This is a genomic window from Acetobacter sp. P5B1, from assembly GCF_018811985.1.
Taxonomy (GTDB): Bacteria; Pseudomonadota; Alphaproteobacteria; order Acetobacterales; family Acetobacteraceae; genus Acetobacter; species Acetobacter cerevisiae.
The window spans coordinates 1-50,503 of record NZ_JACRVS010000018.1 but is presented as its reverse complement, the minus strand read 5'-3'; the positions used below and the strand labels follow the sequence as shown (position 1 = coordinate 50,503).

The following is a 50,503-nucleotide window of genomic DNA, read 5'->3' as shown; positions in this document are numbered from 1 at the left end:
GTTGATGGATAAGGCCACTTTTCTCGACTTCACAGTCGAGATCATCCGGCGGTCAGAGACAGCAAAAGGGTTTGAAATCCTGCCGCGTCGGTGGGTTGTGGAACGGACCTTCGGTTGGATGATCCGCTGGCGTCGCCTTGTGAAGGACTACGAACAGCGGATCGACGTCGCAGAGGCCATGATCCACATCGCCATGGGAAGCCTCATGCTACGCCGAAACGCTCATCCGTGAATTTCCAAAAGGGCTCTGAGGTGGAGTCAGTATTGTTTGTTATTTCCCAGTGATTCGGCGACGAGTAGGAGTAGTTGTGGTAGGAAAATTTGCTGATGTCTACATCTGCATCAGTAAGAAGGTAGTATCCGCCTTTTCCATCACCAAGAAGAATCTGTGTAGAGCCAGATGCACCCCAGGTTAGATTGTAGCTGTAAGTTGTCCCATTAATAGTGAAGCTGCTTTTGGAAAAAGTGACTGAAACACTATTCTGCACATTAGCTGGCGTTGTCGTGCCACCACTATTGCCGCCACTGAGTGTGGCAAAATTAAGAATATACGTTCCGCTGGTGGGGATTGTGGATGTAGAACCACTCATTGAATGTTAGTCCTGCTTAATAATGTAAGATGAAAGCTCTGTAAGGCTGCCCGGGTTTACCACTGGGTTTTATTTTCGTCATCTATTTTCTAACATAAATCGCATAAAGCGACGGCTTCATAATTTTATCTAATGTTTTCAAATGGATCAGATGAGCAGAGTGAAAACGTCCCGCGTCTTTGCTGGGGGATGCGATTCGTGTCTAGGGGCGTTGCAGAGGCGCCTTCAGCCCGTGTGTTTGCTTCTTCGTAAAAATTTACAGGGAAACAGCGTCCGGCGGTGCGGAACTGGCTGACAAGTCTCTCCGTATCGCTTAAAGGGAGCAGCATGACCGACACACCCCTTTCGCTCATCCGTAATTTCTCGATTATCGCCCATATTGACCATGGGAAATCGACACTGGCCGACCGCATGATTCAGGCTTGCGGGGCGTTGACCGCCCGCGAGATGACGAATCAGGTGCTCGATAATATGGATCTTGAGCGTGAGCGTGGCATCACCATCAAGGCCCAGACCGTCCGGCTGACGTATCCGGCCAAGGACGGCAAGACCTACGTCCTGAACCTGATGGACACGCCCGGACACGTTGACTTTGCGTATGAAGTCAGCCGCTCGCTGGCCGCGTGTGAAGGCTCGCTGCTGGTGGTGGATGCCTCGCAGGGTGTGGAAGCGCAGACACTGGCCAACGTGTATCAGGCCATTGATGCCAACCATGAAATTGTGCCGGTGCTGAACAAGGTCGACCTGCCCGCAGCTGACGTCGAGCGCGTCAAGGCGCAGATTGAGGAAGTGATTGGCATCCCCGCAGATGATGCGGTGGAAATTTCCGCCAAGACCGGCCTGAATATTGAAGGCGTGCTGGAAGCCGTCGTCACCCGCCTGCCGCCGCCGGTGGGCGATGCGGAAAAACCGCTTCAGGCCATGCTGGTGGATAGCTGGTACGACCCGTATCTGGGCGTGATCGTGCTGGTGCGCGTCAAGGAAGGCCGCCTGCAGCGCGGCATGAAAATGCGCATGATGTCCAGCGGCGCTGTGCATCAGATTGATCAGGTCGGTGTGTTCGCCCCGCGTATGACGGCGGTGGAAAGCCTCGGTCCGGGGGAGATGGGCTACATCAATGCCGCGATTAAAACCGTGGCCGACTGTAACGTGGGTGATACCATTACCGATGACCGTCGCCCGGCGGACAAGGCTCTGGCAGGCTTCAAGCCCTCCATTCCGGTGGTCTGGTGTGGTCTGTTCCCCATTGTGGCGGATGACTTTGAAAAGCTGCGCGACAGCCTGTCCAAACTGCGCCTGAACGATGCCTCGTTCCATTATGAGGCCGAGACGTCGGCAGCGCTGGGCTTTGGCTTCCGCTGCGGCTTCCTTGGTCTGCTGCATCTGGAAATTATTCAGGAGCGCCTGTCCCGCGAGTTCGACCTTGACCTGATCGCCACCGCGCCGTCCGTGGTGTACCACATCACGCTGACCAACGGGCAGAAAGAAGAGCTGCACAACCCGGCCGATATGCCGGACCTCTCGCAGATCGAGACAATTGACGAGCCGTGGATCAAGGCCACCATCATGGTGCCGGATGAATATCTTGGCGCTGTGCTGACCCTGTGCACGGAGCGTCGTGGTGTGCAGGTGGACCTGACCTACGTGGGCAGCCGCGCCATGGCTGTCTATCGCCTGCCGCTGAACGAGGTGGTGTTTGACTTCTATGACCGCCTGAAGTCTCTCACACGCGGCTACGCCAGCTTTGATTATCAGATGGATGGGTACGAGGAGAGTGACCTCGTGCGCATTTCCATTCTGGTCAATCAGGAGCCGGTGGATGCGCTGTCCTTCATTGCGCATCGCTCTGCAGCGGAAACCCGTGGCCGTGCTATTTGTGCCCGCCTGAAAGACCTCATTCCCCGCCAGCTGTTCAAGATCGCCGTTCAGGCGGCCATTGGCAGCAAGGTCATTGCGCGTGAGACCATTGGCGCACTGTCCAAGGATGTGACGGCCAAATGTTATGGCGGTGATATCTCCCGTAAGCGCAAACTGCTGGAAAAGCAGAAAGAGGGTAAAAAGCGCATGCGGCAGTTCGGGAAAGTGGAAATTCCGCAGAGCGCCTTCCTCGCCGCTCTGAAAATGGATGGCTAACACTGGCATGGCAGGCCTGCGGCAGCGTTAAGGCGGACTTGATCCGTCCTGTTTTCGCTCCTATGTCGGAGGTCTTCCAGCCGGAGTTGGTATCACCTTCATGAACAGCACAGCGCCTCTTGATGTCGGCGACCATCAGCACGCCACGTTCCCCGATGGGCTGGATCTGGAATGCGGTGTGCATCTGCCATCCCTTGATGTGGCCTATCGCACCTACGGCCAGCTTTCCCCCAGGCGGGACAACGCCATTGTCATCTGCCACGCCTTTACGGGGGACCAGTATGTGGCGGAAACGCATCCGCAAACCGGCAAGCCCGGCTGGTGGGGGCGCATGGTGGGGCCAGGGCGGCCGATTGATACCGACCGCTTTTTTGTTATCTGCATGAACGTGCTGGGGGGCTGCATGGGCAGCACCGGCCCGCGCTCCCTCAAACCGGCCTGTGCAGAAGGCAGGGTGGAGCGCTGGGGTACGGATTTCCCGCCCATCACCATCCGCGACATGGTGCGCGCCCAGTATAAGCTGGTGCGCTCTTTAGGGATTGAGCGGCTGTTTGCCGTGGTCGGTGGCTCCATGGGCGGCATGCAGGTGCTGGAATGGGCCGTGACGTATCCGCACATGATGCTGGCGGCCATGCCGATTGCCACGGCACCCTTCCATTCGGCCCAGAATATTGCGTTTAACGAGGTCGGGCGTCAGGCCATTTTTGCTGACCCCGAGTGGTATGGCGGGCGCTACTGGGAACATAATGTGGTCCCGGCCCGTGGGCTGGCCGTGGCGCGCATGATGGCGCACATCACTTACCTTTCGGAAGAAGCCCTGACCCGCAAGTTCGGCCGCCGTGTGCGGCAGGAACCCAAAGATGCGCAGGCCCCGGAAGCGTCTCTGGCCATGTTTGGGGATGTGTTCGAGGTGGAATCCTACCTGCGCTATCAGGGCTCGGCCTTTGTGCGGCGGTTTGATGCCAATTCCTACCTGACCATTACCCGCGCCATGGACTGGTTTGACCTCGCCGCAGAGCATGACGGCGAACTGCCTGCGGCTTTTGCTGGCACGCCGGTGCGGTTCTGCGTGGTGTCGTTCTCGTCCGACTGGCTGTTCCCCACCTCCAGCTCCCGCTATCTGGTGCGCGCGCTCAATCAGGCTGCGGCTAACGTCTCCTTTGTGGAGATTGAAACGGACAAGGGGCATGACGCCTTTCTGCTGGATGAACCGGATTTTGACAGAACCGTGCGGGGCTTCCTGTGTGGTGTGGCAGATCATGCAGGGCTTGCCTGATGCGTCTTGATCAACGGCTGATTGCAGAAATGATCGAACCCGGCACCCGGGTGCTGGATGTCGGGAGCGGTGATGGCGCGCTGATTGACCATCTGTTCCGCCTGCGCGGCTGTGATGCCCGTGGTATTGAAATTGATATGCGGGAAGTGACCCGCTCCGTCGCCCACGGCCTGCCCGTGGTGCATGGGGATGCGGACCACGATCTGGCGCATTACCCGGATGATGCGTTTGATTATGTGGTGTTGCAGCGCACGCTTCAGGCTGTGGAACGCCCGCGGGAAGTGCTGCGGCAAATGCTGCGCATCGGGCGGCACGCCATTGTCTCCTTCCCCAACTTTGGCCACTGGCAACTGCGGCTGAAACTGTTGCTGAGCGGGCGGATGCCCATGACAGCCGTCTGGCATACCCCGTGGTATGAAACGCCCAATATTCATCCCTGCACCATTCGGGACTTCATCGCGCTGTGCGCGGAAGAGGGCTATTGCGTGCAGCAATGGATGGCGGTGGATGAAGATGGCGAGCGCGCCCCCTGGCGGCGGTCCATCCGGCTGGCCAACCTGTTTGGTGAGCAGGCGCTGTTCCTGCTGCGGCGCGAAGGTGAGTGCCCGCCGCCGTCAGAGGAAAGCTGACCGGAAGCGAAGAGGCGTTGTTTGCGCTGGCCGTTTTGCGGGCTGAACCGGCGGTTTTGAACAACTTGTGAAGATTTCTTCTAAAACTTTGGTTAGTTCGCAACGGAACCGGATGCTCTCTTTAGAAAAGGAAGCGCCTGTTCTGTTTTTTAAAACCTCCTTTAAAATTGAGCAGCGATGGCTTTTGTTTCATTGCGTCTGCGCGGTGCGGCCTAAGGCGTGAACAGACTGTGACGATTATATGGCGGCTTTCTTTTAGGACCAATATGGTACGGAAGGCTTGCGGGGCAGGAAAACTCCACTTATATACAAATCAAGGCAGGGTTTTCAGACTGACTTTTTCTGAAAAGACGTGACGCTGCCAGCATTGTTAAAAAATGTTCATGAATGCGGGTGAAGGATCGTGCACAGGGTGTGCCGTTTTCACTCCGTCCTGACACGATATGGTGCGTAACTGAAAAAGGGTGGTCTCGTCTCGCTTTTCAGGCTGCACGAAAAGGTTTGCCCTGATGACTACGTTTTCCGAACTGAATCTTGCCCCTCCTCTGTTGAAGGCGCTGGCTGAGCAGGGGTATGAAACCCCGACCCCCATTCAGGCCCAGTCCATCCCGCATCTGCTGCAAGGCCGTGATCTGCTGGGTCTGGCCCAGACAGGCACCGGGAAGACCGCAGCGTTTGCTCTGCCTATTCTGAACCACCTTAATGCTCACCCCAAGGTTGCCGGCCCCAAAAAGCCGCGCGTTCTGGTGCTGGCTCCCACGCGTGAGCTGGTTTCCCAGATCAGCGAAAGCTTCAAGGCCTATGCCCGCCACATGAAATTCACGCAGGCCGTTGTGTTCGGTGGCGTGGGGCAGGGGCGTCAGGTTGAAGCCATGCGCCGTGGCGTGGATGTGCTGGTTGCAGCTCCCGGCCGCCTGCTGGACCTGATCGGTCAGGGCTATATTGACCTCTCCGGCCTTGAAGTCCTGGTGCTGGATGAAGCTGACCGTATGCTGGACATGGGCTTTGTGCGCGATATCCGCCGCATCATGACCTATCTGCCGGCAAAACGGCAGACACTGCTGTTCTCTGCCACCATGCCGCGCAGCATTGCGGATCTGGCCAACTCTCTGCTGCATGATCCGGCCAAGGTGGAAGTCACCCCGCCGTCCAGCACGGTGGACCGTATCCAGCAGGCTGTGATGTTTGTGGAAGGCACCGACAAGCGCGATGCCCTGCTGACACTGGTGGAATCCCCCAAGGTTGCCCGCGCCGTGGTGTTCACCCTCATGAAGCATGAGGCCAACAAGGTTGCGGAATTCCTGAACAAAAACAACGTGGTGGCGGAAGCCATTCACGGCAACAAGTCTCAGGGTGCGCGTGAGCGGGCCATGAGCGGTTTCCGTGCCGGCAGCGTTAAAGTGCTCGTGGCGACTGACATTGCAGCACGTGGCATTGACGTGGACGATGTGAGCCACGTCTTCAACTACGATCTGCCGAACGTGCCGGAAAGCTATGTCCACCGCATTGGTCGGACGGCCCGTGCAGGGCGTGATGGCTGGGCCGTGTCCTTCTGTGACCCGGAACAGCGCGCCTGGCTGCGTGATATTGAAAAAACCATCGGCAAGCCCATTCCGGTGGTGCGTGACCACCCCTGGCACTCCGAAAGTGCTGAGGCCTCTACTATGCGTCCGCCCGTGCTGGGTGGCGGTGGCCGTGGGCGCGGTGGTCCGCCGCGTGGCGGGAATGGCGGCGGCGGTGGTCGTGGCCGTGGTGGTCCGCCGCGTGGTGGCAATGGTGGCGGTGGCCGTCCGGGTGGCGGTGGTCGCTCCGGTGGCGGCGCATCGTCTGGCCGTGGCCGCGCCTTCTAAGAGTTATCCGGCCCTCTTGGGGTTACGGTAAATGCAAAAAAAGCCGCTGGGGAGCAATCCTCAGCGGTTTTTTTATGGCTGGCTGCCAGTTGTTGGAGTTGTTGGGGCGCGTGCGGCAGAGGGTAAGGGCGCTTGTGGACTAAGCCGCACCGATACGGCGCAATGGTCAGAGAGCGTGGCGGGTTGGCTATCTGGCCGATAGGTCATCACACGCAAGGAATGTGGTTGCAGCCAGCTTTGTGTGCCGCCGCCCAGCAGAATATGGTCAATGAAGTAAGAGCCGTTTTCGCGCGGGCTGGCCCATCCGGCACTTGTCAGGCTCAGCGGGGCTGCGTGAGTCAGCAGCAGGAAAAACGGATCATAAACCGTCATGCGCCGGTTGAAATCGCCCATAATCACAAAGGCTTCATGCGCAGCAGTCCGCGCGCTGATCCAGTTTTGCAGCACGCCAAACTGTTGCAGGAGAATGGGGCAGTTATGCTGCTTGTCTGAAACGGGATTGTCCCAGCAGCCGGTTTTGAGATGCAGCACCAGAATGCGGAGTGGCGTTGTGCCGGTCTCTACCGTCACATCCAGCCCGCGGCGGAGTTGATGTGCGGCGGTTGCAGGGGCGACGTCCAGTTCCACCAGATCCGGGTTTTTGTGGGCGCGGAGCGGTTTGCGGATAGCCAGCGCCGGGTGCTGGAGAAGGGCGTCATCCGTGATGAAGATCTGATAGGTGCTGGCGGGGAAAAGCCGCTCTGCCGTGGTGGCGGTGTCGACTTCCTGTAATCCGATAATGTCAGCATCCAGATGCTGCGCGTAGGCCGCCAGTTTTTCAAAATCGGCGGCAGTGCGATGCGGGCGGTCCGGTGGAGCGGTCGCGGCTAGCGGCCCATCTTCCGCCATCAGCCATTCCATATTCCATGTCGCCAGTTTGAGTGGATGAGCCGAAGCCGAAGCCGAAGCCGAAGCCGAAGCCGAAGCCGGAGCGGCTGTCGGCGTCGAAGTGGCGTAATCTGGCTGTGATGCGGGAGTGATGAGCGCGTGTTCAGCCGGGGAACTGGCAAGAGCGCGTTGCGTGAGGCAGCCGGGCACTGCCGCTCCCAGAAAGCACACGGCACCAGCGAGCGCCAGAGAGTGTGCAAAACGCCTCATGCAAAGAAAAACCGGCGAAGCAGGCGCTCCGCCGGTCCTGGTCTTGTTTGAAAGCAAACCGTCTGACTCTTAGGCTGGCTCGGCTTCCAGATGCGAAATGGCTTCCGCAATAGTGGTGGTTTTACGGGTCTGTTCATCAAGAATGGTGATTTCACCCGTTCCAATGTCATAGAACCAGCCCTGCAGGAACAGTGTGCCGCGCGCCATACCGGCTACCACAGCCGGGTGCGTTTTCAGGTGGGACAGCTGTAGCAGCACATTCTGTTCAGACAGGCTGCGGACGTTGGCCGGGCCAGCATCTTCTGCTTTCAGGTCGCCCAGGGCTGCGCGGGCGGCTTCTGCATTGCGCAGCCATCTGCGGACCGTCGGCATTTTGTCCAGACCGCTTTTTTCCGGAGCGAGCAGGGCCTTCATCGCGCCGCAATCGGAATGGCCGCAGACAATAATGGCGGACACACCCAGCCCAGCCACAGCGTATTCCACAGCGGAAGAGACGCCACCCAGCATTTCGCCATAGGCCGGAACAATGTTGCCAATGTTGCGCAGAATGAACAGATCACCCGGTTCTGTCTGGGTAATCAGGCTGGGGTTAATACGGCTGTCCGCGCAGGCAATAAACAGGGCATTCGGAGACTGGCCATCTGCCAGAGCAGCAAAAAGGTTCTGCTTGGCCGGGAAAATTTCAGTGTTGAAGTGTTCAACGCCGCGCAGCAGCGAAAGGAGGCTGGCTCGGGCTTCAGAACAAGTAGGCATAGGCTTCTCCAAAAAATACTCATAAGGGTGCAGGATTCGGTCGTGGCCAGGGACCTCTGTTCTGCATGATAGAGTTGAATAGAACGCATGGCACCGGCTTTTTTTCCGTTTGTCTGAATTTTTTTTACAGAAAATCAGGGGGCCGGCACAGTCCACTAAAAAATACCCCTGCCAGCGTGGTCCGAAAAGGGGAAGGACCAGCTGAAGCAGGGGTATTGTCTTAAAACGGATCAGTCATGCGGGTGGCGTTTGGAAAGGGGCCACTCGCTCGGATAGATCAGAGAATATCGGTCTCGTCGTCGTCCAGATCCGGCTCACTCATCTGATCTGCGGGGTGGCGGATAGGGGAGGGGTTGCCCACGCGGGGGCGCTGGGTGTCTGCCTGCTGCCGCCGCGTGAAGTTGTTGGCAATGGTTGCCAGCTCCATGAAGTTGTCGGCCTGACGACGCAGGTCATCCCCAATCAGCGGCGGGGAGGAGCGCATGGAGGACACGACGGAAACACGGGTACCCTGACGCTGCACGGCTTCCACCACACGGCGGAAATCCGAATCGCCGGTGAAGAGAATGGCGTGGTCGATATGCGGCGCCATTTCCATCATATCCACGGCAATTTCGATTTCCATATTGCCCTTCACGCGGCGCTTGCCGGTGGAATCGGTAAATTCGCGAGCGGGTTTGGTCACCAGAAAATAGCCGTTGTAGGACAGCCAGTCCGTCAGCGGTTTAAGGGGTGAATAGTCTTCCGTATCCAGAATGGCGGCGTAATAATAAGCGCGGATGATGTGTGTTTTGGATGTGAAGAAGTCCAGCAGCTTTTTATAATCGACATCAAACCCCAGACCGCGGGATGTTGAATAAAGGCTGGAGCCATCAATGAAGAGGCAGGTCCTCTCTTCTTTTTTGAGATTCATTGGAGTTTTTTCCTCTAAATTAGATGATAAGGTGTTTTGAATGTTGGTTAAAAATCTATCGCATTCAGGGGTTTAACGGTAAGGGTGGCGGATTATACCCGTGTTCAGAAAAAAAAGATACATCAGCTATGGCATTTATATCAGGCCTGACAAAAACCCCGGATGAGCCAGAAACCGTCCTGATCGCGATAGGGGCAAATCTGCCTTACGCGGGTCAGGCGGCGCGTGAGACATGCCAGCGGGTTGTCGCTGCGCTGCAAGACGTACCGGGGTTGTGTATAGAGGCTGTGTCAGCCTGGTATGAAAGTGCTCCTGTCCCACCTTCCGGTCAGCCTCCTTATATCAATGGTGTGGTTCGGGGGGTCGCCAGGATTGGGCCCGAGGCCCTGCTAGACGCGCTTCAGACTATAGAAACACGCTTCGGTCGCGAGCGTTCCATACCAAATGCAGCCCGCACGTTAGATCTTGATCTTATCACATACGGCTCCCTTTGTCAGAATGATTCGCATCTTACTCTGCCACATCCGCGTGCGCATGAGCGGGCCTTTGTGCTTCTGCCCATCCAGGATGTGGCGCCAGAGTGGGTCCACCCTTCTAGCGGGAAAACGCTGGGTGACCTGCTGCCGGATGTCGCAGATCAGGAAATCCGCCGGATTCAGGAATAAGGACTTCCTAGGGGTGGGGGGATGCGTTACAATGCTCTTTCTGAATTTTTTACCTGAATTACCTGGAGGCTCTTCGTAATGGCACGCGTCACTGTCGAAGACTGCGTTGAGAAAGTCCCGAACCGCTTTGAGCTGGTGCTGTATGCGGCGCAGCGCGCCCGCAACATTTCCCGCGGGGAAGAGCTTACCATTGACCGGGATAATGACAAGAATCCGGTTGTCGCCCTGCGCGAAATCGCGGACGAAACTGTCAAACTGTCCGATCTGCGCAATGATCTGATCCGCTCTCAGGCCCGTGAGCCCGAGCCCGAGCCTGTGGATGAAGAAGTGCAGGATCTGGTCCCGACCGAACAGAACATCTTTGGTCTGCAGGAAGTCTCTCCGGAAGAAGAGGCCTCTGATGATGCCGGTGCGATTGAAGCCGCTCTCAGCGGGCGCGCACGGCGGTAAGAGCGTGTGACGCAGGCGGGGGGCGACAACAGGACCGGGACTTTGGTGTCTGAGGCAGACTCCTCAGCCGGTTCTGCGCTTCTGCCTGTTGCAACGGGGGACTCCACCCCCGTGCCGGTTTCTCCTGAGCCTTCCGTGCGTGGAGACATTACGTGTGACCGGCTGATCAACGTTGTGCGTGGTTACGCGCCCAATGCTGATCTGGAGAGTATTCGCCGCGCTTTTGCCGTGGCGAAAAAGGCTCATGAGAGCCAGCTTCGTGATAATGGTGACCCGTACATAACGCACCCGCTGGCGGTTGCGATGATTCTGGCTGGCTTCCGGCTGGACGTGCCCTCCATTCTCACGGCTCTGCTGCACGACACCATTGAAGATACCGGCATCACGCAGGAAGACCTGCGGGCACAGTTTGGCCCCACGGTGGCGGATCTGGTGGATGGTGTCACCAAGCTGACCCGGCTGGAACTCCAGTCGGACCGCACCAAACAAGCCGAAAATTTCCGCAAACTCGTGCTGGCGATGTCGAAGGACATCCGCGTTCTGCTGGTCAAACTGGCGGACCGCCTGCACAACATGCGCACGCTGCATTTTGTGGAGCGGGTGGACCGCCGCCAGCGTATTGCGCGGGAAACGCTCGATATCTACGCCCCCCTTGCCGAACGTATCGGTATGGATCGGGTCAAGACCGAGCTGCAGAACCTCTCCTTTGCCCAGCTTGAGCCAGAAGCAGACGCCACCATCCGCGCCCGCCTGAACTATCTGCGCGGGCAGGGGGCCGATGTGATTGAAGAGGTGCGGCGGGAACTGCTGCGCCTGTGTGAAGAAGCCGGACTGAAGAACGTTCACGTCTCCGGTCGGGAAAAATCGCCTTATTCCATCTGGGAGAAGATGCAGCGGCGTAATGTGGCGTTCGAGCAGTTGTCCGACATCATGGCGTTCCGTGTGGTCGTAGATACGCGCGAGGATTGCTACATGGCGCTGGGGGCTGTTCATGCCGCCTATCCGGTTATTGCCGGCCGCTTCAAGGACTATATCTCCACTCCCAAGGCCAACGGATATCAGAGCCTGCATACCGGGGTGACGCTGCGTTCCCCGCGTAACCAGAAGATTGAAGTGCAGATCCGCACCGAGGCCATGCATGACATTGCCGAAAATGGCGTGGCGGCACACTGGGCCTATAAGGAAGGTGAGCCTGAAGCCGGAGGCGGGATTGCCGGCTTCCGTCGGCCGCGCTGGGTGCAGGATCTGCTGGAAATTCTGGAAGCCTCCTCCGCGCCGGATGAGTTTCTGGAAAACACCAAGCTCGAACTCTATCAGGATCAGGTTTTCTGCTTCTCCCCCAAAGGCCAGCTGATCTCGCTGCCGCGTGGGGCGACGTCGGTTGATTTTGCCTATGCCGTGCATAGCCAGATTGGCGATTCCTGCGTGGGGGCCAAGATCAATGGCCGCCTGATGCCGCTGCGGCATGAGCTGCAAAATGGGGATCAGGTCGAGATCATGACCGCTCGCGGGGGTGCGCCCTCTCCCTCGTGGGAGCGGTTTGTGGTCACCGGCAAGGCACGGGCGCGTATTCGCCGTTATGTGGCCGCGCAGCAGCGCCAGACCTATCTGGATAGCGGGCGTGCCGCGCTGGCCAAGGCCTTCCGTCAGGAAGGGGTCGATGGCTCCGAAAAGGTTATTGAAACCACATTGAAGACGCTGAAGCAGAACTCGCTTCAGGATCTGTATGTGTCGGTGGGCAACAACAATCTCGGTGCGCGGGATGTTGTCCATGCGGCGTATCCGGAACTGCGCCGTGCACCGCGTGTGCCGCGCATGGTGGCTGGCCTGCCGGGTGTTCTGGGCACCGCCGGGCCACGCCCACGGGCTACAAGTGGGGCCAGCAGTGGCCGGTCTGGCGGGGCTATTCCGCTGGTGGGGCTTGGTCCGGGTGTCGCCGTCCATTTTGCCGCCTGTTGCCACGCGCTGCCGGGGGACCGGATTGTGGGTGTGGTTGCGACCGGCAAGGGTGTGACCATTCACACACGCACCTGCCCGACGCTGGAAAGCTTTGCCGCCACGCCGGAACGTTTTCTGGATGTGGACTGGGATTATGACGCCATGGCCCGCTCCGGCAGCGGAGAGCTGCGGGTGGGGCGCATTACCATTGTGGCCGAGAACGAATCTGCCGTGCTGGCCGCCATTACCAATACGGTGTCCAAAGCGGATGCGTCGGTGGTGAACCTGAAGATTGTGCATCGGCAGCTCGACTTCATGGAAATCCTTGTGGATGTGGAGGTGCGGGACCTGCGGCATCTGTCTTCCGTAATTGCCGCCCTTCGGGCTGCGCAGGGTATTTCTCAGGCTGACAGGGCGCGCGCGTGAGTGTGATTGCCGCCGGAGTGGATCTGTGTGACATGCGCCGGATTGAGCGCGTGATCGAACAGTTTGGGGACCGCTTCCTCAACAGGGTCTTCACCCCGACGGAGCGTGCGCGGGCGGACCGCCGGAGCGGGCAGGCCCGGATTGGGGCTTATGCCAAACGCTGGGCGGCCAAAGAGGCCTGCGCCAAGGCGTTGGGGACCGGGTTTGCGCAGGGTGTGGCGCAGAGCCAGATCGGGGTAGCCAACCTGCCCTCTGGCCAGCCGACACTGGTGCTGACCGGGGCGGCGTTGCTGCGGTTGCAGCAGATCATGCCAGCGGGGCAGGTGCCGCATCTGGTGCTGAGCATGACGGACGAGCATCCGTATGCCTTTGCTGAGGTGATTATCTCGGGGCGTCCCGCTTGACATCCCTTGGGGTGCGCGGCTTGATCCCGCCGATTTTTCTTTTCTTTCCTAACGACGCAGACAGGCGGTGCAGGACATGACCAACCCGAACCAGACTCCCACGGCATCAGGCGCAGGGGGGGCGGCAACCATCGGGCAGCTCGTGCTGGACTATGCGAGAACCATCATCGGCGTGGTGCTGGTGGTTACGCTGTTCCGCACCTTCCTGTTTGAAAGCTTCGTGATTCCGTCCGGCTCCATGATCCCGACCCTGCAGGTGGGGGACTACATCATGGTGTCCAAATACAGCTACGGCTATTCCCGCTTTTCCTTCCCGTTCTCGCCCAACCTGTTTCAGGGGCGCATCTGGGGGGCGGAACCGCATCGGGGTGATGTGGCTGTATTTCGTTTTACCAAAGATACGTCGGTTGATTACGTCAAACGGATTATCGGCCTGCCGGGTGACCATATCCGTGTGACGGAAGGCCATCTGTATCTGAACGACCAGATGGTGCCGTGCCTCGCCCCGCATCCCTATACCGCACTGGATGAATCCCACGTGCCGATGGAAGGTGAGGCCTGTGATGAGCAGTTGCCCGCCAGTGGGGGCAAGGGCGTCGTGGCGCATCAGGTGCTCAAGCTGATGGATGATGGCGCACAGAACAATACGCCGGATTACGTTGTGCCGCCGGGCTACTTCTTCGCCATGGGCGATAACCGGGATGACAGTGCGGACAGCCGCTTTATGGGCGATGGCCCGAAAGACCTTGGTTTTGTGCCGATGGAAAATCTGGTTGGCCATGCGTCACGGGTGTTCTTCTCCGTAGAGTCCGCGCATCCGTTCTGGCAGATCTGGTACTGGCCGGTGGAAATCCGCTGGGCTCGTATTTTCCGGAGCATCACGTGAAGCGCCCCGCACTCTTCGCCGGAGAAGCCTCCGCCGCCATAGCCTTGCAGGATCGGCTGGATTATCAGTTTAGTAACCCGGCTCTGTTGCATGAAGCGCTGACGCATCGCTCTGCTGCGCATCAGAACGCAGGCGGCCGGCGGCGTCCGCAAAAAGCGCGGGGCATGGGCTCCAATGAGCGTCTGGAATTTATCGGGGACCGCGTGCTGGGTCTGCTGATGGCGGAATGGCTGCTGGAACGCTATCCGGCGGAGCAGGAAGGCGCGCTGGGTTCCCGTCTGGCGCATCTGGTCTCCCGCACAACGCTGGCTGAAATTGCCGAGCGGATTGATCTGCCCGCCAGTCTGGCTGTCGCAACGCATGAAGCCCGCGTTGGGGTGCAGAGCACCGCCAATGTGGTGGCCGATGCGCTGGAAGCCGTGCTGGGCGCGGTGTTCCTGGATGGCGGGCTGGGCCCGGCGCGGAACATTGTCCGCACGGCATGGAAGCCGCTGCTGGATGCGCAGGCCCGCCCGCCGAAGGACCCAAAGACGGCCTTGCAGGAATGGGTTCTGGGCCGGGGGCAGAGCCTGCCGGTCTATAAGACAATCGGGGCCGATGGCCCCTCTCACGCGCCCTTGTTTGTGGTGCAGGTTACCGCTGGTGGCCGGAGTGGAGAAGGGCGGGCCGGAAGCAAGCGGGCCGCCGAGAGTGCCGCAGCAGCGGATCTGCTTGAACAACTTGGAGGCCCGCAACATGGGTGAGACGACACGCTGCGGGTTTGCCGCTCTGGTGGGGGCGCCGAACGCCGGTAAATCCACGCTGCTGAACAAAATGGCGGGGGCTAAGCTCTCCATTGTCAGCCCGAAGGCGCAGACGACCCGCGCCCGTGTGCTGGGGATTCTGATGCGCGGCACCACGCAGATTCTGCTGGTGGATACCCCCGGAATTTTCCAGCCGCGCCGCATGCTGGATCGCGCTATGGTGGCAGCCGCATGGAGCGGGGCGGAAGATGCGGACATCACGCTGCTGCTGGTGGATGCGCGCTCCGGCCTGACAGATGCGGTGAGCAGCATTATCGAACGTCTGGCCACCACAGGCCGCAAGGTCTGGCTGGTGCTGAACAAGACCGATCTGGTCTCACCCGAACGACTGCTGCCGCTCACGCAGGAAATTACCAAAAAGCTGACGGTGGAGCATGTCTTTATGGTCAGCGCCCGCTCCGGCAGCGGGGTGGAAGATCTGCTGGACCGTCTGGCCGCCAGCCTGCCGGAAGGCCCGTATCTCTACCCGGAAGATGATCTGACCGATCTGCCGGACCGTCTTCTGGCTGCCGAACTGGTGCGTGAGCAGATCTTCCTGCAAACGCATGAGGAAGTGCCGTATGGCACGACAGTGGAGACGGAAAGCTACAAGGAACGGCCGGACGGCTCCGTGCGGATTGACGCCACCATTTATGTGGGGCGGACAGGGCACAAGGCGATTCTGATTGGCGAACGCGGGCAGAAAATCCGCCAGATTGGCGAGCGTGCGCGTAAACAGCTTTCCGGTCTGCTGGAGCGCCCGTGCCACCTGTTTCTGAATGTAAAAGAGCGCTCCGGCTGGGATGAAGAGCGCGCCCGTCTGCGGGCCATTGGTCTGGATGATGTGCCATAAGGCGACCCTCACCGCTTGTGGCCTTGCGTCATGAAGGATAAGAGAGGGGCGACTTGTCCTGCCCCTGCATGGGGGGCAGGGCCTTTTTCAGACGATCTGCGTGATTGAGGGCCAATGACTGCTTCCACTGGCGAGATGCCACCCCGTAAACGCGTATTGCTCAAAGTTTCCGGCGAGGCCCTGATGGGGTCAGGCGCTTATGGCGTCGATCAGCAGACGGTTGAGCGTATTGCCGCTGATGTTGCCGAGGTTGTGCGCAGCGGGTGGGAAGTCTGCCTGGTTGTGGGCGGTGGCAACATCTTCCGCGGTCTGGCCGCAGCAGCCAAAGGCATGGACCGTGCCCAGGGCGATTACGCCGGGATGCTGGCGACCGTAATTAACGCTCTGCTGCTGCAGAACGCGCTGGAAGGGCAGGAGCTCCCCACACGGGTGATGTCCGCCATTGCGATGTCCGCCATTGCTGAGCCCTATATCCGCCGCCGCGCCGTGCGGCATATGGAAAAAGGCCGGGTGGTAATTTTTGCGGCTGGCACCGGCAACCCCTTCTTCACCACCGATACCGCCGCCGCTCTGCGTGCTGCGGAAATGGAATGTGATGTGCTGCTGAAAGGCACGCAGGTGGACGGCGTGTATTCGGCTGACCCCAAGCGTGACCCGTCCGCCGTGCGGTATGAGCAGCTGACCTATATGGATGTGCTGTCCAAACAGCTGAACGTGATGGATGCCGCAGCCATCAGTCTGGCGCGTGAAAATCGTCTGCCGATTGTTGTGTTCAACATTGGTGAGCCGGGGTCTTTCCCGCGCGTGATGCGTGAAGAAGGCCCTTACACGCGGATTATCGAAACCGCGTAAAACCAACGGACTATTGTGTCCGCGGCGTTCTGCCGCCGGACCCTGTTGTTGAGAGTGATGAGACGGACCTGTGCGGGTCCGTCGGGAAACGGGAGAGAGACCGTGTCTGATCTGAATGCCCTTCTGGAAGACCTGACGCGCCGCATGGATGGCGCTCTGGAAAGCCTGCGTCGTGACTTTGCCGGCCTGCGTTCTGGCCGCGCCAGCCCGGCCCTGCTGGAGCCGGTGCGCGTGGAAGCCTATGGCGGTGAAGTGCCGCTGACGCAGGTTGCCTCCATTGCCGTGCCGGAAGCACGGATGATTACCGTACAGGTGTGGGACCGCGTGCTGGTGGGTGCTGTTGAGCGCGCCATTCGTGATTCCGGGCTGGGCCTGAACCCGGCGTCCGACGGCCAGCTGATCCGCGTGCCGATTCCGCAGCTGACGGAAGAGCGCCGCCATGAACTGGCTAAGGCTGCCGCCCGCTATGCCGAAGGGGCCAAGATTGCCGCCCGTGGCGTGCGTCGTGATGGCATGGACAAGGCCAAGGGGTTTGAGAAGAAGAGTGAGATCAGTCAGGATGACGTCAAAACGTGGTCTGACGCCATTCAGAAGCTCACGGACCAGTATGTGAAAAAAATTGATGACATGCTGGCTGAAAAAGACCGCGAGATTAAGCAGGTCTGACGCCAGTGGCGTCGGGATTCCTCTCTCTGGCCCGTGGTGGTGAAGCCGTGCCAACAAAATCATCCGGGACTGTAGACAGGAAATCTGTCGTCCCCGCGCATGTTGCCGTCATTATGGATGGCAACGGGCGCTGGGCGCTGGAGAGAGGTCTGCCGCGTCTGGCCGGACATAAAGCGGGGGCGGAAGCTGTCTCCCGCTGCCTGCGTGCGGCCATGCATCGTGGCGTAAAGTATCTCACGCTGTATGCGTTTTCTTCCGAAAACTGGTCCCGCGAGCCTGCCGAGGTTGCGGATCTGACCAGTCTGCTGCGCTATTATCTGCGGCATAAGGTGGCGGAACTGCACCGCGAAGGCGTGCGCATTCGCTTTATTGGCGATCTGGCGCGGTTTGACGTCAGCCTGCGGGAAGAGCTGGCGCGGGCGGAAACGCTCACGCGCAATAACGGTCGCCTGACCTTGCTGCTGGCACTCTCTTACGGCGGCCGCGGCGATATTGTGCAGGCGGCGCGTCGTCTGGCGCAGTCCGTGCAGCAGGGCGATCTGAAGCCCGAAGAGATTAACGAAACCCTGTTTGCGGACAAGCTGTGGACCGCTGGCGTGCCAGACCCGGATGTGGTGGTGCGGACCAGTGGAGAGTTCCGGCTGTCCAACTTCCTGCTGTGGCAGAGCGCCTACGCGGAACTCGTTTTTCTGGATATTTTCTGGCCTGACTTCAATGAAGGGCATTTTGCAACCGTGCTGGAGGCCTATGCCCGCCGGGAACGCCGGTTTGGCACAAGGCCTTCTGCATCATGACGCAGCCTGACGCTTCTGCCTGGAGAGACCTGCGCACCCGCCTGATGTCTGCCTGTGTGCTGGTTCTGGTGGCGGGGCTGTGCATTGGCATGGGCGGCCTGCTGTATGACATCCTCATTCTGGGTGTAATGGGCGGTATGGCGGCGGAAGCGGCTATTCTGTTTGGCTTGTCCCCCAAATCATGGCGCGGCAGCATTTATGTGCTGTGGGCCATCGGGGCCGGTCTGGCGGCAGTTACGGGCCGATGGGAAGCTTTTCCGATTTTCTGCCTGAGTTCTTTTGTCTTCGGCGCGCAGTTATGTGCCGTCATGTGCGTGATTGTGCTGGCGGGCACGGCCCTTGTCTGGCTGCGGCTGGAGAGTGTGTGGCCGGTGCTGTTTGTCGTCGCGGTTGTGGTGGCGAGTGACAGCACGGCTTATCTGACGGGCCGGTTGTTTGGCGGCCCCAAGCTGGCCCCGCGCATTTCTCCCGGAAAAACATGGTCTGGTTCATTGGGTGGCCTTGTGGGTGCTGTGCTGTGCGGCTGCCTGATTGCAGCCCTCTCCGGGCAGGGTGGCGTGGCAACCGCCGCGTTCTGGGGCGCTGTTCTGGGTGTTGTGGCGCAGGCGGGTGATCTGGCGGAAAGCGCTATGAAGCGCGCGCTGGGCGTGAAGGATTCCGGCACTCTGCTGCCGGGGCATGGCGGGCTGCTGGACCGGTTTGATGGTCTGGTTGTTGCGGCACCTGCGGCGGCTCTGGTGTCTTTGTGTGTGGCGTCTCCGGCACCGTTCTGGACGGCGGGCGCACACGCTGTTTTCGCGTTTCTGGCAGGAAAACTGCCGGGGTGAGTCTCAACATGCGGCACGGCCCTGTGGGGGCAGACCGCCTTCATCTGGTTTGAAAGAAAGCGCAATGAGAACCGTTACCGTTCTGGGAAGCACAGGCAGCATTGGCTGTTCAACCGTGGATCTGCTGGAGCAGGCGCGTGACCAGTTCCGGGTACGGGCGCTGGTGGGCGGCAGCAATGCGGCAAAGCTGGCAGAGCAGGCCAAAAGCCTGAAAGCCGAACTGGCCGTTGTGGCGGATGAAAAAGCGTTTGAAGAGCTGCGCACCCTGCTGGCTGGCAGCGGCACCGAAGTTGCCTGCGGGCGTGAGGCTGTGATTGCAGCGGCTGGCTTGCCGGCGGACTGGACCATGGCGGCCATTACAGGTGCAGCCGGACTGGAGCCGACGCTGGCGGCGGTCAAAAACGGCAAGTCCATCGCGCTCGCGAACAAGGAAGCACTGGTATGTGCGGGCGATGTCATGCTGCGCGCCGTGGCAGACGCCGGGGCTACGCTGCTGCCTGTGGATTCCGAACATAATGCGGTGGCGCAGGCCATGGCCGACAAGCAGGCGGATCAGGTTGCCAAAATCATCCTGACGGCCTCCGGTGGCCCGTTCCGTAAATCCAGCATGGAAGAAATGGAAGCCGCAACGCCCGCGCAGGCGTTGAAGCACCCGACCTGGAGCATGGGTGCCAAAATCAGCATTGATTCCGCGACCATGTTCAACAAGGGGCTGGAAATTATTGAGGCGGCCCGCATTTTCGATCTGCCGGAAGACCGCATTGATGTGCTGGTGCACCCGCAGTCCGTGGTGCACGGGCTGGTGCAGTACACGGATGGCAGCCTGATTGCGCAGATGGGTTCAGCCGACATGCGCATCCCCATCGCCCACACGCTGGCCTGGCCGAAGCGCATGAGCACGACCTCCAGCCATCTGGATCTGGCCGCGTTTGCAACGCTGGAATTCAGTGCGCCGGACATGGTGCGGTTCCCGGCCCTGCGTCTGGCGCGCGAGGCTCTGCGGAGCGGGGGGGCTGCGCCGGCCATTCTGTCCGCTGCCAATGAAATTGCGGTTGAAGCCTTCCTGAAGGAACAGATTGGCTTTCTGGACATTGCCCGCGTGGTCGAGCAGACCATGACTGCTCTGGGTGCGCCCCCGGCAGACACGCTGGAAGCCGTGCTGCACTGGGATGCCGAAGCCCGCAAGGCGGCCCGTAGCCATACTCTCGCCCTGGCCGCTTGAGAAAACAGCTCTCTGAGCCGATATTCGGATTATCATGATACACGAATACCTCCGTACACTCATCTCCTTCGCCTTTGTGCTTGGCGTGCTCGTGAGCATTCACGAGCTGGGGCACTATCTGGCGGCGCGCTGGCGGGGGGTGCATGTGGAAGTGTTCTCTCTGGGCTTTGGCCCCGCTCTGTTCCGCTGGCATGACCGCAGCGGCACGGAATGGCGCATCTGCCCCATCCCGCTGGGCGGTTACGTCCGCCCGCATGGGTTTGAAGACCCGGAAGATGCCACACCGGAGCAGAAGGCCGCGTGGCTTCCGGGCCGCACCTTTCATGATAAATCCGTCTGGTCCCGGGCGATCGTGATTGTCGCAGGGCCAGTGTTCAATTTCCTTCTGGCCATCCTGCTGTTCACCATCATTTTCGCCTCGGTTGGTCAGCCCATCGTACGGAACGAAATTGCGGCCGTGCAGCCGGGCGGCGCTGCGGCTGCTGCCGGGGTGCAGGCTGGCGATGTGATCCGCAGAATCGGCACCCATGAGGTGACGGGAGTGCAGGATGCTCAGGCCACCATTCTGGGTGAGGCCGGTGCCAAGACCACGCTGACCGTCGGGCGCGGCGGTCAGGATATGGATCTGCCTGTCACCATCGGGACGGCCCCGGAGTCGTCCTCCTCCACACCGCATGGCCAGCTTGGTGTGATGTTTGCGACGGAAGCCGGCAAGCCGCTTTCCGTGCCCGGTGCTGTGGTGGCGGGGGTGAAGGCCACATGGACAACGTCCGTGCAGACGCTCGACGGCGTGTGGCAAATTCTGACTGGCCGCCATACAGCCAAGGATCTGGGCGGCCCGCTCAAGATCGCGCAGCTGTCGGGGCAGGTGGCTCAGTATGGTTTTGCCAGCCTGCTTTCGTTCATGGCTTTGCTTTCTGTCAATCTGGGGCTAATAAATTTGTTCCCGGTGCCGCTTCTTGATGGCGGACGCCTCGTTTTTTATGCCATAGAGGCTGTACGGGGGCGTCCGGTTTCAAAGCGGATTCAGGAAATCAGCTTTCAGGCCGGCTTCGCGCTTCTTGCAGGTCTGTTCTTGTTTTCGACATTTAATGACCTGTCGGGTTTCGGACTGTTTAAGTGGATTGCATCGCTCGTAAGCTGAATTACAGCAGGGTTGGAACGGAAGAACTTGCGTGACAAGGGTTATATCGGATACGTCCCCCTGCGGGCGACAGAACAACAGGGGAAGGTCTCCTGAGATGGGAACGCCCCCGATGGAGGATGGCAAATCTTGACGGGTAAGCGTTCAGCCCTCTTTGTTTCTGTCTGCGTGCTGCCTTTCTTCCTGGTGGAAGGAAAGGGCGCGCGGGCGGCGGCGACGGATCATGGTGCACAGTCACCAGCCTCCGTATCTCCTGCCCGGCAGGCCAGACTCTCGGCATCCACATCCACTCTGGCCGGTCATTCCGGTGGGGTGATTGAAGATATTACGGTCTCCGGGAATACCCGTATCGAGACTAATACCGTGCTGTCCTACATGGTGGTGCGTCCGGGAGATTCGTTCAGTCAGGACGATCTGGACCGCTCTTTGAAGACGCTCTACGCCACAGGGCTCTTCAAGGATGTGACCATGCGGCGCGAGGGGGGAATCCTTCACGTACGTCTGGTCGAAAACCCGATCGTCAACCGCATTGTGTTTGAAGGCAATCATGCCGCGAAGGACGAAGACCTGCGCAAGGTCATCGCTCTGCGTCCGCGTGCGGTGTTCTCGGCAGAAACCACAGCGGATGACCGGCAGAAGATTCTGGACGTCTATGCCCAGAAAGCCCGTTACGCTGCCGTTGTGACGCCACAGATTGTTCGTCTGGCGCATAACCGCGTGGACGTTGTCTTCCAGATTAATGAAGGCCCGCAGACGCTGATCCGCAAGATCAGCTTTGTCGGCAATAAAGCGTATTCCGAAGCCCGTCTGGCGAGCGTGGTTTCCTCCAAGGAAACTGCCTGGTATCGGTTCTTCTCATCGTCCGATGAGTACAACCCCGACCGCCTGAAGTATGACGCCGAACTGCTGCGCCGTTTCTATCTGGCCAACGGCTATGTGGATTTCGAGATCAAGAACGCCACGGGCGAACTCTCTCCGGACCGCAAATCCTTCTACGTGACCTTCACGATGAACGAAGGCATTCGCTACCGTCTGGGCAAGGTGGATATCCGTTCCAGCCTGCGGCACGTCCCGGCGAAGTCCCTGCGTAAGTATGTGGAGCTGTTTGCCCGCCAGTGGTACGACGGCAAGGCCGTGCAGGATAATGCCACGGACATGGAGGAAATCCTTCAGGCTCAGGGCCATCCGTTCGCTATGGTACGTCCGGAAATTGCGCGTAACCCGGAAAAGCACACCGTCAATCTGCTGTTTGATGTGAGCGAAGGCCCGCGCCGGTATATTGAGCGGATTGACGTGAACGGGAACACCGTCACGCAGGATAACGTTATCCGTCGCCAGCTGCCGTTTGCAGAAGGGGACCCGTACACCCCGAGCTACAAGAAATACGCCAAGCAGAGTCTGGAAGATCTCGGATTCTTCAAAAGCGTCTCGCTGGATGAAAATCAGGGGTCCACGCAGGACCGCACGAACGTTTCCGTCAACGTGACGGAAAAGCCGACGGGTGAATTCTCGCTGGGTGGTGGTTACTCGACCGACGTTGGTGTGCTGGGTAACATTGGCCTCAAACAGCATAACCTGCTGGGCACGGGTGTGGATGCCGGTCTGTCTGGCACCATGTCCATGTGGCAGAAACAGGCTGACTTCTCAGTGACTGATCCGGCCTTCCTGAGCCGGAACATGGTGGCGGGGATCGATCTGTACGGGATTGAGAACAAATACCAGACCTATCAGAACTATTCTGAAAGCCGGTATGGTCTGACCCTGCGTATGGGGTATGCCTATAACCGCTATCTGTCTCAGTCCTGGAGTTATACGCTGATGCGCCGTAACGTCGGGAACACGTGGGATGAGTCCTCGTGGTATGTTCTCGACAACAAAGGCGCGACGACGCTGTCTCAGCTGAGCACCAACCTGGTTTATGATACGCGAGACAACCACATGGCGCCGCATAGCGGTTACATGGTTTCCGTCGGTGGTGATTTTGCCGGTCTGGGGGGGGATACCCGGTATCTGCGTGGTAAGGTGAATGGCGCGTACTATATTCCGCTGGATGACCTGACCAATAGCCATGAGTGGACGGTCGCCCTCCGGGCTGGCATGGGGTACATGACAGACTGGGGCAATGGTAAGAGCAGTATCATTGATAACTTCTATCTGGGCGGTAACAACCTGCGAGGCTTCCTGGACGGTGGCGCCGGGCCGCGTAGTATCGGTTACTACGGCCACTCCTCGGAAGATCTGCTTGGTGGCCGCTTCATGTATACTGCGTCTGCCCAGTTGAACTTCCCGATCCCGTTCCTGTCTGACATGGGTGTAAAAGGACGTGCCTTTGTTGACTCCGGGAGTGTTGCCGGTTTGCGTGTGCGGCGGAATATTATCAATCCTTATACCGACAAGCCTGATGTCAGCGGTAACACACTCCGGCCGCGTGTAAGTGCGGGTGCGGGCTTCTCCTGGAAGAGCCCGTTTGGCTTGCTGAATATCGATCTGGGTGTGCCTGTCATGCGCAGTCACAATGACCGGACACAGCTCCTTCGCTTTGGCTTCGGCCAGCAATTCTGAGGTAATGATGCCCAAGTTTAACAGAACAGCCGCTCTTTCTGCGGCTCTCCTGTCAATTTCCGTTGCGCTGGCACCGTCTGCCATGGCTCAGAACGCTGGGGGCGGTGGCTGGTTTGTGCCTAAGGCTGCCCAGCAGCCTGCGCCTCCGGCTGCTCACACCCAGCGCCGGGCACCGTCCCCGGTTCCGCTGCCTGCCGCCCCGGCTGACAGCAGCGAAGCAGACCAGCAGCAGACCCCGCCGGTTCTGCCGCTGCCGCCCATTCCCTCCATGCAGGATCTGCCCAAGAGCGTTGCTCCGCCGGCAACCGTTATTGGTGTGATCAGTGTTTCCGGTGTCATGCGTCAGTCCAGTGCAGCCATGCAGGTGGAACGCACGCTGGGTGGCCGTCGTGATGCGCTGGCACAGGACCTGCAGAAAGAGCAGGCTGGCTGGCGGGATGAGCAGCAGAACCTGCAGGCTCAGGCCAAGTCCATGACGTCTGACCAGATTCAGAACCGTGAACGCAGCCTGCAGAACCGCGTGATGAAGGCGCAGCGCGATTTCCGTAATCGCAACCGCATCATTCAGGAAGCCGCTCAGGTTTCTCTGGGCCAGATCGAGCGTGAGCTGGTTCAGGTGATCCAGAAAGTTGCCGCCTCCCACGGGATGAACCTCGTGCTGCATAGCGAGCAGGTCGCTCTGCATGTGGACGGGCAGGATATTACCAACGAAGTCGCCAAGCAGTTGAACGGCGTGCTGCCGTCCGTGTTTATTCCGGATGCCAATGTGGACCCGGAAGTGCTGGCAAAATCCGGTAAGATGCCGACCACGGCAGATGCGGATCAGGAAGCGCCTGCTACGGGCCCGGCCCCGGCAGCAGCTCCTGCGGCTCCGGCCGCCGCTCCGGCAGCGCATAAGTAAGGATGACCAGCACCACAGCGTCTTCCGGGCCTGCTGACCCCCGGTTTTTTACGCGGTCTGGTCCGTTTGACGGGCAGGCTCTGGCTGAGGCAGCCGGAGCCACGCTGGTCCCGCCGCGGGAAGGCTCTCTTCCCGCTGAGGGCTATGCCGGCATTGCCCCCTTGCAGGTTGCTGGCGCTCAGCATGTCAGCTTTCTGGATAACCGCCGCTACGCCCATCTTCTGGAAGGCACAAAAGCCGGTCTGGTGATTGTGGCTCCGGCTTTTGCGGATAAGGTTCCGGCGCACTCAGCTGCACTGGTTTCCTCCACGCCGTATCTGGCATGGTCGCGTGTTGCGCGGTTGTTTCACCCCAAGGCACCGGCACAGCCGGGTATTCACCCTCTGGCGGTGGTTGATGCCAGCGCGGTGGTGGATACCTCTGCTGAAATCGGCCCGTTTGTGGTGGTGGGTGCACGGGCGGAAATTGGCCCGCGCTGCATCATCAATTCTCATGCTGTAGTGGGTGAGGGCGTGGTGCTGGCGGCAGATTGTCGCATTGGCTGCCATGTCACCCTTTCTCACGCCACACTGGGTGAACGGGTGATTATTCTGCCGGGTGCGCGCATCGGGCAGGATGGCTTCGGTTTTGCTGTAGGGCCGAACGGGTTTGAGACGGTACCGCAGCTCGGGCAGGTGGTGCTTGAGCATGATGTTGAGATTGGCGCAAACACCACAATTGATCGCGGTTCTGTGAATGATACCGTGATTGGTGCAGGCTCCCGGCTCGACAATCTGGTTCAGATCGGCCACAACGCCCGGCTTGGACGGTGTTGTATCGTGGTGTCTCAGGCCGGTATTTCGGGCTCCACTGTGCTGGAAGACTATGTGACCGTCGCAGCGCAGGCAGGCCTTATTGGGCATATCCGCATTGGGGCCAAGGCGCGTATTGGAGCGCAATGCGGCGTGATGTCTGATGTTGAGGGCGGCGCTGATGTGATTGGCAGTCCTGCCATGCCGTTCCGGGAGTTTTTCCGGAATGTGGCGGTGTTGCGCAAGCTGTCCAAAAAAGCGTCTGGACCGGCAGAAGGCGGTTCGGGCAAGGGTTGAACAGATACCGGGCGCTGTCCGGCTGAAAAAGGTGGTCTAGGGGACGTGGAGACGAAACAAGAATCGCAGCAGGACGTTCAGACAATCGATGCGATTGACGTCACGCGCATTATGCAAGCGATTCCGCACAGATATCCTTTCCTGCTCATCGACCGGATGGTGGATATCAGGCTCGGGGAAGAAGCAACCGGTATCAAGAATGTCTCGGTTAACGAGCCGTTCTTTCCGGGGCATTTCCCTGTGCGCCCTGTCATGCCCGGTGTGCTGATTGTTGAAGCCATGGCGCAGACAGCGGCCACGCTGGTCGTGCTGACGCTGGGTAAGGCTTTTGAGGGCAAGGTTGTCTATTTCATGACAATCGAGAATGCCAAGTTCCGCAAGCCTGTGGAGCCGGGTGACCAGCTGCGCATCCATGTTGTGAAGGAACGCCACCGCGCCAATGTGTGGAAGTTCCGTGGTGTGGCCAAAGTGGATGGTGTCTCCGTTGCGGAAGCAACGTTCAGCGCCATGATCATGGGTTGAGCCCCCCGTTATTTTTGAGATAATTGTTGCTAAATATCCTGACCTGCCCGGAAAACGCCCGTTTTTTGGGGCAGGTGTTCTCGCAAGCTTATTGTGGCGTACGGGAAGCAGACAGGTGAAAGAGGAGTAGAACTGGTGCATGCAGTAGGAGAAAACGGGGGGGCGCGTGTTCACCCAACCGCCATTGTTGCACCAGAGGCTCAGCTTGGGCGTGGCGTGGTTATCGGTCCGTGGTGTTCCGTTGGCCCGAATGTGGTGATTGAAGACAACGTGGAGCTGATTTCCCACGTTGTGGTGGATGGTCATACGCGCCTTGGCGCGGGATCTCGCTATTTCCCGTTCAGCACCGTCGGCATGGCGCCGCAGGATCTCAAATATAAAGGTGAGCCGACCCGCTGTGAGGTCGGTGCCCGTACGGTAGTGCGTGAGCACGTCACCATTCATCGTGGCACCGCCGTAGGGAGCGGGCTGACGCACATTGGTGACGATGTGCTGATTATGGCCAATGCCCATGTTGCGCATGACTGCACGCTGGGTGACCGGGTGATTATCGTCAACAACGTGGTCATGGGCGGCCATGTGACGATTGAGGATGATGCGCGGGTCATGGGTTCGGCCGCTATTCATCAGTTCGTGCGGATTGGTCACGCGGCGCTGGTTGGCGGCGTGGCTGGGGTGGAAGCCGATGTCATTCCGTACGGCAGCGTGCTGGGGAACCGTGCGCGGCTTGTCGGCCTGCACTGGATCTGGCTGCGCCGGAATGGTGTGCAGTCGGCTGAAATCCACCGGATGCGCAAGGCGTTCTTCACGCTGTATCCCAAAGGGGCATCCGAGGATGGTCCGTTTGCGGCGCGTCTTGAAGTCATGCGGCGCGAGTTTGGGGATGAACCCCGCGTACGCGAGATTCTTGAGTTTATTGATGCTCCTAGCCGGCGCGGCCTTGTCCGCGTAGCACGGGGAGATTTCAGCACGGCGGAAACCGAGGGCGCGTGAACGCGCAGCCCGGCGCAGTTGGTATTCTGGCCGGGGGCGGTCCGCTTCCGGCACGCGTGGCCGAAGCTGCTGCGGCAGAAGGGCGACCGGTTTTTATTCTTGGATTTGATGGATTTGCAGAGCCAGAGGTGATCAACCCCTGGCCGCACCAGCTTGTACGTCTTGGCGCTGCCGGACAGATGCTGTCCCTTCTGCGGGCGCATGGATGCACGGACCTTGTGCTGATTGGTCCTATTCGTCGCCCCTCGCTCCGTAGCCTGTATCCCGATGCTGAAGGGGCACGCATTCTGGCCCGACTTGGCCGGGCGCTGTTTGCGGGCGATGACGGGCTTCTGGCGGCTCTGGTCCGTATTCTGGGCGAGGAAGGCTTTTGTGTGCGGGGTGCGCACGAATTTCTGTCTCATGCCGTTGTGCCGCCCGGTGTTCTGGGCGCAGTCGTGCCCGATGAACAGGCGATGGCTGATATTCACCGTGGCATTGAGGTTGTGCATGCGCTGGGCCGGATGGATATCGGGCAGGGCTGCGTGGTGCAGAACGGTCTTGTACTGGCTGTAGAGGCTATGGAGGGCACAGACCGCATGCTGGCCCGTGCTGGCGAGTGTCGGCAGCCGGGCGAGGGCGGGGTGCTGGTCAAGCTCCTCAAGCCAGGGCAGGATAAGCGGGCGGACATGCCCACTATTGGTCCCGCCACCGTGCGAAACGCGCATCTGGCGGGCCTGCGCGGTATTGCGTTTGAGGCCGGGCATACCCTGCTGACAGATCGGGATGCCTGCGTGGCCGAGGCCAATCAGGCAGGATTATTCCTGATTGCGGTAACCCCGGAGCCTCTCACGCGCTAAAAACAAAGCGAAACAGAGGAGAGACTGCGCAATGGCAAGTTACTTGCACACCATGGTCCGGGTGAAAAATCTGGATGACAGTATCGCTTTTTACAAGCTTCTGGGCATGCATGAATTGCGTCGGCGTGAAGTGCCGGACGGTAAATATACCCTCGTCTTTATTGGCTATGCGGATAATGCTGCCGGACAGGCCGAAATCGAACTGACCTATAACTGGGGGCAGGATGATGGCTATGAGGTCGGCACCGGCTTTGGTCATTTTGCCGTTGGCGTGCCCGATGTGGCGGCTGCGGTGGAGAAGGTGCGCGCCGGGGGCGGTAAGGTTACGCGGGAGGCTGGTCCGGTCAAATTCGGCACCTCCATTATCGCGTTTGTCGAAGATCCGGACGGCTACAAGATCGAACTGATCCAGCGCCCGGATTAAGGCCTCTCAGGACTGCGGCTTCTGCTTCAGCCGGAGCAGGGCGCGGTCCAGAGACTCGTCAATGGTTTTGACGGCTTTGAGCACCAGCGGGTCCGTGCTGGTGCCGAGCTGTTCAGCCGCCAGCATCGCCGGTGAGAGAATATTCCGGATATCGTGGCGCAGTTTAGGGTCGGGTGTGGGGAGTGAGGTCTGAGGGCGCACTGCCGGACCCGACGGCGGTTGCGAGGCCGTGACCGGGGCTGAACCGACCGGAGCTTCCGCTACTGCTGGTGTCGCGGACGCAGCAGGAGCCGCGGAAGGTGCTGAGGGGGCCGCAACCGGTGCCGACCGGGCATTAGAGAGCGATTCTGCGGGCTGCCGGGCGGAAATACGCCCCGAATCAGTCGGCGCAGGGTGCCGGAAGCGCGTTCCCAGCCAGGCCCCAAGTCCTGCGGTCAGGGCGACGGGCAGCAGGCCGGCAGGGAAGGACAGGCCCAGCAGGCCCGCCACCAAAGCCCCTAAAAGAGGCAGGCAGAACAGAAGCAGGACGGTGCTGAGGGGGGATTGAGAGGTGCTCATGGAGGACCAGCCCTTCTTTTGTCGGCATAGAGTGTGCCGGGACTCTGCCGATATGATTGACGTTCTCCTTTCTGAACACTATAAGCCGGGCCTTCAAGACAGGTGGCTTTGGGCTGCCTGCATATCTGTATCAATGAAGGGAGTGCTGCAATGAAGCGCACTTATCAACCGTCCCGGCTGGTCCGCAAGCGTCGCCATGGTTTCCGCTCACGTATGGCAACTGTTGGTGGCCGCAAGATCATCGCCAACCGTCGTTCCAAAGGCCGTAAGCGTCTCTCCGCTTAAGCTTTTTATGGCTTACGGGCATCATGCAGCAGCGTGAGCGTCTGGAGGGAGCGGTGGCTGAGCCTGTTCGTTCCCAACGCCTTAAAAAGCGGAAAGAGTTTCTCTTTCTGGCCGCGCGTGGGCGTAAAGCGCCCGTGCGGGGGCTGGTGCTCCAGCTTTTTCAGCGCGCCGACTCCAATGCACCGCGCATTGGCTTTACCGTGACAAAAAAAGTTGGAAACTCCGTGGTCCGCAACCGCGCCCGCCGCAGGCTGCGCGAGGTTGTCCGCATTGTGGAAACTGAAACACCTCTTAACGGCCTTGATCTGGTTCTGATTGGCCGCGCTGCAACCCTGAACCGCTCTTTTGCGGATCTGGTGGCAGATTTTCGCAAAGCCTTGCAGCTGTGTCTTTCTCAGGCTGGCCGGAGCGCAAAGCCCGGTCAGAAGTAAGACGTCCGCCTGTCCTACAGGGCAGGAAGATGCTTTCCCGGCTTGCATTCCTGCTCATCCTGCGCTGGAAACCAGAGTGCCGTGAAGACTCCGTGTTTCGCGGTTAAATTATCTGTTCCGTTTCGTGCAGGGGGGCCAGCAGGCCAGCAATGGATACAAGACGTCTGATACTGGCAACACTGCTGTCAGCTGCGGTTCTCATCGGGTTTGATTATTTCTTCCCGCAGGCGCCCAAGGCTCCTGTCACGCAGCAGACCACGCAAAGTGTTTCTGCGCCGCCGTCTGGTGCTGCGCAGCCTTCTTCCACAGCATCCACACAATCCGCAGGGGATGTGGGGAGTGACGCCAACGGGCCGGATGCGCATCTGGCGATTGATGCGCCCGCCGTGCAGGGCTCCATCAATCTGCGCGGTGCGCGGCTGGATGATCTGGTCCTCAAAAAATATCGGGAAACCGTCAAGCCGGACAGCCCGGACGTGCGCGTTCTGGCAGATGGCACGGGCTCCAAGCCGGACTTTATTGATTTCGGCTGGCGTGCGCCGTCCGATGTCTCGGTGCGTCTGCCCGATTCCCGCACGCTGTGGAAAGCGGACAACACGAAGCTGGATTCGACCCATCCCGTCACCCTCTCATGGGATAACGGGCAGGGCCTGACGTTTGAAATCGCTCTGGCGGTGGATCAGGACTTCATGTTCACCGTCACCCAGCGCGTGCATAACGCCACGGGTCAGGCGGTGGCGCTGTATCCGTACTATCGCGTCAATCGTGGTTACACGCCGGAAACCACCGGCGGCATGCTGGTGCATGAAGGCCCGATTTCCGTCATTGATGGTCGTCTGAACGAAGGCTCTTACAAGGCACTGCGCAACGATGGCGTGCCGCCGGACAATGTCTCCTGGAGCCATCAGGGCACAGGCGGCTGGGCTGGGATTACCGACAAATACTGGCTGATGGCCGTTCTGCCGGACCAGAGCACACAGGTTGTTGGCGCTTATACCTATCTGCCTGCTCAGCACACCTATCAGGTTGGCTTTACGTCTACCGCTCCGGTGCAGGTTGCTGCGGGCCAGACGGCCTCTTCCGAAGCGCATGTGTTTGCCGGTGCGAAGGAAGTGCGTCTGCTGGACCGCTATGAGCACGATCTGCATGTGCCTATGTTCTGGAAAGCGGTGGATTTTGGGTGGCTGGCGTTCCTGACGCGCCCGGTGTTCTTCGTGCTGGACTGGCTCTACACGATGATCGGCAACTTCGGTCTGGCTCTGCTGACCTTTACCGTGATCGTGAAGCTGCTCTTCCTGCCGCTGACCATCAAACAGATGCGCATGACGTGGAAGACGGCCCGCCTGAAGCCGAAAGTGGACCAGATCCGCGCCCGCTACAAAGACGACCCCATGGCCATGCAGCAGCATATCATGGGCCTGTATCGGGAAGAGGGTGTGAACCTGTTCGGTGGCTTCCTGCCGCTGTTCATTCAGGCTCCGGTGTTCTGGTGTCTGTATAAGGATCTTTACGTCACCATTGAAATGCGCCACGCGCCGTTCTTTGGCTGGATTAAGGATCTGTCCGCACCCGACCCGACGAATGTGTTCAACCTGTTCGGGCTGATTCCGTTTGACCCGGCACAGGTGCTGTCCATCCTCTCGCTTGGCGCATGGCCGATCCTGTATGGGGCCACCATGTTCCTGATGCAGAAGATCAGCTCCAGCTCCACCAACATGGACCCGGCACAGCAGAAGGTGATGGCCTTCATCCCGCTGGTGTTCACCTTCTTCATGGCGCATCAGCCGGTTGGTCTGGTGATCTACTATGCGTGGAGCAACCTTCTGACCGCGCTGCAGCAGTTCATCATCCTCGGGCGCTTCAAGGCGGCTGACAAAAATGCTGATGCCAAGACGACCGTAGTGAGCAAGCGCTGATGCCTGAAGCCGGAACAGACTTTCGTGAACTGACGAATGACGAGCAGATTGCCGCCGCCCTGGAAGATGGGCGGCGGCTTTTTGCCGGTTCGTGCGACTTCATTTTCGGGGCGCAGAAGCTCGGGCAGCTGCCACCGCAAACGCTGCCGGAAATTGCGTTTGCCGGTCGTTCCAACGTGGGTAAGTCCACGCTGGTTAATGCGCTGACAGGCCGCAAGACGCTGGCCCGTGCGTCCTCCCAGCCGGGCCGCACCAAACAGCTGAACTTTTTTGACCTCGCCCATCGGCTGATGCTGGTGGATATGCCGGGCTACGGCTTTGCCAAGGCGGCGAAGTCGGTCAAGGAAGACTGGCAGGAAATGATGTTTGACTACCTGCGTGGCCGCCCCGGCCTGCGGCGGGTGATGCTGCTGCTGGATGCGCGCATTGAAGTCAAACCGCATGATCTGGAAGTGATGAAGCTGCTGGACCGTGCAGCCGTCAGCTTTCAGGTGGTGCTGACCAAGTGTGATGCCGTCAAGCCGACGGCTCTGGCCCGCAAGGAAGAAGAGGTTCTGGCTCTGACCAAACGCCACCCTGCGGCGTGCCCCTTCCTTTCCGTGACCAGCAGCGAGACCGGGCTGGGCATTGAGCAGCTGCGCGCAGAACTTGCGGCGTTTGCTCTGCCGCCGCAATAACCCCCCGGCAGGATTATCGAGCAGGATTTTCAGCCCATGACCGACCCTTCTTCCTCATTGCCTGATCTGCACCATGAAGCCGCAGTGCTGGCCAGTGCCCTGCCGTATCTGCGGCGGTATGCGGGTGACACCATTGTGGTCAAATATGGTGGACACGCCATGGGGGACCCGGAACTGGCCCTGACATTCGGGCGGGATATTGCCCTGCTCAAGCTGGTCGGGATCAATCCGGTTGTCGTGCACGGCGGTGGCCCGCAGATCAACCAGATGCTGAAGCGTCTGGATATCAGCTCCACCTTTGTGGATGGCCTGCGCGTCACGGATGCCAACATGGTCGATGTGATCGAAATGGTGCTGGCTGGCTCCGTGAATAAGGAAGTCGCGGAACTGATCAGTCAGGCCGGTGCGCTGGCAGTGGGCATTTCCGGCAAGGACGGCAAGCTGATTACCGCCCGCAAGCTGGCCCGCACCGTGCGTGACCCGGACAGCCAGATTGAGCGTGTGCTGGATCTGGGCTTTGTGGGTGAACCGGTGAAGGTGGACCCGCGGGTGATTTACGCTCTGTCCGGCTCCGGCCTGATTCCGGTGATTGCGCCGGTTGGTCTGGGTGAAGACGGCGCGACCTATAACATCAATGCCGATACCGCAGCCGGTGCTGTGGCCGGGGCCGTGCATGCCACACGCCTGCTGATGCTGACGGACGTGCCCGGTGTGCTGGATAAAGACGGCAACCTGATCCCCGAACTGACGGCGGAACAGGCCCGTCAGGCCATTGCAGATGGCGTGATTACCGGCGGCATGATCCCCAAAGTGGAAACCTGCATTCAGGCCGTGCAGGCCGGGGCGCGGGCTGCCGTCATCATCAATGGCCGTACGCCGCATGCCTGCCTGCTGGAACTGTTTACGGCCTCTGGTTCCGGCACGTTGATCCGCGCGGACTAATCCTGCCGTTTTGAAACCTGCCGCCCGCACGGTGGATCAGAGCCCGACTCTGAACCGTGCTGATGGCAGGTGTCCGGCACCGGCGCGTTGACAGGAGCGTGCCCTGTCCGCATGGTTCCTTCCTCTTTTTGCCGGTCGGTGGCGCTGCCCCGGCCCTCTTCTCCATCCTGTCTGACGGTGTCTCATGACTGAAGAAACTCTCCGCGCTCAAATTGAAACTCTGTGGGAAGCTCGTGACCGGATTTCCTCCGCCACGACGGGTGACGATCGCAAGGCGATTGAAACCGCTCTCGAGGCACTGGATTCCGGGCGTCTGCGCGTTGCAGCCCCCAGCGAAAATGGCTGGGTGGTGCATGAATGGCTGAAAAAGGCCGTTCTGCTTTCTTTCCGTCTGAATGACAGCGTTGTCATGCCGGGGGCTGCTGCTGGCGGCCCGGCGTTTGATAAGGTGCCCGTCAAGTTTCAGGGCTGGGATCAGGCTCGTTTTGAAAAAGCCGGTTTCCGCGTGGTGCCGGGTGCTATGGTGCGTTACTCAGCCTACATCGCGCCGGGTGCGGTGCTGATGCCGAGCTTTGTGAACGTGGGCGCCCATGTGGGCAGCGGCACTATGGTGGATACCTGGGCGACCGTTGGCAGCTGTGCGCAGATTGGCAGCAACTGCCACATCAGCGGCGGTGCGGGTATTGGCGGTGTTCTGGAACCGCTGCAGGCGGCTCCGGTCATTATTGAAGATAACTGCTTTATCGGTGCGCGCTCCGAAGTGGCGGAAGGCGTGATTGTGGAGCGCGGTTCCGTGCTGTCCATGGGCGTGTTCCTCGGCGCGTCCACCAAGATTGTGGACCGTGCAACGGGTGAAATCTTCATGGGTCGCGTTCCGGCCTACTCCGTTGTGGTGCCGGGCACGCTGCCGTCTTCTAAGCCGGTTGGCCCCGATGGCCGCCCGAACCCCAATCTGGCCTGCGCCGTGATTGTGAAGCGGGTGGACGAGCGTACACGCTCCAAGACTTCCATTAACGACCTGCTGCGCGACTAAGCAGAGGGAACCTCGGGCAGACACGCAATGATATATTCAGCGCCGGACCAGACCCTTCCAACCGGACCCCAGACCGGGCTTTTGCCCGAGTTGACAGACCCGGTGGCGGTGACGCAGGCGCTGATCCGTCATGCCTCTGTCTCGCCCGATCCCGGTCCGGCTCAGCACACTCTGGCGGCCATGCTGGAGACGCTGGGCTTTACCGTGGTGTCTCTTCCTTATGGGGAAGGGGCAGAACGCACGCCCAACCTGTTTGCCCGACTGGGGACGGCCGGACCGCACATCTGTTTTGCGGGCCATACCGATGTTGTACCGCCGGGTGCGGAGAGTGCGTGGACGCATCTGCCGTATGCAGCGGAAGTTTCTGACGGCATTCTGTTCGGCCGGGGCGCGTGTGACATGAAGGGCGGCATTGCCGCGTTTGTTTCCGCCGTGGCGCGATGCGTGGAGCAGGGCGGTGTGCCCGGTTCCATTAGTCTGCTGATTACCGGCGATGAAGAAGGCCCCGCCACCTACGGCACCTGCAAGGTGCTGGAATGGATGGCGGAGAAAGACCAGATTCCGGATTATTGCGTGGTGGGTGAGCCGACCAATCCCGCCGCCATGGGTGATATGATCAAGATCGGTCGCCGGGGCAGCCTGAACGCGCATATTGTGGTTGAGGGCGTGCAGGGCCATGTGGCCTATCCGCATCGCGCCGATAACCCGGTGCATAAACTGCTGAGTGTGCTGACGGCCCTGCGGGAGAAGCCGCTTGATAATGGCTCCGAGTGGTTTGAACCGTCCAGCCTGCAAATTACCAGCATGGATGTGGGCAACACGGCGACCAATCTCATTCCGGCAACGGCGGAAGCCCGGCTGAATATCCGGTTTAATGACCTGCATACGGGGGCTGGCCTGAAAGGCTGGCTGGAAACCATCTGCCGCCAGCATGCGCCCACGGCGCGGGTGAGCGTGCGGATTAGCGGGGAATCGTTCCTCACGGCACCGGGGCCGGCGACGGACCATCTGGTGCAGGCTGTGCAGACTGTCACGGGCCGCACGCCCAAGCTGGATACCGGGGGCGGCACGTCTGACGCCCGCTTTATTGCAAATTATTGTCCGGTGGCCGAATTTGGGCTTGTCGGGGCCAGCATCCATAAGGTGGATGAACACACCACACTGGCTGATCTGGAAACATTGACGGTGATTTACAAGACCTTTCTGGAAGGGGTCATGGCGTGATTTCAAGTTCGGGTTCTGGCAAGCAGGGTAACGGTCGCAGAATTTTGCAGGGCATGCTGCTGCTGGCCAGTGGGCGGCGTGAAGGCATTGCGTGCTTTCAGGGCACGCCGGATTCCTTTGGCGCGGCACTGGCACCGCAGTTGGCATTGCTGCTGGTCGGCCTGTTTCAGGCGGCCATGCAGCCGGATAAGGCACTGGGCTTTACCAAGCTTCTGCTGTCTCTCTGCGTAGTGCTGCTGCCAGCTGTTGTCTCCCAGTTTTATGCCCATAAATGGGGGCGGGATGCGCTCTGGATGCGCTACATCACGGCGGCCACATGGTGCGGCTGGGTGGTGGTGCTCATTTCTCTGGTGGCCACAGTTCTGGCGGGCCTGCTATTCCCGCCGCTGCTGCATCAGCCGGGGTTCATGGCTTCCCTGATGGTCACCGTCTCCATTTATGAGATGTGGCTGCAATGGTATGTGGCCCGCGTCGGGCTTGGACTAACCCGGAGCCGTGCGCTGCTGCTGTATGTCTCGGTTCTGGCTGTCACACTGGTTCTCTATGGCCTCGCAGCACTTTTGCCGCCGCATTACATCGTGATGCAGGATCTGCTCCAGCCGATGATTGCAGTCAAACCGTCTCATTAAACAGAGCGGTTGGTGCGTCGGAGTGGTGACACTCTGTTTCGAGAAAGCCTGTGCTGGTTTGAGATATTTTCTCTCAGACTGCACAGGCTTTTTTTTATGGTGTGAGGTGCTGGGTTACGGATCATAGGCTGGCTCACAGGCTCAGCGCGAAGAGCACCTTTTCTCCGGTCTTATCGCAGATGCACGACATCCAGCAGCAGCAGGCTCAGCACGCCAAGCCCGGCCAGTGAGAGGACGACCGCCGTTGTTACGCGGCCCCCGGCTTTGGTCACGGTTCGGGCATCGACGCCAAGCCCGAGGGCGGCCATGGAGATGACGGTTAGCACCGTGGCGACCTGATTGATTGGCGCAATCCATCCGGCAGGCACCAGCCCGAAGGTGCGGCAGAGCATGAGGGCCAGAAAGCCCAGAATGAACCATGGCACGAACTGCGCAAAACCGGCCCGTTTGGGGGTGGCAGGCCCGGCTGTGACGTCACTCCCATCAGGCTTTTCCGGCGGCAGTTTCGGGGCGAGGAGGGAGAGGGCAAAACAGACCGGCCCCAGCATGAGTACCCGTACCAGTTTGACCACGGTGCCCATCTGCACCGCCAGCGTGCCAAGCGGCAAGGTGGCGGCCAGAACCTGCGGCACGGCATAGACCGTCAYCCCGGCAAAGATACCAAAGGAGATGCCCGTCATACCCGCCGCAATGCCCAGCACTGGCAGACCAAGTACCACGACTACGCCCAGCACAGCAGTAAAGGCGATGGAGGCGGCCACATCCTTGGCGTCTGCCCGGATCACGGGGGCGACGGCGGCAATGGCGGAATTCCCGCAAATGGCATTCCCGCAAGCCACCAGCAGGGCCATGCGGGGCGGCAGGCCCAGCAGCGTGCCAATGCCAAAGCTGACCAGAATGGCAGCGGTGACAACCGCAGCAATGCCCACCAGCAGCACAGGCCCAAGAGAGACAACGCTGGCAGCACTTATGGACACGCCAAGCAGGACCACGGAAAATTCAAGCAGCGTGCGGGCGCTAAAACAGATGCCCGCCTGCCAGCCGGCGTCTGGCGACCACAGGCTCCGCACGCAGGTGCCTAATAGAATGGCCAGCACAAGGGCTTCCAGCCAGGCCTTGCCAAATAACAGCACTTCGATTGATTGAAGGGCGTAGGCGGCAGCGGTAATCGCCACGCATAAACCAATGCCCGGCAGGAGAGTGCGAGCGGTATGCAGCAGGGAAAAATTGGCGGGTTTCGTCATCTCGATGTCCTTCTGCCGTTTGATCTAGGCGCAGAAGATCAATCAATCCAACGCATTGTTTTTCTTATTTCAATCAGTAAAAATGATGAATCAGGGGGCGGATTGGCATGACACTGGAGCAGCTTCGTATTTTTTTATGTGTGGCCGAGCGCGAGCACATGACGGAGGCCGCCCGGGCTCTGCATGTCACGCAGTCTGCTGTTTCGGCGGCCATTGCAGCTCTGGAGGCTCGGCACGGGGTCCGGCTGTTTCATCGGGTGGGGCGAGGCATTGTGCTGACGGAAGCCGGAACGCTGTTTCTGGCTGAAGCCCGCATTATTCTGGATCGTGTGCAGGCGGCGGAAGCCATGCTGGATGATCTGAGCGGTTTGAAGCGCGGCACCCTGCGCGTGGTGGCCAGCCAGACCATTGCGGCCTACTGGTTGCCGCCGCTGCTGGCGGCCTTCCGTGAGCGGTTCCCGCATATCGAAATCGTGCTGGAAATTGGCAACACCCAGCAGGTGGCCGCGCATGTGCAGGCCGGGCAGTCTGATCTTGGGATTGTGGAAGGCAAGGTGGACAATCCAGTTCTGGCGCAGTGGCCCATTGCGCAGGATCAGCTGGTGCTGGTGCAGTCCACACCGTTTGATGCACGAAGCTGCACGGCCAAAGCGTTGCAAAAAGCCCGCTGGATTATGCGGGAGCAAGGGTCCGGCACGCGGTCCACGCTGGATGACTGTTTGCGGCAGATTGGCGTGAAACCGGAAACTCTGCATGAGGCACTTGTGCTGCCCTCCAACGAGAGTGTGCGCACGGCAGTGGAAGCCGGAGCGGGGATTGCGGGCCTGTCCTCACTGGTGGTGGCTCCGGCTCTGGCGGCGAGAACACTGCATGCGGCCCCGGTGACCTTTGGCCCGCGCGTGTTCTTCGGCCTGCGGCACAAGGAACGGTACCGCAGTCACGCCGTTGAGGCTCTGACGGATTTTATTGCCCAACGTTCGGCGGACTGAAGAGAGATGCACCTTCCTGAACAACTCGGCCTGACAGTTCCGGTCTTTCAGGCTCCGATGGCCGGTGTGTCCACGCCATCGCTTGCGGCGGAGGTCTCTAACGCGGGTGGGCTGGGCGCACTGGGGCTGGGGGCGACAAAGCCCGAGCAGGCGCGTGCACTGATTGCGGAAGTTCGGGCCAGGACTGACCGGCCCTTCAACGTCAATCTGTTCGTGCATCCTACGCCCAGAGCAGATGCAGAGCGTGAGGCACGCTGGCTGGAGTGGCTGAACCCTCTTTTTGCGGAGTATGGCGGGACCGCACCAGAAAAACTGTCTTCACCCTACACAAGTTTTCTGGATGACCCGGAGATACAGGCGCTTCTTCTGGAGGTCAAATCGCCCGTCATCAGCTTCCATTTCGGGCTACCTCCTGCTGCGTGTGTGACGGCCCTCAAACAAACAGGCGCGGTGCTTCTGGCGACTGTCACCAGCCCCGCCGAGGCGCAGGCGGCGGAAGCTGCCGGGATGGATGCGGTGATTGCGCAGGGTATCGAGGCCGGAGGGCATCGGGGCATGTTTGACCCGCATGCGCCGGATGATGCGCTGGGCACGTTCCCGCTGGTCCGTCTTCTCAGCCGCCAGTGTCATGGGCCGGTTATTGCCGCTGGGGGCATTATGGACGGAGCCGGGCTGGCGGCCGCGCTGGATCTGGGGGCCGTGGCGGCGCAAATGGGCACGGCATTTCTGCTTTGCCCGGAAACGGGGTTGGATGAGGCGTATCGAAAAGCTCTGATGGGACAGGCGGCTTTTCATACCCGCATGGTCAGCCTGATTTCCGGTCGGCCCGCGCGAGGGCTATCCAACCGGTTTACTGCGTTGGCTGATCGCCCCGATGCACCGCCTTGCCCGGATTACCCCATTGCGTATGATGCCGGGAAGGCTCTGGCCAAAGCGGCCCGAACCCACGGGGAGGCAGGCTTTGGCGCACACTGGGCCGGGCAGGGGGCACCGCTGGCCCGCGCTCTGCCTGTGGCCCGCTTGGTTCGAGAAATTCAGGCGGAATACACGGAAATTCTGAAACAGCGGTCGCGTCAGATTAAGCGCGCGGGGCTGGTTTGACGACTGCCGGAAGTAATGTTCTGCAGAGTGCCAGTGCCAGTGCCAGTGCCAGTGCCAGTGCCAGTGCCAGTGCCAGTGCCAGCGTTAGTATGAGGCTGGCGGGTTCGCAAACGGATCAGGATTATAGCCCACGCCGGTCAGATACAGGCCTTCTGCCGGGGCGGTCGGGCCTCCGGCGGTGCGGGAGCGGGCGTCCAGCGCTGCGGTGATGCGCTCCGGGTCCCAGCGTTCTCTGCCAACAAGAACCAGCGTGCCCACCATGTTCCGCACCTGATGGTGCAGAAAGGACCGCGCGCGGGTGCGGATATGCACTTCCTCGCCCACACGCTCCACCGTCAGGCTGTCCAGCGTGCGGACCGGGTTTCTGGCCTGACAGGCCGCAGCCCGGAAGGACGTAAAATCATGCGTGCCCACCAGCCTGTCCGCACCATGCCGCATCCGGTCCAGATTTAGGCGGGCGCGCACATGCCACATATGGGTGGCCCCAAGAGCAGGCGGTGAGGGCCGGTTGATAATGCGGTAGAGGTAGGAACGCCATGTAGCGGAAAACCGTGCGCTCCATTTTTCCGTGACCAGCGCGGCCTGAAGCACGGCCACGGGATGGGGCTTCAGATGGTAGCTCAGGCCGTCACGGACGATATGGGGGGCCAGGTTCATATCTGCGGGGAAGTCCAGATGCGCGACCTGCCCTGTGGCATGCACGCCGGCATCCGTCCGCCCGGCTGTAATGCTGGAAACGCGCCGCCCATTGGCCATCCGCGTGGCGGCAGCTTCCAGAAGACCCTGCACGGAAGTGCCCACACTCTGCTTCTGCCAGCCGACCAGACCGGTGCCGTCATATTCGATTTTAACGGCCCAGCGCTGAAACGCCTGATCAGTCTGGGCATCCTTATGCGGATCAGACGGAAAAACGGGCGAGGGTTCGGAGAGAAACGACGGCAGCTCGGTCATTCGGCGTCGGGTGCGGCTGGCGGCGTGTGATACAGGCGCGTGCCTGCGGGCATGGGCTGGCCGCGCAGGAAGGCATCGGCGTCCATCATGCCACGACCTGGCTTTTGCAGGCGGGTCAGGCGGAGGGCGCCGTCTCCACATGCAATGGTCAGAGCATCATCCAGCGCGGTGCCGGGGGTAGCGGTGTGCTTGCGGTCGGGCAGCGGGGTAGCCGCACCAATTTTCAGCACGGTGCCATCGGCCTGTACGGTAAAGGTGCCGGGCCAGGGGGTGAGGGCACGAATGCGCAGGTCGAGCGCTGCGGCGGACTGGGACCAGTCCAGACGGCCATCTTCACGCGTCAGCATCGGGGCGTAGGTTACGCCTTCTTCCGGCTGCGGCGTGGGGGCGGGGCGTTCGGCCAGCACGCGCACGGCCAGTTGCCCGCCAATAGCACTTAGCGCGTCATGCAGGCTGGTGGCGGTGGTCTCAGACGTAATGGACACGGCCTCACGCAGCAGCATGGGACCAGTATCAAGGCCCGCTTCCATCTGCATGATGGTCACACCGCTTTCCGTATCGCCCGCCAGAATGGAGCTCTGAATGGGGGAGGCCCCACGCCAGCGAGGCAGCAGGCTGGCATGGATGTTCAGGCAGCCAAGGCGCGGCGCGTCCAGCATGACCTGTGGCAGAATGAGACCATAGGCGGCCACAATGGCGGCATCGGCCTCAAGGGCAGCAAAGGCGGCCCATTCTTCCTCATTTTTACGCAGCTTTTCGGGGTGGCGCACCGGCAGGCCGAGGGCTTCCGCCGCCTGCTGCACGGGCGAGGCCCGCAGCGCCTTGCCCCGGCCAGCCGGGCGCGGGGGCTGGGAATACACGGCGACAATCTCGTGCCCTGCGGCATGGAGGGCGTGCAGGGCAGGCACCGCAAAATCCGGTGTGCCCATAAAGATAAGGCGCATGGTATCCAGCCCTCCGGCTTATTTCCGCTTCTGTTCCTTGGCCAGCCGCCGCAGGATCATATTGCGGCGCAGCACGGAGAGGTGATCCACAAACAGGATGCCTTCCAGATGGTCAATTTCATGCTGCATGCAGGTGGCCAGCAGGCCGTCCACTTCACGCTCCATCACATCGCCATCCACAGTGCGCCACTGCACGCGCACCTTTTCCGGGCGGGTGACTTCGGCATACTGGTTGGGCAGGGAAAGGCAGCCTTCCTCCCGCGCGGCCAGTGTTTCCGTCTCGGCAATCACTTCGGGGTTGATCATCACGATCGGCTCGCGGGCGTCTTCTTCACCCAGATCAACCAGCGCAAAACGCAGGCCGAGGCCCACCTGCGGGGCGGCCAGCCCGATGCCGGGGGCGGCATACATGGCGGAAAACATGCTGGGCAGAACCCGGCGGATGTCCGCCATATCTTCCGGTTTTACCTCACGCGTCTTGCGCCGCAGCACGGCATGCGGGGCAATGAGAATGGGCATAGGAGCGGCATCTGCCGCCGCAGCGGAAAAAGCTGCATCTGTCATGGCTGCGTCTGTCATACGCCCGATTTAACCTCCCGCGCCCGCCTGCGCCAGAGGGAGATGGCGCTGATGACACAAAAACCGTGGGAAATATGCCGCACTCGGCCTCTGTTATGGGGTGCAAACCCGCCGGAGTGGCTGTTTCAGGCATGCGTGGGCTTCCGTGCAGTCTTGCGTTTGGCCGGGTATCTCCCATATCGTGAGGAAAGCCGGGTGCCATGAAGGGTCCGGTTTCTGTCTCGCTCAGAAAGGGGAGGCTTTATGTCTGGCAGAGTATTCGGTTCACCCATGTTCCTAGGTTTTGACCATCTCGAGCAGATGCTCGAACGGGCCAGCAAGGGGAACGGGGATGGGTACCCACCCTATAATATTGAACAGATTGCCCCCAACGGGCTCCGGATTACGCTGGCGGTCGCCGGGTTCCGGATGGATGACCTCCAGATTACGCAGGAAGACAATCAACTGGTGATCCGTGGCCGGCAGGTGGAAGACGGTGAAGAGCATGTCTATCTGCATCGCGGCATTGCCTCCCGCCAGTTCCAGAAGGCGTTTGTGCTGGCTGAGGGGATAGAGATTGGTGGGGCCTGGCTGGATAATGGCCTGCTGCATATTGATCTGTTCCGCCCGCAGCCGGAAGTGCGCGTCAAGCGGATTGAGATCATGCAGCCCGGCACCCCGAAAAGTGCAGCAGCCTCGGCCAGCGGGCTGAAGCCGCGCACCTCCCGTATGTTGCATACGGTGGTGGAGGACTGAAAAGCCCGGCTCAGGACGGGTGGGGATCTTTCCCCGCCAGCCTGCGTTGGCGTTATAGATACGGAAAGGAGACACCATGAGAGTCACGACCCGGAACGGACGTGTTGTTCTTATGCCCGATGAGTCGGATAAACCGTTGGATGTCCATCAGCTTTCCGAAAATCAGTTTCGGTCTCTGGGGGTTGCCAATGTCGCCTATGTGCGCCCGGCTCTGACAGAAGATGGCGAGGAAGGCTGCGCCATTCACGCTGCCGATGGCTCACCGCTGGCGGTGGTGGATGATCTGGAAACCGCGTGGGGGGTTATCCTCCAGCACGACATGGTGCCAGCCAGCCTTCAGTAAGCCTTCGGGCAAGACCAGCTTATGAAAAACCCTGCCACATCCGGGAGAAAATTTCCGTCGTGTGGCAGGGCATTTTTTTGAGCAAAAGGGTGAGGACGTCCTTCAGGACGGCCCCGTATCCACCCAGCCGATATTCCCGTCATCCCGCCGGTAAACCAGATTGATCTGCTGGTTTTTGCGGTTACGGAACAGCAGGATGCTGCACGCGGCGAGATCCAGCCGCATGACGGCCTCACTCACGCTCAGGGTCGGAATGTCGGTGGTGTGTTCCGCAATAATGGCGGCGTAGGTTTCGGCTTCTGCCGTAGCCTCATGGTCCACACCATTGTCCTGCTGGGCTTTGCCGTTTGCAGCGGGTGGGCTGGATTTGAGCACATAGGACCGCCCGGTTTCTGGCGGGGCCTCGGCTGTCTTGGTGGCGCGGGCGTGGGAGGTGACGCGGCGATGGTAGCGGCGGAGGCGTTTGGCAATATGCTCGGCAGCGTCATCAAACGCGGCGTTCGCGTCTGCGGCCTCGCCCTCACCGCGCAGGGTCAGGCCACGGCCTGCATGCACGTTGATATCACAGGTGAAGAAGGAACGGGCTTTACTGAAAGTCACATTGGCTTCCAGCGCCTTGTCAAAATATCGTTCTGCAAGGCCGCCCAGGTGAGCATTGACCCGGTGCTTGAGCGCATCGGACAGAGCAATCTGTTTACCGGAAACATGAATATGCATCGGACGTCGTTCCTCGCTGGTTAAGAGCAGGACCGTCTTTGCCTGAGCGCGGAGCCGTAACAGATGCAGCCCTCTCTCAGGCGCAGGCGGCTTAACTCGTCAGGCACGGGGATGACTCCCTCATGCCTGCCTGTATTTGGGCATGGTTAGCGGGCGTCTGTCTACGGCTTTGTGACAGTTTTAATATAGGAACCAACGGGACTATTCTGGCGTTATAGCGGCCGCGTTGAGGGCAGACTCTGAAAAAACCGTCTCTTTCGGGGTTGCTGAGCCGGAAAGCTGGCGCATACAACACAAGACAGAGTTGCAAGCCAGACAGGATGCCATGCTTTTAAGATCCAGCCCGCCCGTCAACATGCCCAAAATGCGCCACAAGTGGCGGGCCAAAGTCGCGATCCTGCTGGTGCTGCTGGCCGCTTACGGCAGCATCATGTGGTACATGACGCACTATAAGCCGCCGATGGAAAAAGTGGTTATTCCGGTAGAGGTGGTGAAGCAGAAGCCCAGGGCCGATGCTGCCCGCCTGCCTGTGCCGCCCATTGAACTGGAGCCCGCACCGCCTGTGCCGGAGATGGCCCCGCCACAACTGGTGATAAAAGGGCGGCGTTAGAGCGAGAAGCTCTCGCCCAGATACACACGGCGCACGTCTTCATGCGCCACAATCTCTTCCGGCACGCCCTGCATCAGCACCTGCCCGCTGTGCATGATGTAGGCGCGGTCAATCACTTCCAGCGTCTCACGCACGTTATGGTCGGTAATCAGCACGCCAATGCCGCGGTCTTTGAGGTGCGAGACGAGGTCTCGGATTTCGCCCACCGCAATGGGGTCAATCCCGGCCAGCGGTTCATCCAGCAGGATGTAATGCGGCTGGCTGGCCAGTGCGCGGGCAATTTCCAGACGCCGCCGTTCACCGCCTGAAAGGGCGAGGGAGGGGGAGCGACGCAGGTGGGAGATGCCGAATTCGCTCAGCAGGCCATCCAGCATCACTTCCCGCTGGTCCGGGTCACGCTCCACCACTTCCAGCGCGGCCATAATGTTCTGTTCAACATTCAGGCCACGGAAAATACTGGCTTCCTGCGGCAGGTACCCAATGCCCAGCCGCGCGCGGCGATACATGGGGAGCTGGGTGATGTCCGCACCATCCAGCGTGATGGAGCCGGTGTCGGGCTGTACAAGGCCCACAATCATATAAAAGCTGGTGGTTTTCCCGGCCCCGTTTGGCCCGAGCAGGCCAACGGCCTCGCCCCGATGTACCTCGATGGAGACGTTCTTCACCACCTCGCGCTTTTTGTAGGATTTGCCAATACCGTTGGCAAACAGGCCATGGCCGGGCGCGTGCGGGGCGTTCGGGTTGGTTGGTTCAGAACCCGGTCCGATGACCTGATCTTCCACCGTTTCTTCCGAAGTCCAGCTGATCTCCTGCGTCATCCGTTATTTCCTGTCCGATGAGTCGCCACTGTTGGGCACAACCAGACCGCTCACGCGGCTGCCCGGGCGTTCTGTCATGGTTGCCAGACCTGTATGCATGTTGATGATGGCCGCAGCGCCCTGGATCTGGTTCGGCCCACGGGTGATGTGCACATTCCCCACAATGCGGGCAATACCGGTATCCGGCACATACACACCCCGGTCCCCGGTGACGGTTTCCGTCTGGGTGCGGACCCACACATGGCCAAACGCGTTGACCTTTTCCAGCTTGCCAGAACCATTGGCCAGCGGGTCAGACGAGTTCTGGTTTGCGTCCTTCTTCTGGTCTGCCGGTTGTGCAGACTGATCCGGCGGGGCGCTGTAGCCCACCAGCACATCCGCACGGATCTGCCGGTTGTCATTGGTTGTCACAGTCGCATTGCCGCGCCCGATGGAAATGCGCTGCTGCGAGTAATATTCCATGGAATCCCGCGCCGTCAGGATATCCTGCGGGGTGGTCAGTTTCAGCGCCTTACCGGTCATGACCAGTACGGCCTGATCCATGTCATACACGGCCTTATCGCCCCAGCCCTGATCGGTCTGGGTGTAGATATGAACGTGGCCAACGGCTTCCAGTCGATAAATTTCGTTCGCACCGGAGGAATCCGGGTCACCGCCCTCGGTTTTGCCGTCCGCGGGCTTGGCGTCTGCCGGAGCAGGCGTGCTGGCCGGGGCGGGAGGCTGGCCGGTTGGAGCTGTTGGCGCGTCAGACCCCGGTTTGGCGCTGGCCGTTGTGCCGGTAACCGCCCCAGCCGGAGCGTCACCCTGCGCGGGAGCAGGCGTGCCGTCGGGGGCGGCCTTCTTGCGGTAATAGGCAATCAGCTTGTCCGCCGTCACCGTTACGTCACCGCGTACGGCCTTGGCCTGATCATACGCCGTGACTTTTTTCTGGTTCTGGTCCCAGTCAAACCCTCCGGCTGCGGTGACGGTAATCTGTCCGCCATGCGAGAGGTCGATGGACTGCGCGTGCGCCGTGCCACAGAAGAGGACCGCCAGCAGCGGGAGTGCAGCAAGCCCGAAAGCAGGAGCCAGCACCGGGCGGCGCAGGCCGCGCAGGCGGGAGGATAAGGTCAGAGGCATATCAGGAGGCCTTCCCATCAGCCGGATGGCTGCCGCGGTCGTCGTTCAAAATCAGTCGGCCCGGCCCGCGGAACTGGGCAATGCCTTCATGCTGAGACACCAGATATCCTTTTGCATCAAGCACGCCAAACGGTCCTTCCGCCCGCACCCAGCTATCGGACGCAATAATGCCCGTGCGGACATCCACATCCGCCACAGGGCTGCGCATCATAAGGCCATCATCACGATACAGGGTGACTTCTCCGGTCAGGTCAAGAATCTGTGCATGCTGCATGTAGACCCCTTTTTCCGATCGGACCAGAAGCCAGCTTCCTCCCTGACTGAGGATATCGGCCACAGGGTTGTCCAGATCCATCCGTTCCGGGTTGGCCTGATGCGCACTGTCCGCCGTAATCATAAAGGGACGGTTATGCTCATCCAGACCACGATAGGTTGCGCCAATCAGATTGCCGCTTTCCACTTTAACCTTGGAGATTTCCTTCAGCGCTGCCTTGTTGGCGTTAATCAGCCGGTCCACTTCCGGCCAGACGGCAATGGAGCTGAGCAGTAGCAGAGCCGTGGCGGGCAGAACCCATTTGGCCCAGCGCAGCAGCATGCGCCTGCGGGCCAGTTCTCCCGCATCAGGCGGCAGACGGCGGGCGATGGAGGGGGCCATACGTTCGCGCTGCTGACGGACGGTTTCTTCCGAGCGGGCAAAATCATCGCGTTGAGGCGGGCGGCCAGAAGGTTCCGTCATCCCACACCTGCCCGCAGCAGATCATGCACATGCACAACGCCCATCGGGCGGCGGTCTGCATCCAGAATGAACAGGGAGGTGATGGGGCGGTCGCGTTCGTTCATCATGCGCAGCGCATCAGCAGCAAAAATGTCAGGCCCTATGGTGAGAGGGTGACGGTTCATGACATCCTTTGCCAGCGTGGTTGTCAGATCATGGTCCAGCGCGCGGCGCAGGTCACCATCCGTGATCAGCCCCGCCAGTCGGCCATTATGGTCCAGAATGCCAATGCAGCCTAGAGCCTGGCGCGTCATTTCCATAATGACATCCCGCATCGGGGTGTCTTCACGCCCCAGAGGGATGTCTGCGCCGGTGCGCATCAGTTCCTGCACGGTGCGCAGGCGGCTGCCCAGACGACCGCCGGGGTGGTAATTGCCAAAGTCGCTCGCGGTAAAGCCGCGCTGGCGCAGCAAAACCACGGCGAGTGCGTCCCCAAAGGCCAGCTGCATGAGGGTGCTGGTGGTCGGGGCCAGCCCCATCGGGCAGGCTTCCGGCATGGCGGGGAGGGTGAGCGCCACATCCGCCGCAGAGGCCAGCGTGGAATTCGCCCGACTGGTGACGGCCAGCAGCGGCAGGCCAGCCTTGCGGGTGTGGGCGGCAATGTCACCCAGTTCCGTGGTCTCACCGGAGTTGGAGAACGCCAGAACCACATCGCCCGGCTGCACCATGCCCAGATCCCCATGGGAGGCCTCGGCTGGGTGAACAAACAGGGCGGGGGTGCCGGTGGAGCAGAGAGTGGCCTGAATTTTCCGGGCCACATGGCCGGATTTGCCAATACCGGTAACAACCACCCGGCCCGACACATGCAGCAAGATCTCCACAGCCCGCGCAAACGCGCCACCAAGCCCGGTGGGGTCCTGCAACGCACGGTCCAGCGCATCCAGCCCGGCGCGCTCGGTCTGGATAACGGTTGCGGCCTCCGTCGCGAGGCGGTCAGGCGCGTCTAAGGTGGCGTGTTCTGTCATGCGGGGCAGGCTCCGGTCCGGGCTGGATCAGGCGCGGTGAGAAAAGATATCCGGGTCTTCATAACCCAGAAGGTCAAGCCGGGCACGCGCGGGCAGGAAGTCGTAGCAGGCCTGAGCCAGTTCACGACGGCCCTCACGGTGCAGCAGCGCATCCATTTTCTGCCACAGCGCATGCAGATACAGCACATCGGACGCGGCATAAGCCAGCTGTTCCGGCTTGAGGTCCACAGCGCCCCAGTCGGACGTCTGCTGCTGTTTGCTCATCTCAACCCCCAGCATATCCCGGCACAGAGCGGCCAGACCGTGGCGGTCCGTAAAGGTGCGGACCAGACGGGCGGCAATTTTGGTGCAGACCACGGGGCTGACGGTAATGCCCAGCGCATGCTGGAGAATAGCGACATCAAACCGTGCAAAATGCATGATCTTGGTCACGGCGGGATCGGCCATCAGGCGTTTGAGGTTCGGGCAGTTATAGCCTTTGCCGCCGAGGGATTCCGGGATGATCTGCACCAGATGCGCCGTGCCGTCCCCTGCGGAAAGCTGCACAAGGCACAGCCGGTCCCGATGGGGGTTGAGGCCCATGGTTTCCGTATCCACGGCAACAGACCCGGTAAAGGTCAGCCCGTCGGGCAGGTCGTTGCGATGTAGAGTGATGCTGCCCTCGGAAGAGCTCCGGGATGCGTTCATGACCCGCTCCATGCCTTGTTGTTGATCAGGCTCAGACGGATACAGCCGGGATGGCGGAATGTCCATTCTGGACACCCTGCCGGGGCTTTCAGGCGATTTGATGGTGACGGTAGCGACTTCAGGATGCGGAGAGCGTGCCGTTCCGGGATTCCTGCAAGGCAAGCTGGGTCAGCCGGGCCTCATTTTTCTTCAGGAAGCGCCCCATGGCGACCATACCGCCAATGGCCGCAATGCCGATGATAATGCCAACCGGTCCGGAGACCTCGGAAATCTTGCGCCCCAGAGCATAAGTGCCCAGCGCATAACCGCCCGCCCAGCAGGTGCCTCCCAGTGCATTAAACAGCATGAAGCGCGGCCAGTGCATGCGGCACGCCCCGGCCAGCACGGCCACAAATACGCGCACCACGGAAATAAACCGGCCACAGAAGACAATGGCGCTGCCGTGATGGTGGAACAGATATTGCCCCAGAATGAGCCGCTGGGAGGTCAGGCCGAAGCGGGGGCCATATTTTTCCAGCAGCGGCAGCCCGACCTTGCGGCCAATAAGGTAGCCGATGTTATCGCCAATAATAGCCCCTGCCACAGCGGCAACGGCCACCCAGCCAATAGCAAGGTGATGGGTCTTCAGGCAGTAGAGCGAGGCCGTGATGATGCAGGCTTCGGCTGGCACAGGCACACCCATGCTTTCCATCATGACAATCAGGGTGACAATGCCATAGCCGTAATGCTGAAGCAGCGTGTCCAGATGGTGCAGCAGGGGATGGTCCTCCATATTAAGGGGACCATGCCGCAAGCACCGTCTGCAAGGAAGATATGGGGGAGCATGGCAGCCCTTCGGAGGAGCCTTTCATACTCAGATTAAAGAAGAGCCCGCTGGAACACTCTTTTAAAGTCTTTTCAGACGGGCTCTTCAGGCGCTGGTCAGGCTGTCTGGAGTTCCTGCTCAGCGTTGTCTGCTTTGATGTAAGGTCCAGCCGCAAGGACCTCTACAGACAAAATAGCGAAGCTGTTTGGCTTACGAGTGCCAAGTGGGAGCAGGGCTTCCCCGTTTGTCCAGCGGCAGGAAGACTCTTCCTGTGCATGCCATCCGCTTAGTTCAGGAGTGTTGAGGTGAGGAGTAAGTTCACGGACTTTATTGCCCTCAAGCAGCGTGATTTTTCCGATCAATACGCCGAGCATACGGCGATCATCCACGAATGGGCCGATGGTATCGCTGGGTCGACTGACTCGTGAAACAATCTGCACATTTTCCACGCCGGCAGGGAGCATAAAGACAACGTGGGTATCAGAAGAACGAACTTTACGAATGACTTGCCCTTTGTCTGTGGTGAGCAAGAGGTTCGGTTCTTTCGTGAGTGCCGGAGCAGAAACAACAGCGTCTGGAGCAACACTATGAGCGCGTTCAGCCAGAGCGCGATAAATGGGCTCAACAACAGCCCGTTCCACTGTCAGGGGGGCAGCAGCATCTGGAGGGTTCGAAAAACCCCTTGGCTCTGAGTTGTTCTGTGTGATTCCATTTTTTTGGCGTTGATTGGGGATGGAGGAAGATGAAGCAATCTGGTTTCTTTGATGTTGAAGAGCGTCTTGCTCGGCTGAGCGGGCTTGGCGATCAACTGGAGGCCTTTTCCCGGACTGTGGATTTTGAGGTGTTCCGCCCTGATCTGGAGCTGGCTCTGGCCTATTCAGACGGAAGTAAAGGCGGACGTCCGCCG

At 60.2% G+C, this 50,503-nt stretch carries 55 protein-coding genes and 1 pseudogene; 39 read left to right on the top strand and 17 right to left on the bottom strand.

From position 1 onward, the window contains the following. Positions 1 to 232, top strand: a 232-nt coding sequence (locus KP703_RS11170; protein ID WP_215754968.1) for a transposase, incomplete at its 5' end; no start/stop codon positions are given. Here KP703_RS11170 and KP703_RS11165 read toward each other — a convergent pair. Further along, positions 204 to 590 (bottom strand): hypothetical protein, encoded by a 387-nt coding sequence (locus tag KP703_RS11165; protein ID WP_215754967.1) that lies wholly within the window; start codon positions 588 to 590, stop codon positions 204 to 206. The genes KP703_RS11170 and KP703_RS11165 overlap by 29 nt on opposite strands. 327 nt (positions 591 to 917) lie before the next feature. Here KP703_RS11165 and lepA point away from each other — a divergent pair, with 327 nt between their 5' ends. The 4 genes from lepA (at position 918) to KP703_RS11145 (ending at position 6,478) form a co-directional block, all read left to right on the top strand. Beyond that, a complete protein-coding gene (gene lepA / locus KP703_RS11160; RefSeq protein WP_215754966.1) occupies positions 918 to 2,723 on the top strand; it encodes a translation elongation factor 4 in 1,806 nt (601 codons plus the stop codon). A gap of 100 nt (positions 2,724 to 2,823) precedes the next feature. Further along, entirely contained in the window at positions 2,824 to 3,999 is a 1,176-nt protein-coding gene (locus KP703_RS11155; protein ID WP_061507837.1) for a homoserine O-acetyltransferase, read from the top strand. Beyond that, positions 3,999 to 4,628, top strand: a complete 630-nt coding sequence (gene metW / locus KP703_RS11150) for a methionine biosynthesis protein MetW (protein ID WP_215754965.1) — start codon at positions 3,999 to 4,001, stop codon at positions 4,626 to 4,628. The genes KP703_RS11155 and metW overlap by 1 nt, the downstream gene beginning before the upstream one ends. 509 nt (positions 4,629 to 5,137) lie before the next feature. Continuing rightward, entirely contained in the window at positions 5,138 to 6,478 is a 1,341-nt protein-coding gene (locus KP703_RS11145; protein WP_062140497.1) for a DEAD/DEAH box helicase, read from the top strand. A 72-nt stretch (positions 6,479 to 6,550) separates the two neighbouring features. Here the strand turns inward: KP703_RS11145 and KP703_RS11140 are convergent, their stop codons facing one another. The 3 genes from KP703_RS11140 to KP703_RS11130 all read right to left on the bottom strand — a co-directional run bounded on the left by KP703_RS11140 (position 6,551) and on the right by KP703_RS11130 (position 9,281). Then, a complete protein-coding gene (locus tag KP703_RS11140) occupies positions 6,551 to 7,615 on the bottom strand; it encodes an endonuclease/exonuclease/phosphatase family protein (protein WP_252354024.1) in 1,065 nt (354 codons plus the stop codon). A gap of 69 nt (positions 7,616 to 7,684) precedes the next feature. Beyond that, positions 7,685 to 8,368, bottom strand: a complete 684-nt coding sequence (locus KP703_RS11135; RefSeq protein WP_061507834.1) for a carbonic anhydrase — start codon at positions 8,366 to 8,368, stop codon at positions 7,685 to 7,687. A gap of 277 nt (positions 8,369 to 8,645) precedes the next feature. Beyond that, positions 8,646 to 9,281 (bottom strand): NYN domain-containing protein, encoded by a 636-nt coding sequence (locus KP703_RS11130; RefSeq protein ID WP_061507833.1) that lies wholly within the window; start codon positions 9,279 to 9,281, stop codon positions 8,646 to 8,648. A gap of 128 nt (positions 9,282 to 9,409) precedes the next feature. On the opposite strand from KP703_RS11130, the gene folK reads away from it, so the two are divergent. The 20 genes from folK (at position 9,410) to gloA (ending at position 28,519) form a co-directional block, all read left to right on the top strand. After that, positions 9,410 to 9,946, top strand: a complete 537-nt coding sequence (folK, locus tag KP703_RS11125; protein ID WP_215754964.1) for a 2-amino-4-hydroxy-6-hydroxymethyldihydropteridine diphosphokinase — start codon at positions 9,410 to 9,412, stop codon at positions 9,944 to 9,946. 78 nt (positions 9,947 to 10,024) lie between these two features. Continuing rightward, complete coding sequence (gene rpoZ, locus KP703_RS11120) at positions 10,025 to 10,396, top strand: DNA-directed RNA polymerase subunit omega (RefSeq protein ID WP_061507831.1); 372 nt, start codon at positions 10,025 to 10,027, stop codon at positions 10,394 to 10,396. A 111-nt stretch (positions 10,397 to 10,507) separates the two neighbouring features. Continuing rightward, the gene (locus KP703_RS11115; protein ID WP_373687480.1) at positions 10,508 to 12,760 is read left to right on the top strand and encodes a bifunctional (p)ppGpp synthetase/guanosine-3',5'-bis(diphosphate) 3'-pyrophosphohydrolase; all 2,253 of its coding nucleotides are present in this window, start codon (positions 10,508 to 10,510) and stop codon (positions 12,758 to 12,760) included. Then, entirely contained in the window at positions 12,757 to 13,164 is a 408-nt protein-coding gene (gene acpS, locus KP703_RS11110) for a holo-ACP synthase (protein ID WP_061505339.1), read from the top strand. Before KP703_RS11115 ends, acpS begins: the two co-directional genes overlap by 4 nt. 76 nt (positions 13,165 to 13,240) lie before the next feature. After that, positions 13,241 to 14,050: a signal peptidase I gene (gene lepB / locus KP703_RS11105; protein WP_215754962.1), complete on the top strand. Its 810-nt coding sequence runs from the start codon at positions 13,241 to 13,243 to the stop codon at positions 14,048 to 14,050. Continuing rightward, positions 14,047 to 14,793 (top strand): ribonuclease III, encoded by a 747-nt coding sequence (gene rnc, locus KP703_RS11100; protein ID WP_373687479.1) that lies wholly within the window; start codon positions 14,047 to 14,049, stop codon positions 14,791 to 14,793. The genes lepB and rnc overlap by 4 nt, the downstream gene beginning before the upstream one ends. Next, on the top strand, positions 14,786 to 15,685 hold the full coding sequence (gene era, locus KP703_RS11095; protein ID WP_061507828.1) for a GTPase Era: 900 nt from the start codon (positions 14,786 to 14,788) through the stop codon (positions 15,683 to 15,685). Before rnc ends, era begins: the two co-directional genes overlap by 8 nt. Positions 15,686 to 15,799: 114 nt before the next feature. Further along, entirely contained in the window at positions 15,800 to 16,537 is a 738-nt protein-coding gene (gene pyrH, locus KP703_RS11090; protein WP_043551915.1) for a UMP kinase, read from the top strand. A gap of 144 nt (positions 16,538 to 16,681) precedes the next feature. Beyond that, positions 16,682 to 17,203 (top strand): ribosome recycling factor, encoded by a 522-nt coding sequence (gene frr / locus KP703_RS11085; protein WP_061507844.1) that lies wholly within the window; start codon positions 16,682 to 16,684, stop codon positions 17,201 to 17,203. Positions 17,204 to 17,316: 113 nt separating this feature from the next. Further along, positions 17,317 to 17,997 (top strand): polyprenyl diphosphate synthase, encoded by a 681-nt coding sequence (uppS, locus tag KP703_RS11080; protein WP_231866212.1) that lies wholly within the window; start codon positions 17,317 to 17,319, stop codon positions 17,995 to 17,997. Further along, positions 17,994 to 18,824: a phosphatidate cytidylyltransferase gene (locus KP703_RS11075; protein ID WP_215754961.1), complete on the top strand. Its 831-nt coding sequence runs from the start codon at positions 17,994 to 17,996 to the stop codon at positions 18,822 to 18,824. The genes uppS and KP703_RS11075 overlap by 4 nt, the downstream gene beginning before the upstream one ends. A 64-nt stretch (positions 18,825 to 18,888) precedes the next feature. Beyond that, positions 18,889 to 20,046 carry a 1-deoxy-D-xylulose-5-phosphate reductoisomerase gene (gene dxr, locus KP703_RS11070; RefSeq protein WP_215754960.1) on the top strand — a complete coding sequence of 386 codons (1,158 nt, stop codon included), beginning with the start codon at positions 18,889 to 18,891 and terminating at the stop codon, positions 20,044 to 20,046. Positions 20,047 to 20,077: 31 nt separating this feature from the next. Continuing rightward, positions 20,078 to 21,190 (top strand): RIP metalloprotease RseP, encoded by a 1,113-nt coding sequence (gene rseP, locus KP703_RS11065; protein ID WP_215754971.1) that lies wholly within the window; start codon positions 20,078 to 20,080, stop codon positions 21,188 to 21,190. A gap of 129 nt (positions 21,191 to 21,319) precedes the next feature. Next, positions 21,320 to 23,752, top strand: a complete 2,433-nt coding sequence (gene bamA, locus KP703_RS11060; protein WP_061507825.1) for an outer membrane protein assembly factor BamA — start codon at positions 21,320 to 21,322, stop codon at positions 23,750 to 23,752. 4 nt (positions 23,753 to 23,756) lie between these two features. Further along, a complete protein-coding gene (locus KP703_RS11055; protein WP_082779568.1) occupies positions 23,757 to 24,653 on the top strand; it encodes an OmpH family outer membrane protein in 897 nt (298 codons plus the stop codon). Between the two features lie 2 nt (positions 24,654 to 24,655). Then, positions 24,656 to 25,741 carry a UDP-3-O-(3-hydroxymyristoyl)glucosamine N-acyltransferase gene (lpxD, locus tag KP703_RS11050; RefSeq protein WP_215754958.1) on the top strand — a complete coding sequence of 362 codons (1,086 nt, stop codon included), beginning with the start codon at positions 24,656 to 24,658 and terminating at the stop codon, positions 25,739 to 25,741. 84 nt (positions 25,742 to 25,825) lie between these two features. Next, the gene (gene fabZ / locus KP703_RS11045; protein WP_306300676.1) at positions 25,826 to 26,263 is read left to right on the top strand and encodes a 3-hydroxyacyl-ACP dehydratase FabZ; all 438 of its coding nucleotides are present in this window, start codon (positions 25,826 to 25,828) and stop codon (positions 26,261 to 26,263) included. A 135-nt stretch (positions 26,264 to 26,398) separates the two neighbouring features. Continuing rightward, the gene (lpxA, locus tag KP703_RS11040; RefSeq protein ID WP_062140515.1) at positions 26,399 to 27,256 is read left to right on the top strand and encodes an acyl-ACP--UDP-N-acetylglucosamine O-acyltransferase; all 858 of its coding nucleotides are present in this window, start codon (positions 26,399 to 26,401) and stop codon (positions 27,254 to 27,256) included. Beyond that, positions 27,253 to 28,095, top strand: a complete 843-nt coding sequence (locus KP703_RS11035) for an LpxI family protein (RefSeq protein ID WP_062273825.1) — start codon at positions 27,253 to 27,255, stop codon at positions 28,093 to 28,095. Before lpxA ends, KP703_RS11035 begins: the two co-directional genes overlap by 4 nt. 31 nt (positions 28,096 to 28,126) lie before the next feature. Continuing rightward, positions 28,127 to 28,519, top strand: coding sequence for a lactoylglutathione lyase (gloA, locus tag KP703_RS11030; RefSeq protein ID WP_061507820.1), 393 nt, complete (start codon positions 28,127 to 28,129; stop codon positions 28,517 to 28,519). Positions 28,520 to 28,525: 6 nt separating this feature from the next. Here the strand turns inward: gloA and KP703_RS11025 are convergent, their stop codons facing one another. Continuing rightward, positions 28,526 to 29,077 carry a hypothetical protein gene (locus KP703_RS11025; protein ID WP_061507819.1) on the bottom strand — a complete coding sequence of 184 codons (552 nt, stop codon included), beginning with the start codon at positions 29,075 to 29,077 and terminating at the stop codon, positions 28,526 to 28,528. 150 nt (positions 29,078 to 29,227) lie between these two features. On the opposite strand from KP703_RS11025, the gene rpmH reads away from it, so the two are divergent. The 8 genes from rpmH (at position 29,228) to KP703_RS10985 (ending at position 36,214) form a co-directional block, all read left to right on the top strand. Then, positions 29,228 to 29,362, top strand: a complete 135-nt coding sequence (gene rpmH, locus KP703_RS11020; protein WP_043553126.1) for a 50S ribosomal protein L34 — start codon at positions 29,228 to 29,230, stop codon at positions 29,360 to 29,362. A 23-nt stretch (positions 29,363 to 29,385) separates the two neighbouring features. Beyond that, positions 29,386 to 29,793 (top strand): ribonuclease P protein component, encoded by a 408-nt coding sequence (gene rnpA, locus KP703_RS11015; protein WP_252354022.1) that lies wholly within the window; start codon positions 29,386 to 29,388, stop codon positions 29,791 to 29,793. A 149-nt stretch (positions 29,794 to 29,942) separates the two neighbouring features. After that, complete coding sequence (yidC, locus tag KP703_RS11010; protein WP_215754955.1) at positions 29,943 to 31,709, top strand: membrane protein insertase YidC; 1,767 nt, start codon at positions 29,943 to 29,945, stop codon at positions 31,707 to 31,709. Then, positions 31,709 to 32,386 carry a ribosome biogenesis GTP-binding protein YihA/YsxC gene (gene yihA / locus KP703_RS11005; protein ID WP_373687478.1) on the top strand — a complete coding sequence of 226 codons (678 nt, stop codon included), beginning with the start codon at positions 31,709 to 31,711 and terminating at the stop codon, positions 32,384 to 32,386. Before yidC ends, yihA begins: the two co-directional genes overlap by 1 nt. A 36-nt stretch (positions 32,387 to 32,422) precedes the next feature. After that, the gene (gene argB / locus KP703_RS11000; RefSeq protein ID WP_043551936.1) at positions 32,423 to 33,328 is read left to right on the top strand and encodes an acetylglutamate kinase; all 906 of its coding nucleotides are present in this window, start codon (positions 32,423 to 32,425) and stop codon (positions 33,326 to 33,328) included. A gap of 184 nt (positions 33,329 to 33,512) precedes the next feature. Further along, a complete protein-coding gene (gene dapD / locus KP703_RS10995) occupies positions 33,513 to 34,361 on the top strand; it encodes a 2,3,4,5-tetrahydropyridine-2,6-dicarboxylate N-succinyltransferase (protein WP_043551938.1) in 849 nt (282 codons plus the stop codon). A gap of 27 nt (positions 34,362 to 34,388) precedes the next feature. Continuing rightward, positions 34,389 to 35,585 (top strand): succinyl-diaminopimelate desuccinylase, encoded by a 1,197-nt coding sequence (dapE, locus tag KP703_RS10990; RefSeq protein WP_215754953.1) that lies wholly within the window; start codon positions 34,389 to 34,391, stop codon positions 35,583 to 35,585. Next, positions 35,582 to 36,214, top strand: coding sequence for a hypothetical protein (locus tag KP703_RS10985; RefSeq protein ID WP_231874902.1), 633 nt, complete (start codon positions 35,582 to 35,584; stop codon positions 36,212 to 36,214). Before dapE ends, KP703_RS10985 begins: the two co-directional genes overlap by 4 nt. 170 nt (positions 36,215 to 36,384) lie before the next feature. Here KP703_RS10985 and KP703_RS10980 read toward each other — a convergent pair whose 3' ends face one another. Beyond that, on the bottom strand, positions 36,385 to 37,458 hold the full coding sequence (locus KP703_RS10980; RefSeq protein WP_215754951.1) for a YeiH family protein: 1,074 nt from the start codon (positions 37,456 to 37,458) through the stop codon (positions 36,385 to 36,387). Between the two features lie 107 nt (positions 37,459 to 37,565). Here KP703_RS10980 and KP703_RS10975 point away from each other — a divergent pair, with 107 nt between their 5' ends. Continuing rightward, positions 37,566 to 38,447, top strand: a complete 882-nt coding sequence (locus KP703_RS10975) for a LysR family transcriptional regulator (RefSeq protein ID WP_215754949.1) — start codon at positions 37,566 to 37,568, stop codon at positions 38,445 to 38,447. A gap of 6 nt (positions 38,448 to 38,453) precedes the next feature. Further along, the gene (locus tag KP703_RS10970; protein ID WP_215754948.1) at positions 38,454 to 39,548 is read left to right on the top strand and encodes a nitronate monooxygenase family protein; all 1,095 of its coding nucleotides are present in this window, start codon (positions 38,454 to 38,456) and stop codon (positions 39,546 to 39,548) included. Between the two features lie 84 nt (positions 39,549 to 39,632). On the opposite strand, the gene truA is transcribed toward KP703_RS10970, so the two are convergent. From truA to def, 3 genes are read right to left on the bottom strand one after another with little or no spacing between them, the layout of a single operon-like run. Then, positions 39,633 to 40,499 (bottom strand): tRNA pseudouridine(38-40) synthase TruA, encoded by an 867-nt coding sequence (gene truA / locus KP703_RS10965; protein ID WP_215754945.1) that lies wholly within the window; start codon positions 40,497 to 40,499, stop codon positions 39,633 to 39,635. Further along, positions 40,496 to 41,443 carry a methionyl-tRNA formyltransferase gene (gene fmt / locus KP703_RS10960; protein ID WP_215754943.1) on the bottom strand — a complete coding sequence of 316 codons (948 nt, stop codon included), beginning with the start codon at positions 41,441 to 41,443 and terminating at the stop codon, positions 40,496 to 40,498. The genes truA and fmt overlap by 4 nt, the downstream gene beginning before the upstream one ends. Positions 41,444 to 41,461: 18 nt before the next feature. After that, the gene (def, locus tag KP703_RS10955; protein WP_215754941.1) at positions 41,462 to 42,022 is read right to left on the bottom strand and encodes a peptide deformylase; all 561 of its coding nucleotides are present in this window, start codon (positions 42,020 to 42,022) and stop codon (positions 41,462 to 41,464) included. 243 nt (positions 42,023 to 42,265) lie between these two features. On the opposite strand from def, the gene KP703_RS10950 reads away from it, so the two are divergent. After that, positions 42,266 to 42,757 (top strand): Hsp20 family protein, encoded by a 492-nt coding sequence (locus KP703_RS10950; RefSeq protein ID WP_062140536.1) that lies wholly within the window; start codon positions 42,266 to 42,268, stop codon positions 42,755 to 42,757. A 112-nt stretch (positions 42,758 to 42,869) separates the two neighbouring features. Further along, on the top strand, positions 42,870 to 43,100 hold the full coding sequence (locus tag KP703_RS10945; RefSeq protein WP_373270297.1) for a DUF1150 family protein: 231 nt from the start codon (positions 42,870 to 42,872) through the stop codon (positions 43,098 to 43,100). A 102-nt stretch (positions 43,101 to 43,202) separates the two neighbouring features. Here KP703_RS10945 and hpf read toward each other — a convergent pair whose 3' ends face one another. Further along, positions 43,203 to 43,817 carry a ribosome hibernation-promoting factor, HPF/YfiA family gene (gene hpf, locus KP703_RS10940; RefSeq protein ID WP_215754940.1) on the bottom strand — a complete coding sequence of 205 codons (615 nt, stop codon included), beginning with the start codon at positions 43,815 to 43,817 and terminating at the stop codon, positions 43,203 to 43,205. A gap of 325 nt (positions 43,818 to 44,142) precedes the next feature. On the opposite strand from hpf, the gene KP703_RS10935 reads away from it, so the two are divergent. Beyond that, positions 44,143 to 44,427: a hypothetical protein gene (locus KP703_RS10935; protein WP_156482828.1), complete on the top strand. Its 285-nt coding sequence runs from the start codon at positions 44,143 to 44,145 to the stop codon at positions 44,425 to 44,427. Here KP703_RS10935 and lptB read toward each other — a convergent pair. The 7 genes from lptB to KP703_RS10900 form a co-directional block, all read right to left on the bottom strand. Next, positions 44,424 to 45,245, bottom strand: a complete 822-nt coding sequence (lptB, locus tag KP703_RS10930) for an LPS export ABC transporter ATP-binding protein (RefSeq protein WP_215754939.1) — start codon at positions 45,243 to 45,245, stop codon at positions 44,424 to 44,426. The genes KP703_RS10935 and lptB overlap by 4 nt on opposite strands. Before the next feature lie 3 nt (positions 45,246 to 45,248). Then, on the bottom strand, positions 45,249 to 46,364 hold the full coding sequence (locus KP703_RS10925; RefSeq protein WP_215754938.1) for an LptA/OstA family protein: 1,116 nt from the start codon (positions 46,362 to 46,364) through the stop codon (positions 45,249 to 45,251). 1 nt (position 46,365) lies between these two features. Further along, the gene (gene lptC / locus KP703_RS10920; protein WP_062140547.1) at positions 46,366 to 47,100 is read right to left on the bottom strand and encodes an LPS export ABC transporter periplasmic protein LptC; all 735 of its coding nucleotides are present in this window, start codon (positions 47,098 to 47,100) and stop codon (positions 46,366 to 46,368) included. Further along, positions 47,097 to 48,104, bottom strand: coding sequence for an SIS domain-containing protein (locus KP703_RS10915; RefSeq protein ID WP_062140549.1), 1,008 nt, complete (start codon positions 48,102 to 48,104; stop codon positions 47,097 to 47,099). The genes lptC and KP703_RS10915 overlap by 4 nt, the downstream gene beginning before the upstream one ends. Positions 48,105 to 48,131: 27 nt before the next feature. Further along, on the bottom strand, positions 48,132 to 48,791 hold the full coding sequence (locus KP703_RS10910; protein WP_062140888.1) for a ribonuclease D: 660 nt from the start codon (positions 48,789 to 48,791) through the stop codon (positions 48,132 to 48,134). A gap of 118 nt (positions 48,792 to 48,909) precedes the next feature. Beyond that, positions 48,910 to 49,563, bottom strand: coding sequence for a DedA family protein (locus KP703_RS10905; RefSeq protein ID WP_215754937.1), 654 nt, complete (start codon positions 49,561 to 49,563; stop codon positions 48,910 to 48,912). Between the two features lie 149 nt (positions 49,564 to 49,712). Next, positions 49,713 to 50,126 carry a hypothetical protein gene (locus KP703_RS10900; protein ID WP_215754936.1) on the bottom strand — a complete coding sequence of 138 codons (414 nt, stop codon included), beginning with the start codon at positions 50,124 to 50,126 and terminating at the stop codon, positions 49,713 to 49,715. A gap of 212 nt (positions 50,127 to 50,338) precedes the next feature. On the opposite strand from KP703_RS10900, the pseudogene KP703_RS10895 reads away from it, so the two are divergent. Next, positions 50,339 to 50,503, top strand: a pseudogene (locus KP703_RS10895) (IS5/IS1182 family transposase); the annotation flags it as partial.

Bases quoted from the DNA above. Each gene is read 5' to 3' on its own strand.
- dapE (WP_215754953.1), top strand. From the start codon at position 34,389: ATGATATATTCAGCGCCGGACCAGACCCTTCCAACCGGACCCCAGACC.
- KP703_RS11140 (WP_252354024.1), bottom strand. From the start codon at position 7,615: ATGAGGCGTTTTGCACACTCTCTGGCGCTCGCTGGTGCCGTGTGCTTT.
- hpf (WP_215754940.1), bottom strand. From the start codon at position 43,817: ATGCATATTCATGTTTCCGGTAAACAGATTGCTCTGTCCGATGCGCTC.
- lptC (WP_062140547.1), bottom strand. From the start codon at position 47,100: ATGACGGAACCTTCTGGCCGCCCGCCTCAACGCGATGATTTTGCCCGC.
- KP703_RS11055 (WP_082779568.1), top strand. From the start codon at position 23,757: ATGATGCCCAAGTTTAACAGAACAGCCGCTCTTTCTGCGGCTCTCCTG.
- KP703_RS10950 (WP_062140536.1), top strand. From the start codon at position 42,266: ATGTCTGGCAGAGTATTCGGTTCACCCATGTTCCTAGGTTTTGACCAT.
- KP703_RS11145 (WP_062140497.1), top strand. From the start codon at position 5,138: ATGACTACGTTTTCCGAACTGAATCTTGCCCCTCCTCTGTTGAAGGCG.
- gloA (WP_061507820.1), top strand. From the start codon at position 28,127: ATGGCAAGTTACTTGCACACCATGGTCCGGGTGAAAAATCTGGATGAC.
- fmt (WP_215754943.1), bottom strand. From the start codon at position 41,443: ATGCGCCTTATCTTTATGGGCACACCGGATTTTGCGGTGCCTGCCCTG.
- metW (WP_215754965.1), top strand. From the start codon at position 3,999: ATGCGTCTTGATCAACGGCTGATTGCAGAAATGATCGAACCCGGCACC.
- KP703_RS11135 (WP_061507834.1), bottom strand. From the start codon at position 8,368: ATGCCTACTTGTTCTGAAGCCCGAGCCAGCCTCCTTTCGCTGCTGCGC.
- rpoZ (WP_061507831.1), top strand. From the start codon at position 10,025: ATGGCACGCGTCACTGTCGAAGACTGCGTTGAGAAAGTCCCGAACCGC.
- KP703_RS10945 (WP_373270297.1), top strand. From the start codon at position 42,870: ATGCCCGATGAGTCGGATAAACCGTTGGATGTCCATCAGCTTTCCGAA.
- lepA (WP_215754966.1), top strand. From the start codon at position 918: ATGACCGACACACCCCTTTCGCTCATCCGTAATTTCTCGATTATCGCC.
- KP703_RS10970 (WP_215754948.1), top strand. From the start codon at position 38,454: ATGCACCTTCCTGAACAACTCGGCCTGACAGTTCCGGTCTTTCAGGCT.
- dapD (WP_043551938.1), top strand. From the start codon at position 33,513: ATGACTGAAGAAACTCTCCGCGCTCAAATTGAAACTCTGTGGGAAGCT.
- KP703_RS10905 (WP_215754937.1), bottom strand. From the start codon at position 49,563: ATGGAGGACCATCCCCTGCTGCACCATCTGGACACGCTGCTTCAGCAT.
- pyrH (WP_043551915.1), top strand. From the start codon at position 15,800: ATGACTGCTTCCACTGGCGAGATGCCACCCCGTAAACGCGTATTGCTC.
- KP703_RS10910 (WP_062140888.1), bottom strand. From the start codon at position 48,791: ATGAACGCATCCCGGAGCTCTTCCGAGGGCAGCATCACTCTACATCGC.
- yihA (WP_373687478.1), top strand. From the start codon at position 31,709: ATGCCTGAAGCCGGAACAGACTTTCGTGAACTGACGAATGACGAGCAG.
- KP703_RS10925 (WP_215754938.1), bottom strand. From the start codon at position 46,364: ATGCCTCTGACCTTATCCTCCCGCCTGCGCGGCCTGCGCCGCCCGGTG.
- def (WP_215754941.1), bottom strand. From the start codon at position 42,022: ATGACAGACGCAGCCATGACAGATGCAGCTTTTTCCGCTGCGGCGGCA.
- lptB (WP_215754939.1), bottom strand. From the start codon at position 45,245: ATGACGCAGGAGATCAGCTGGACTTCGGAAGAAACGGTGGAAGATCAG.
- rnpA (WP_252354022.1), top strand. From the start codon at position 29,386: ATGCAGCAGCGTGAGCGTCTGGAGGGAGCGGTGGCTGAGCCTGTTCGT.
- KP703_RS11025 (WP_061507819.1), bottom strand. From the start codon at position 29,077: ATGAGCACCTCTCAATCCCCCCTCAGCACCGTCCTGCTTCTGTTCTGC.
- KP703_RS11075 (WP_215754961.1), top strand. From the start codon at position 17,994: ATGACGCAGCCTGACGCTTCTGCCTGGAGAGACCTGCGCACCCGCCTG.
- uppS (WP_231866212.1), top strand. From the start codon at position 17,317: ATGGATGGCAACGGGCGCTGGGCGCTGGAGAGAGGTCTGCCGCGTCTG.
- lpxD (WP_215754958.1), top strand. From the start codon at position 24,656: ATGACCAGCACCACAGCGTCTTCCGGGCCTGCTGACCCCCGGTTTTTT.
- frr (WP_061507844.1), top strand. From the start codon at position 16,682: ATGGATGGCGCTCTGGAAAGCCTGCGTCGTGACTTTGCCGGCCTGCGT.
- folK (WP_215754964.1), top strand. From the start codon at position 9,410: ATGGCATTTATATCAGGCCTGACAAAAACCCCGGATGAGCCAGAAACC.
- KP703_RS10935 (WP_156482828.1), top strand. From the start codon at position 44,143: ATGCTTTTAAGATCCAGCCCGCCCGTCAACATGCCCAAAATGCGCCAC.
- era (WP_061507828.1), top strand. From the start codon at position 14,786: ATGGGTGAGACGACACGCTGCGGGTTTGCCGCTCTGGTGGGGGCGCCG.
- dxr (WP_215754960.1), top strand. From the start codon at position 18,889: ATGAGAACCGTTACCGTTCTGGGAAGCACAGGCAGCATTGGCTGTTCA.
- rpmH (WP_043553126.1), top strand. From the start codon at position 29,228: ATGAAGCGCACTTATCAACCGTCCCGGCTGGTCCGCAAGCGTCGCCAT.
- KP703_RS11155 (WP_061507837.1), top strand. From the start codon at position 2,824: ATGAACAGCACAGCGCCTCTTGATGTCGGCGACCATCAGCACGCCACG.
- lepB (WP_215754962.1), top strand. From the start codon at position 13,241: ATGACCAACCCGAACCAGACTCCCACGGCATCAGGCGCAGGGGGGGCG.
- KP703_RS11165 (WP_215754967.1), bottom strand. From the start codon at position 590: ATGAGTGGTTCTACATCCACAATCCCCACCAGCGGAACGTATATTCTT.
- argB (WP_043551936.1), top strand. From the start codon at position 32,423: ATGACCGACCCTTCTTCCTCATTGCCTGATCTGCACCATGAAGCCGCA.
- KP703_RS10915 (WP_062140549.1), bottom strand. From the start codon at position 48,104: ATGACAGAACACGCCACCTTAGACGCGCCTGACCGCCTCGCGACGGAG.
- KP703_RS11130 (WP_061507833.1), bottom strand. From the start codon at position 9,281: ATGAATCTCAAAAAAGAAGAGAGGACCTGCCTCTTCATTGATGGCTCC.
- KP703_RS10975 (WP_215754949.1), top strand. From the start codon at position 37,566: ATGACACTGGAGCAGCTTCGTATTTTTTTATGTGTGGCCGAGCGCGAG.
- yidC (WP_215754955.1), top strand. From the start codon at position 29,943: ATGGATACAAGACGTCTGATACTGGCAACACTGCTGTCAGCTGCGGTT.
- truA (WP_215754945.1), bottom strand. From the start codon at position 40,499: ATGACCGAGCTGCCGTCGTTTCTCTCCGAACCCTCGCCCGTTTTTCCG.